The following is a 57,671-nucleotide window of genomic DNA, read 5'->3' as shown; positions in this document are numbered from 1 at the left end:
GAGACACCGAGGACGATCGGGCCGCTCTTCGCGGCGAGATCCAGTCAGCGCTCGACGCCGGTGGATTCTCGGAGACGAAGTGGGATCTGCGCACCACCGAGCACGACGGCGATCCGGTTACCGCGCTCGTCGACCTGGTCCACGACGCGGGTGTCGATCTCCTGATCGTTGGAACACGCCGGATGTCCCCCATCGGCAAGTTCCTCCTCGAACGCCCGCTGCAGCGTCTCCTACTCGAAGTGGAGGCTCCGATCCTCGTCGTCAAGGAACCCCTCCCCGCCGAGTGACCTCGGTCACATCACTTTCGGGTGCTCGTTTGTAGGCTGGCTCCATGACTGGAACCTCGCCCGCCCGAGAACTCGACATCATCGTCTACGGAGCGAGCGGCTTCGTCGGTAAGCTACTCGCCGACTACCTCGTCAAACATGCTCCCGAAGGCACGAAGATCGGCCTCGGTGGCCGTTCCCTCGAGAAGTTGGCAGCCACTCGCGCCGATCTGGGTACCGCCGCTGCCGATCTCCCCCTGATCATCGCCGACGCCGACGACGCCACCGCACTGAAGGCACTCGCCCAGCGAACCCGGGTCGTCGCCACCACGGTCGGCCCGTATGCCAAGTACGGCCACGCCCTTGTTCACGAATGCGCCTCCGCCGGAACTCATTACGTCGACCTCACCGGCGAGGTGCTGTTCCACCGCGAGAGCATCGACGACAACCATGAGCTGGCGGTCTCGACCGGTGCCAAGATCGTCCATTCCTGCGGATTCGATTCCATCCCTTCCGATCTCGGAGTTCACGTCCTGCACGAGAAGGTCGCCGCCGACGGCGCCGGCGAGCTCACCGACACCACCCTGGTGGTCACGGCCCTGCGCGGCGGCGTGAGCGGTGGCACCATCGATTCGCTTCGCAACCAGATCGACGTGTCGAAAGACGATGCGCGCCTGCGGAAACTTGCTGCCTCGCCGTACTCGCTGAGCCCCGATCGTGATCGGGAGCCCGAACTCGGACGCCAGAGCGACGTGAGCGTGGTCGACGGCAAGAAGATCGATCCGTCGTTGAAGGGGTGGAAAGCGCCGTTCGTGATGGCGTCGTACAACACACGAGTCGTCCGTCGCAGCAATGCACTCCGAGAGTGGGCGTACGGCAAGAAGTTCAAGTACAGCGAGGTGATGAGCGTCGGCTCATCGGTGGTGTCACCGGTGATTGCGGGCGGCGTGGCGGTCGGCCTCGGCGCGCTGGTCGCCGGACTCGCTCTACCTCCGACACGTTTCCTTCTCGACAAGGTATTGCCGGCTCCCGGTGAAGGTCCGAGCGAGAGCACCCAGAAGAAGGGCCACTTCACGCTCGACGTGTTCACCACGACCACGACCGGCGCCCGATACACATCACGAGTGAAGGCGAAGGGCGACCCGGGATACAGCGCGACGGCGGTAATGCTCGGCGAATCTGCGTTGTCGTTGGCGAAGGACCAAAAGGCTCTTCCCCCGGCCACCGGCGTTTTGACTCCAGCGACAGCGCTCGGCGACGTCCTGGTCGAGCGTCTACGCGCGGCTGGTTTCGAGATTTCCGCGCGCAAACTCTAGACAGAACGAATTTCACTTGATCGTTTCAGCTCTTCGCGCCCGATTATCGCAGCTCAGGGCGCGGACAGCGGTGGGAATACTCCCAGGTAACATTGATGTTGGTTCATGGCATCCATATGTGATGCTCCGCTTTCGGAAAAGTGAGGCTATTCATGACTGAGCGCGTTCAGGTCGGCAGTCTTCAGGTTGCCAAGGTTCTCTACGACTTCGTGGTCGAGGAGGCTCTTCCCGGCACCGGTGTAGACGCCGAAACGTTCTGGGCCGGCGCCGACAAGGTCATCACCGAGCTCGCACCGAAGAACCGCGACTTGCTTGCCAAGCGTGACGATCTGCAGGCTCAGATCGATCAGTGGCATCGCGATCACGCCGGCGCTCCCATCGACGCCGCTGCATACAAGGCGTTCCTGCAGGAAATCGGCTACCTCCTGCCGACGCCTGCCGAATTCTCGGTCAACACCGCGAACGTCGACACCGAGATCACCTCGACGGCCGGCCCGCAGTTGGTCGTGCCGATCCTCAACGCGCGCTTCGCACTCAACGCGTCCAACGCCCGCTGGGGTTCGTTGTACGACGCGCTGTACGGCACCAACGCCATCTCCGAGGAGAACGGCGCCGAGAAGGGTTCCGGCTACAACAAGGTCCGCGGCGACAAGGTCATCGCCTGGGCGCGTGAATTCCTCGACGCGGCAGCACCTCTCGTGTCGGGATCGCATGCAGATTCAACCAAGTACGTTGTCGACGGCAGTGAACTGAAGATCACGTTGGCAGACGGTACGGTCACCACGCTCGCCCAGCCGGAGAAGTTCGTCGGCTACCTCGGCGAGAAGGACGCACCGACGAGCATCCTGCTGCTCAACAACGGATTGCACGCCGAGATCCAGATCGACGCGTCCTCCCCGATCGGCAGCACCGACGCCGCCGGTGTCAAGGACGTCGTTCTCGAATCGGCCGTCACCACCATCATGGACTTCGAGGACTCGGTCGCTGCTGTCGACGCCGACGACAAGGTTGTCGGTTACCGGAACTGGTTGGGCCTCAATCGCGGTGATCTGTCCGAGGAGATCAAGAAGGGCGCCAAGTCCTTCACCCGCACGCTCAACGGCGACCGTAAGTACACCGCCGTCGACGGCAGCGAACTCAGCCTGCACGGCCGTTCGCTCCTTTTCGTCCGCAACGTCGGTCACCTCATGACCAACCCCGCGATCCTCGATGCCGACGGCAACGAGGTCCCCGAGGGCATCCTCGACGCCTTGATCACCAGTGCCTGTGCAGTGCACGGCCTCTCGATCAGTGACGCCAACGGACCGCTCGACAACAGCCGCACCGGCTCGATCTACATCGTCAAGCCCAAGCAGCACGGTCCCGAGGAAGTTGCCTTCACCACCGAACTGTTCGGCCGTGTCGAGCAGGTCCTCGGGCTTCCCGAGAACACGCTCAAGGTCGGCATCATGGACGAGGAGCGTCGCACGACAGTCAACCTCGCTGCCTGCATCAAGGAAGCCGTCGACCGCGTCGTGTTCATCAACACCGGCTTCCTCGACCGCACCGGCGACGAGATCCACACCTCCATGGAAGCCGGCGCGATGGTGCGCAAGGCCGAGATGAAGAAGCAGAAGTGGATCGGTGCGTACGAGGACTGGAACGTCGACACCGGTCTGGCCTGCGGTCTGCAGGGCAAGGCTCAGATCGGCAAGGGCATGTGGGCCATGACCGAGTTGATGGCAGACATGCTCGAGCAGAAGATCGGTCACCCCAAGGCCGGCGCCAACACCGCATGGGTACCTTCGCCGACCGGCGCAACGCTGCACGCGACGCACTACCACCGCGTCGACGTATTCGCAGTTCAGGACAGCCTGAAGGGCAAGCCTCGCGCGAGCGTCGACGACATCCTGACCATCCCGCTCGCTCCCAGCACCGACTGGACGGACGCGGAGAAGAAGGAAGAGCTCGACAACAACTGCCAGTCCATCCTCGGCTACGTGGTCCGTTGGATCGACGCGGGCGTCGGCTGCTCCAAGGTTCCCGACATCCACGATGTCGCGCTCATGGAGGATCGCGCCACGCTGCGCATCTCGAGCCAGCTGCTCGCCAACTGGCTGCGTCACGGCATCGTCAGCGAGAGCGACGTTGTCAGTGCACTCGAGCGCATGGCCCCGGTTGTCGACCGTCAGAACGAGGGCGACGCCGAGTACCGCAACATGGCACCTGATTTCGATTCCAACATCGCGTTCCAGGCTGCCAAGGAACTCATCCTCGAAGGCGCGAAGCAGCCCAGCGGATACACGGAGCCGATCCTGCATCGCCGCCGCCGCGAGTACAAGGCCGCCAACGCCTGATTTCACCTTCTTCGAACTCGAAGCTGAACCCGAACAGCCTCGGCACCGCTCCCGGTGTCGAGGCTGTTCGCGTAGGCCCCGAAGTTTCGTCACTAGACTGGCCAAGGACACAGTCCGTTCAACAGACATTCTTCGAGTGACCAAGGTAGGGCAAGGTACGTGGGCGAACATCGCGGCGGGTCAGGCGCCAGAGGTATCAGTAAGGGGCCGATTCTCGTCGTCGTGCTGATCGTCTTGATCGTGGCAGGCTTCTTCGGATGGAAGGCCCTCAGCAACCGGATCGACGATCAGGGACAGCAGGCAGCCGGTACGTGCGTCGAGGGCAACAAGACACTCGATGTCACCGCGGATCCGTCCATAGCCCCACAGGTCGAGGAACTGGCGAAGCGGTACACCCAGACCTCGCCGGTGGTGCGTGATCACTGCATCGCCGTCGTGGTGCACGGTGCGCCGTCCGCGTCGGTCTCGACGGCACTCGAAGCCGGTCCGGCGGCCCCCTGGGACGACGCAGCATTGGGACCGCGTCCCTCCCTGTGGATCCCGACGAGTTCGTTCGAACTCGCGCCACTGTCGGGCAAGGCCGTGATCAACGGTGATCCTCGCTCGCTCGCGAGTTCCCCGATCGTTCTGGCAGCCGGTCCCGAGACCGCGGCAGCATTGGCCGGCGCAGCATCGAGTTGGAAGTCTTTGCCTTCCGATCTGACGGTCGCCCTGCCGGTCGGAAGTACCGAAACCTCGATGGCTGCACAGGCGATCGCTGCCGACGTCGCCGATGCGGGTGCCGGCCCGGTCACGACGGATCAGGCGAAGTCCGCTCAGGTCAACGCTGCGCTCAGTGCACGGGCGTTGCAGTTCCAATCCTTGCCGACTCCCCCCTCGTCCACCGCCGAAGCCCTCGGAGCACTGAGCGCCGGAACACCGGATTCGGTGAAAGCCGTTCCGGCCACGGAACAGTCGATAGCGCAGAGCGCGAACGCGGCGATGACGACGTACTCCCCCGCCGGCGCAACGCCAGTCGCGGACTATCCGGCGGTCATCGTCTCGGGCAGCGGGATCGACGAAACCGCGTCGCGCGCAGCGGCACAGTTTGCCGATTTCATGCGTGAGCCGAATCAGTCACAGTTGTTCGTCGGCGCCGGTTTCCGGGTCGAGGGCCAAGACCTTCCCGATCTCGGGGCGGTGTCCCCGGCCAAGATCTCGTCCACGTTGAAACCGGCTTCGGCGGAGACCGCAGCGGCCCTCGGTGACATAGTCGCCAACCCGGTCTCGCCGCGTAGTGCCACCATCCTGATGGACACGTCGGCGTCGATGGGTACCGACGACGGTGGCACTACCCGCTTGGCGAACGTTGCCTCGGCGGTGAATACCCAATTGGGTCGCAGCCCTGACGCTTCGGACATCGGCCTTCGCGAGTTCAGCACGGGCACCGACGGAAAACCGTCCGAGCGCATCCTGGTTCCGGGCGGTTCACTGTCCGAGCCGAATCGGCGTGCCACGATCACCGATTTCCTCAACGGGCTTCGGGCCGGCGGAAAGACCTCCAAATACCCGGCGCTTGCCAGCTCCTACAAAGCCGCCGTGGACGGTTTCGACGCGGGGCGAGTCAACTCGGTGCTGCTGATCACCTCGAGTACGCCTGACGAATCCACCACGACGCGAGCCGAACTGCTCAGCGCGATCGCCGCTGCGGGCAATCCGTCGCGTCCGGTACAGGTCGACGTGATCGTCGTCGGTGCGGGCGACGACGTCTCCACACTCCAAGACGTCTCGGATCGGACGGGCGGAACATTGGTTCGGGTCGATTCGACGTCCGACCCCGCTCTCGCGGCCGCAGTGACCAAGATGCTGTCCTGATGGGGCGCGTCGCGGTTTTTGCAGTCCTTCTCGCCCTTCTGACCTGGTTCCTGCATCGCCGACTCGTTCGCGCCACCGGCATCCCGAGGCGATGGGCTCGTCTCGCCGACACTGCGCTTGTCGTCTTGGCGGTCTCGACGCTCATCGGGGTCGGCAGCGGCGAAGTCTTTCCGACATCGTGGGCGCGACCGATCGGATTTGTCGGATGGGTCTGGCTGGCTTCGTGGCTGTATCTGATTCCCGGACTGCTCGTGATCGGCCTGTTCGCCGGGATCGGTCGACTACGTGCACGCCACACGGATACCACGACCGAAGTCGACCCAGCCAAGCGTCGTACGTTGCAGTTGGCTACGGCAGCAGTCACTCTCGCGGCGATCGGCACCGCCGGCTACGGCGTCTACGAGGCGTCGGGCCCCAAGATTTCCCGCGTCCGCGTGCCGCTCGCTCGCCTACCTGAGGGCTTCAACGGATACCGGATCGCCTTGATCACCGACCTGCACGTGGGACCGGCCCGCGGGGTCGACTTCACCCGCAAGGTGGTCGATATCGTGAACTCGCAGAATGTCGATCTGATCGCGATCGGCGGCGACCTCGTGGACGGAACCGTCGCGAAAGTTGCTCCCGATCTTGCTCCGCTCGCCGATCTTCGGGCGCCCGACGGAATCTTCGGAGTCAGCGGAAACCACGAGTTCTACGCCGACGACGGCGGCAAATGGCTCGACGTGTGGGAGACATTGGGGATCACCACACTTCGCAACAGCCGCACCTCGATCCAGCATGGCGGCGATACCATCGACATCGTGGGCATCCACGACTACACGTCGCCGGCCCCGTACGAGCCGAACCTGACTGCCGCGCTCGCAGGTCGCGATCCGAATACTTTCGCCTTGCTTCTCGCGCACGAACCGCGTCAGGCGATCGAGGCATCCGAGATGGGTATCGATCTGCAACTGTCCGGGCACACTCACGGCGGTCAGATGTGGCCGCTGCGGTATCTCGTTCCGCTGCAGCAGCCTTCGGTGCAAGGCTTGGACAGGGTCGGAAACACAGTGCTGTACACGACGCGTGGCGCCGGGGCTTGGGGTCCGCCGGTACGCGTCGGCGCCCCGCCGGAGATCACTGTTCTCGAACTCGTACACGAGAGGTGATGATCTCCGGCGGGCACACGCCTTAGTTGCCTGCGAACGCTTCGATCGGCGGGCAGGAGCAGACCAGGTTGCGGTCGCCATGTGCACCGTCGATACGACGCACGGACGGCCACACCTTCGGGCGAGCCTTGCCACGCGGGAAGACGGCGATCTCACGCGAGTACGGGTGATCCCACTGCGCTGCAATGCTTCCCGCAGTGTGGGGAGCGCCGCGTAGCGGGTTGTCCTCCACCGTCCACTCGCCCGCTCCGACGCGATCGATTTCGCCGCGAATGGCGATCATCGCCTCGCAGAACTCGTCGATCTCTTCGAGGTTCTCGCTCTCGGTGGGCTCGACCATCAGTGTGCCGACCACGGGGAAGCTCATGGTCGGAGCATGGAAACCGTAGTCGGCCAGACGCTTTGCGACGTCGTCGACGGTGACGCCGGTGTCCTTGGTCAACCCACGGAGGTCGAGGATGCACTCGTGCGCGACCATGCCGTTCTCGCCGGTGTAGAGAACCGGGAAGTACTCGTCGAGTCGACGCGCGATGTAGTTGGCCGACGCGATGGCGGTCAGGCTGGCGCGGCGCAGGCCCGCAGCTCCCATCATCCGGATGTAGGTCCAGGTGATGGGCAGAATGGACGCACTGCCGTAGGGCGCTGCCGAGATCGTTCCTCTACCACCGAGTTCGGGCGCCATCGGGTGTCCGGGCAAAAACGGCGTCAAGTGTGAGCGCACACCGATCGGGCCGACGCCGGGTCCACCGCCGCCGTGCGGAATGCAGAAGGTCTTGTGCAGATTCAGGTGGCTGACGTCGCCGCCGAATCGGCCTGGACGGGCAAGGCCGACAAGCGCATTGAGGTTGGCGCCGTCGACGTACACCTGGCCACCGGCGTCGTGTACCGCTGCACAGATGTCGGAGATCTCGTGCTCGTAGACACCGTGTGTTGAAGGGTAGGTGATCATGATCGCGGCGAGACGCTCGGCGTGATCGGCGATCTTCGCGCGCAGATCGTCGACGTCGACGTCACCGTTGGCACGGCAGGCGACAACCTCGACGCGCATCCCGGCCATGACGGCAGAAGCCGCATTGGTGCCGTGAGCACTCGACGGAATGAGGCAGGTGTCGCGGTGGTCGTCGCCCCGGCTGAGGTGGTAGTTGCGGATCGCGAGCAGGCCCGCGTATTCCCCCTGGCTGCCGGCGTTGGGTTGCAGGCTGACGTTGTCGTAGCCGGTGACCGCGACCAGCCAGTCTTCGAGATCCTTGATGATCTTCAGCAGACCGGGCGCATCCGATGTCGGCGCGAACGGATGGATCGCGTTGAACGCGGGCCAGGTGATGGATTCCATCTCGGCGGTCGCATTGAGCTTCATGGTGCACGAACCCAGCGGGATCATGCTGCGATCGAGGGCGATGTCCTTGTCGGACAGCGCGCGCAGGTAGCGAAGCATTGCCGTTTCCGTACGGTAACGGGTGAAGGCTTCGTGCTGCAGGTAGTCGGAGGTGCGCTCCTGAGCAGCCGGAACCGAATTGCCCTCGGCTTCGATGGCGACAACAGCATCCTCGATCCCGAACGCGTCGAGCACGGCAAGGACGTGGTCGGCGGTCGTGGCCTCGTCGCAGGAGATACCGACATGATCGGCATCGACCAGACGCAGGTTGATCCCGGATTCCTTGGCCGCAGCGACGACGTCGGCCGCCTTGCCCGGAACCTGAGCGAGCACGGTGTCGAAGAACGAATCGTGGACGACGGTCACGCCGCCTTCGCGCAGGCCGTTTGCCAACGCGTGTGCGCGGGCAGCGACTCGCAACGCAATCGCCTTGAGTCCCTCGGCGCCGTGGTAGCTCGCGTACATCGCAGCGAGGATGGCGAGGAGCACCTGAGCGGTACAGATGTTGGACGTCGCCTTCTCGCGGCGAATGTGCTGCTCACGTGTCTGCAGCGCCAGGCGGTACGCCTTGTCTCCGTCTGCGTCGATGGAGACGCCGACCAAGCGGCCGGGCAGCTGACGCGCATGCTTGGAGTGCACGGCCAGGTAACCGGCGTGCGGTCCGCCGTATCCCATGGGAACACCGAAACGCTGGGTGGTTCCGAAGCACGCATCCGCGCCGAGCTCACCGGGTGAGGTGATGAGCGTCATCGCGAGGAGGTCTGCGCCGACGGCAACCAGTGCGCCGCGCTCGTGAGCTTCCGCGATGATCGAGGTGTAATCGACGACTCGTCCCGAGGCACCTGGGATCTGGGCGATGACGCCGAAGAAGTCACCTTCCGGAAGACCAGCGGTGAGGTCCGCAGAGACGATCTCGATTCCGAGCGGCTCGGCGCGAGTCTCGATGACGGCGAGGGTCTGCGGGTAGAGATCGGCGTCGACGACAAATCGTGGGGACTTGCTGCGGTTCGCGCGGCGCAGGAGCGTCATGGCTTCGGCAGCGGCGGTGGCCTCGTCGAGCATCGACGAGTTTGCCAGTTCCATGCCGGAGAGATCGGCGACCATGGTCTGGAAGTTGAGGAGGGCTTCGAGACGGCCCTGGCTGATCTCCGGCTGATACGGGGTGTACGCGGTGTACCAGGCCGGGTTCTCGATGATGTTGCGCAACAACACCGGCGGCGTCAACGTGTCGAAGTAGCCGAGGCCGATCATCGACGTCGCGACGGTGTTCTGGGCTGCGAGTGCAGTCAGTTCGGCAAGTGCCTCGTGCTCTCCGACCGGAAGCGGCAGAGCGTCGAGTCCGGCAGCGATGCCGTTCGGGGCAGCGTCGAGGATGACGGAGGGAACGGCCTTGGTTGCCAGTTCGTCGAGTGAATCGACCCCGACGAGTTCGAGGATGCGCGCGAGTTCCGCGGCGTTCGGACCGACATGGCGGTCGGCAAATATACGGCTTGCAGCGTCGATCACGACAACTCCCAGACAGATCGGAGGATCAGGACACACACCGAACTGCGGTGTGTTCCTCCCCCTCTGTCGCATGCTCGATTCCCGAGCGCCTGAGAGATTCGGTAGTGATCCGCCGAAGGCGGAAGCCACAGCCTTTCCCCGTCGGCGGGTGGGTTGTCCCACCGCTTTCCAGAGGCGTCGGAGCCCGTACGGTCCTTGGTGCCTGAGAGATTGACGGGGAGGTATTGCTCCTTCGGCGCCCTGATCCCGCTCACGACTGACCTTTGAGACAAAGACTGAAACAAAGACAAGTTCGGTGAATCGGTATCCGAGGCTCTCCCGTACGCCGGCGACGCAGGCCCAGTCTAGTTGACCGAAACGCCGACCTGCACCGTGGCATCCTCCAAAGAGATGTGACGTACGTTATCCGGTTTTGCGGCTGGCGCGATTCTTGCGTCGCGAAGCCAACTCGTCTTCCGGGTTGGGATCACTTTCGCCGCCGTCGGCCCGCTCGGCGGGGAAGTCGGCGATCGTTCCGGTGAGTTCACGCATCGCGCCACTGACTGCGATGCCGAATACGCCCTGCCCACCCTGGAGGAGGTCGACGACCTCTTCGGGGGACGTGCATTCGTACACGGTGGTGCCGTCGGAGAACAGAGTGATGTTGGCAAGATCGCGGACGCCACGCTTACGGAGGTGATCGACGGCAACGCGGATGTTCTGCAGTGAGATGCCGGTATCGAGCAGACGCTTCACGATCTTCAGAACGAGAATGTCCTTGAAGGAGTACAGACGTTGGCTTCCGGATCCGGCAGCGCCACGGATCGACGGAACAACCAACGACGTCCGTGCCCAGTAGTCGAGTTGGCGGTACGTGATCCCGGCGATCTGGCACGCACTGGGTACTCGATATCCGACGAGGTCGTCGGGGATGGAATCGTCCGGGAACAGGCCCGGCTGCAGCTCTTCGGAAGACATTTCTGCAGTCGCGGCACTACCGGCTATGCCCGTCCCGCGCTCATTCGACTGTTCTTCCACTGCCGTCTCCCTCTCGCTTCGCCATCATGTAACCAACCTGTGCTATCAGCAGTCACGAGAATCCCGTGCCGACCGAACTTTCAGATGTGAATCCAAGGCAGGTAATTCCATGAGTGGACTTACCTAGAGTACGCCTCGATCGACAAGGCGAGAAGATCTCCACCGCACGCAACGGTAAGTCCAGGAGGGTGCATGGTCAACGCAACACGCCGACCGAGACTCAACCTCTACTTGAGAGTTGAAGACTAAAGTCCGCAACCAGTCAATTCAGGCTAACCATCAGTGGCTTTGAAATCGTCCGGCGATATGGTGTCGAGGAATTCCTTGAACTTCTCGACCTCGTCTTCGCGCTCGTCGGGAATGACCAGACCGGCCTCGGCGAGAACAGCCTCCGACGCGAAGATCGGAACGCCGATGCGCAGGGCCAATGCAATCGAGTCCGACGGACGTGCCGAGACAGTGGTCTGCTCGTCGAAGACGAGATCCGCGTAGAAAGTGCCCTCTTGCAGGTCCACGATCCGAACTTCCTTGAGGCTCCGACCGAAAGATTCGATCAAGATCTTGATCAGGTCGTGAGTCAGCGGCCGCGCCGGCTCGACTCCCTGTTGTTCGAGAACAATCGCGGTAGCTTCGGTTTGCCCGATCCAGATCGGCAGGTACCGATCGCCGTCGGACTCTCGCAGCAACAGGACCGGCTGATTCTGAGGCTGCTCGACACGAACTCCGATCACACGCATTTCGCCCATCGAGCTTGCCTCCAACCTGACGTGATCCAGCCGACCGACTCCGATGCGGTCGTACTGAAATTCTATTCGAGTGTGCCCCGCTGATCGAGGAACTCAGCGATCGAGACTTCCCCGAACTGCCGATTTGACCAGACACGTGTGCAAAGTCAGTGACAGAGCGGCCAGCTCCCGCACCATTTCCTCGGCACGATCACGTGCTCCGGCGTCACGACCCTTGGCAACCGGTCCGGCGATCTGAGTCACCAGTCCCGCTTCGCGATCAGCAGCCAACTTGAACGCGCGCAGATGGCGAACCTCCAAGCCGTACTCGGACATCGCCTTAGCGGTGCGCGCCAACGTCACGGCATCCTCGTCGAAGAAGCCCGCCGCGCCGGGAACGACCAAACCGGTGCGGATCAGATCGGTCAGAAACCGATCGTCGATGTCAGCGCGCGCGAGAAGATCCTGACGACCTACTCGAACTTCGCGATCGACCCGGAACGCCTCGGGTGAGACATCGCCCGTAGCGATCGACAGGACGCGAGCACGACGAGGCGCAGGAACTTCTGCACTCACCGTCGCTGCGCCACTGTCGATCGCTTCGAGTTGTTCTTTGATCACTTTGAGCGGCAGGTACTGATCGCGTTGAGCGGTCAGCACGAAGCGAAGACGCTCGCAGTCCTCGACAGAGAATCTGCGGTATCCCGACGGTGTCCGTTGCGGGCTGATCAAGCCCTCGGACTCGAGGAAACGGATCTTCGAAATCGTCACGTCGGGAAAATCTGGACGCAACCGATCCAGCACGGAACCAATCGACATTCCGGGCTGGCTCTGCTGCCGCACTGCCGTCATTAGCTACCCGCACCTGCTGACGACTCGCCGACCTGCGAACCGCCGGCACGAGGGCCGGTGAGGAACACCAGACGGAACTTGCCGATCTGAACCTCGTCACCATTCGCGAGAACTGCCGAATCGACAGGCTCACGGTTGACGTAGGTGCCGTTGAGGCTTCCGACGTCGACGACGTGGAAATCTGCATCTTCCTGACGGAACTCGGCGTGACGACGGCTGACGGTCACGTCGTCGAGGAAGATGTCGCTGTCCGGGTGCCGACCTGCCGACGTCGTCGGCTGATCGAGCAAGAAGCGGGATCCTGCATTCGGTCCCCGCTTGACCACCAGAAGTGCGGCTCCGGCGGGAAGGCCTTCCACGCCCGAAACCGGCTGCTCGGCGGCCGGTGCTGCAGAGGAGGTGTTGTCGAGCTCATTGAGGAAGTCCGCGCGGAAAACCGAAGTGGTCTCCGCCGGCGACTCCCCATAGCCCGCGTCGTTACCGTTCTCGCTCACTGTTTCTCCTCCTGGGTCAATCATCCAGATCATGAATCACTGGACTACGCAGTGCACTTTCTTCACGAGCATCTTTCACAGTCACGTTCGATACGGCCCTGCGCCCCGACTCGGCACATGCGTACCTAACGACCGTACCCTGCGCAGACCGCCGTGTGCAGCGAGACAGGCCGCGACACAACACGAGTTGGCCGGTCCACGCGCAGGTTTTCTACTCGGACGTGAGTCCCTTGTATGCCTCCGCGTCCAGAGTTGCCGCGAGTGCGGCGTCGAGTGTGGCCTCGTCGGCAACCTCGAGTTCGACCAACCAACCCGTGTCGTACGGGTCGGTGTTGACGAGGTCGGGCTGTCCGTCCAATTCACCGTTCGCTGCAAGAACTTTCGCAGTGAACGGAGCAAAGATGTCGGAGACGCTCTTGGTCGACTCGACCTCACCGAGCGATTCACCGGCGGTCACGTCTTCGTCGACAGCGGGAAGCTGGACGAACACGACGTCACCGAGCTGCGACTGAGCAAAGTCGGTGATACCGACTCGAACTGAGGTCGGGCCGGTTCGCTTCACCCACTCGTGCTCCGCGGTGTAGCGCAGATCGGTAGGTGTATCGAGCTCACTCACAGTGGCTTCCTTTCACAGGCCGTCCGAAAGTCGGACGCAAAAAGATCAATTTCCGGGTTGAGCGTATTGGCGCGGATTCAATTGTCGCAAGACGGAGATCGTGACCTGCTGCGATTGCTCGACGGACGACGTTCCGCCATTGCGTGCGACATTGTCGAAGACGCCTCCGGGAATGTTCAACGCTGCCGCCAATGTCGGCGGATCTCCGATCGCGGTCACAGTGTACGGCTGCTCGATCCGGGTTCCGTCCAATTCGATCTCGCCGCCGCGCCCACTCACCCACGAGTTCACGCCGATACGAATGGGTTCGCCGTTCGCACCTGCGATCGAGATGGCTTCGGCACCGGCAGCACGCAGTTCCTGGATGAGATCGAGAATCACTTCCGATCCGACGCCGCCCGCCGGATCTGTCAGGGTCATCGTCACACCCGGTCCAGTGGCCGGAGCGGTCCCCACTTGAATGGAGAGTGAGGTCAGCCGCGCCCGCGCCTCGTCCAGCGCTGCTCCCGTGTTGCCACCGGCTTCCAAAGTGGCAAGCGATTCCTGAAGATTCGCGACTTCCTGCCTCAGCGCGGCTTCGCGCCGATTCAAATTGTCGAGAACCACCAGGAGGTCGGCAGGGCGCGCGGCGTCGAGTGAATCTCCGGCCACTGTGCTGCGTACCTGTGTGGCAATCGCAACGCCGAGCACGCCCAACAGCACAGCAGCGAGGATTGCGAAGACGACGTTGGTGCGGTGTTTGGACGGTGAACGCAACTCGTGACGACCTTCACCCGCAGTGGTGACGGGAGGTTCTTCTTCCGGTTCGGTCGTGGAATGTTCCGCCATGACTCACGCTCCGAACAGTCGGCGTCGCAATGCCGCTGCGTTGCCGAAGATCCGGATACCCAACACGACGACGATCGCCGTCGAGAGTTGAGTACCGACACCCAACTGATCACCGAGCCAGACGATCAACGACGCGACGAGCACGTTGAAGACGAAGGAAACCACGAACACCTTCGCGTCGAAGATTTCGTCCAGATACGCGCGTAGTCCACCGAAGACGGCGTCGAGCGCCGCAACGACAGCGATCGGAAGATAGGGCTGGATCACGTCGGGCACCTGCGGGCTGAAAACTACGCCCAGGACGATGCCGACGACCAGTGCTGCGAGTCCGTACAGGGCGGAACCGGCCTTCATCGAACTCCTTCTGTCACTTGGGTTCTGTGGGTTCTGTTGCCACTCGGACGGCGCGAGGCGCCGCAGGCGGCAGAGTCAACGAATCGTCTTCGGCCACCGCGAAACCGACTCCGTACAGTTGCGAGACGCTAGACATTCTCACGTAGGCGTCGCTGACGACGAATTTCCGCTGCAGTGCTCGCGTGTCTCCGATCGCCTCGACGAGGTACGGGGAGAAAACAGGTTGGTTGTCGACGAGCATCGCGCCGCCCGCCTGACGAATGGTCACCGTCGGCCCGATTCGCACGCCGCCGACGGCGATCGCCTCCGCTCCCCCAGCCCACAGGGCGTTTACGACGGTCTGCAGATCGCGATCGAGGACAACTGTCTTACCGCCGACACTCCGTTGCGACGCATCCGAGAGGTTCGGGCGTCCGGCCGGGTCGGTCAACGTCACCACCAGTCCCTCCCCGTGAACAGCTTCGGCTCCTGCGCCGGATTCGACCGCTCGCAGTTGGTCGAGGACGGCGCTGCCGCGTGCATCGCCTTCGAGCACCACGCCGCGCGCGGCGTCGACGGCTCCGCCGAGTGAATCGCGGGACGCGGCCAGCGAATCGATTCGATCCTCCGCATCACGGACCTTCGCCACCAACTCGCTTCGAACCTCTTCGGTGCCGGTCACCTGCTTCGTCGCCTGAACAGCCGAGACCGTGACGATGAACCCGATCAACAGTGCGCCGAGGGCCAGCCACGGCCCCGTCTTCGAGGATCTGTTCTTGGTGTGCTCGTGCTGGCGTTCGAATGCAGTTGCCTCGTAGCCCGGGTCGAGATGTTCGGTCATGAGTGAGCGAAGCAGCGACGGTACCGGGTTACGACGGACGTCCTCCCCGGTCGACTTCATCGGGGCACGACCTCGTGGGTTCGCGCAACGTCAACGGCCTTGAGCACGTAGATCGCGGCAGTCCACACGTACAGGACGGTTCCCCAGATCAGGAAAGCGAAACCGAAGGCATGGGTGAACGGTCCGATGGCCCAGTCTCCGTGCCCGGCAAGAATCAACGGCAGAGCGAACATCAGTAGGAAGGTCGCAGCCTTGCCGAGATAAACCACCTCGGGCGGTGGCAGGCCACGCCTGCGGTAGATCGGCAGCGTCAACGCAAGCAGAAGATCACGGCCGATGAGTATCGCTGCGACCCACCAGGGAATGAAATCGCGGGCGACGAAGGTGACCAGTGTCGTCACGACGTACAGACGATCGACCAGCGGGTCGAGAAGCGCTCCCAGACGCGAGGTCTGTCCGAGCACTCTGGCCAGCTTGCCGTCGAGCCAGTCGGTGAACCCGCTGAGCATCAGCAGCGCCAATGCCCAGCCGTCCGAGTGCGTGACGAGCAGCAGGTAGGCGAACAGCGGCAGAGCGAGTAGACGCACGATACTGAGCACGTTGGGAACAGTGAGAATCCGGTCCGTGGGGATCGGTTCTTGTTCGCCAGAGTTCACTGCACACACCTCGCGTCGTTCGATTGCCGTGCGGCCAGCTTTCCACAGCACGACGGACTATTCGCCGAGGCGCCGTAGCCTGAACTGTCCCGAGCGTGTCGAGCTGCCCTTATCTCCAGGCGAACACCGGCTGCTCGAGCTTGTCGATGCGCGTGTTCCGTCCGTTCAGCACTTCGCGGAACTGATAGATGACGGCTCCGGTCGGCGCATGGATCAGGCTCGTTCGGAAAGGCCATTGGATCACCGGGTTCGGTGATTCCTCGATGGTGACGAAGCGCGAGTCCACGTCGAGCTCCTCCGACGTGACGGCATACACCTGGGCCACCTCGTCGGGATTGGGTACCAGTCCCCCGATGTCCTCGCCCGACCACATGACGAACGGCCGGATCACGAATCCCGAACGAGTGACGTAGTCGTCGAGCCGGCCGATGATCTTCGATTCGGGAACGTCGACACCCAGCTCCTCGGAAAGTTCCCGAACCGCTGCCTGTTCGGACGACTCGCCCGGGTCGACGCTTCCGCCCGGCAACGCGAATTGACCGGGGTGGGCGCGCATCTTGCTCGGCCGCTTCGTCACCGGGAACACTGGTGTTCCGTCCGCTGTCCGCATGACGACGATGACCACCGACGCCGAGCGCCTTCCGTCCAATTCGACCGACCGAGGTTCGAAAGCGGCAAGTGAGGCGACCACGTGGTCCCGATTCAGTAAATCTCCGTTCACCATGGCTCGACAGTAGCGCCACGAGACTGAGACCCTCAGCCAGTCTGGTCCATTTTGGCCGCTTCGCCTGCTTATCGGTCTGTATTCCTGTCATGCTGAACAGGCAGAATCCACCGTGCGGCATGGCGAGAAGAGAACCTCGATGGCTGAGCAGTCCCAGACCCCCACCCCGCAGACCGACCAGAGCGCGCCGGGCGCGTCGAATCGGGCCTCCCGCTTCGCCTCCGACACGCTGAGCGTCCTGCGGCGTGTGCCGTTCACCGCGAGCGTAGTGCTCACCATCACCGTCGTCGGGATCGCGACGGGCGCCCTGTGGAATCACGTCCGTACCTACTCGTGGTTCAACGACATCGCCTACGGAGTTCCTGCCTTGCAGGAAGGCAAGTGGTGGACTCTCGTCACGGGGTGGTTCTTCGGATTGACGCCGGGTCAGTATGTTTCGATCATCGTCGTTTTTGCCTTCGCGGTCGGCTGGTGCGAATGGCGCCTGGGAACCAAGAACGCGGCCATCGTCACGATCAGCGGTCAGTTGGCGGGCGAACTCGGTGCATCGCTCCTCCTCTGGGCGGGCAGCCACACCGACTGGGATTGGGCTCGCAACCTCGCCACCCACCGCGACGTCGGCGTGACCACTGCAATCATCGCCGCACTCGCCGCGACCACAGCAACACTCCGCTCGCCCTGGCGAATGCGAGTCCGCGCCATTCTGTGTGCGTACATTGCGATCGCGTTCCTCTTCGAAGGCCGCCTCGCCGACGTGCAGCACCTCATCGCGGTCGCGATATTCCTGCCGGTGGGCGAGAAGTTCTTCGGCGACGGAGAGCGCGGGTTCATCCCCCGAACGCGACGCGAGATCCGCCTGCTCGGATTCATCGGCCTGCTCCTGATCGGCGTGGTCGAGATCGCCGTCTGGCTGTTCCCCGGAAGCGGACCGTTCGGGCCGACGGAAGCCGAAACCGGTTCGGGCTGGACGGCATTGATCGACGTGGTCATCGTTGCCCTCATCGCGGACCAGTTGCGACGAGGTCGCCGCTGGGCCTGGTGGGTTGCCGTGGTGTTCGGTTCACTGACGGTCTTGGCCACCGCCCTCGTCCTCGTTTCGGTTATCTTCTTCGACTACGAGAGCGCCGGCGCCGTCACGGTCGGTACCGCGCTGCTCTGGCTTCTCGAACTCATCTTGTTGATCAAGGGCCGCCACGCTTTCCACGTACCGATGCGGCGCAAGATTCGAGGCGGGCCGTTGTCCGGGAACGATCCGCGCGCCGCCGCTCGGGAACTGCTCAAACGGCACGGCGGCGGAACCATGTCGTGGATGACGACGTGGGACGGCAACAGTTACTACTTCGGCGAGTCGGGTGAGAGCGTCGTTGCATTCCAACGGCATGTCGGTGTCGTCGTGGTCCTGGCCGATCCGATAGCGAGCCCCGACCGACTTGCCGCAGCGGTGGACGAATTCACGACGATGTCCGAAGCCAACGGCCTCACTCCCTGCTTGTTCTCCGTGGGGAAGGAGACAGCCGATGCCGCCGCCCGGCGTGGCTGGCGCACCGTTCAGGTCGCCGAAGACACGATCGTCGACCTACCAGAACTGCAGTTCACCGGTAAATCCTGGCAGGACATCCGCTCGGCGCTCAACAAGGCCAAGAAGGACGACATCACCTTCCGGATGACAACATTGGCCGACGAGCCGTTCTCCGTATTGGCTCAGGTGCGCGCCATCTCCGAGGAATGGGTGGGCGACAAGGGGCTACCCGAGATGGGGTTCACCCTCGGAAGCGTCGAGGAGGCGCTCGACCGCGACGTCCGGGTCGGCTTGGCCGTCGACCCGACCGGAAGCATTCACGGCGTCACCTCGTGGTTGCCGGTGTACGGCGAAGGCGGCGTGGTTCAGGGTTGGACACTCGACGTCATGCGTCGACGTCCCGACGGGTTCCGTCCGGTGGTCGAGTTCCTCATCGCATCGTCGGCCCTCGAGTTCAAAGAACAAGGTGCCCAATTCGTCTCACTGTCCGGAGCACCGCTCGCACGCAGCGACGACGGCGCCGACGCCGCATCGATGGACCGCCTGCTGGACATGCTCGGAGCCGCGATGGAACCGCTCTACGGCTTCCGGTCTCTTCACGCGTTCAAGAAGAAGTTCAAGCCGAGGTACGAAGCCGTTTTCCTGTGTTTCCGCGACGAGGCCGACCTGCCTCGGATCGGAATCGCACTGACGCGTGCCTACCTGCCCGACGCAACGGCTCCTCAGCTGATCAAGCTCGCCACCAGCAAGAGTTGACGCCGTGCGGTCCTGGTTCGAGCACACGGTCGTCGACACCGGCAGGCTCCCGCTGTTCTTCCTCCTACTCGCCTTTGTCCTGACGTTCCTGTTCATCCGCTTCAGCGTCCGGATGATCCGGGCCGAGGTCTCGTGGTGGCCAGGCAATGTCACGCCCGGTGGAATGCACATCCACCACATGGTTTTCGGTTTGATGATGATGCTCGTGTCCGGCTTCGCCTTCATCGCTCTGGCCGACTATCACACCCCGATCGCCAATTGTGTTCTCGCGTCGGTGTTCGGTATCGGCAGCGCGTTGGTCCTCGACGAGTACGCGCTCGTGTTGCATCTGCGCGATGTCTACTGGGCCGAGGAAGGTCGCTCGTCCATCGACGCGGTGTTCGTTGCCATCGCGATCTCGTTCCTTTTCCTTCTCGGGGTCCACCCGATCGGGTTCGCGGGAGAGTTCGACCCGTACGAGCAGGACCGTAGCCTGGCGACGTTGATCGGCGTTGTCGTCGCGATCGTCATCCAACTCGGACTCGCCGTGATCACGTTGATGAAGGGCAAACTCTGGACCGGCTTGATCGGGCTGTTCTTCACCCCACTTCTGTTGATCGGAGCAATTCGGTTGAGTCGCCCGGGTGCCCCGTGGGCGCGCTCGCGTTACCGCGACAAGCCGGCGAAGATGAGCCGGGCAGTGGCCCGTGAACAGCGTTATCGCGAGCCGATGATCCACGCGAAGATCTACGTTCAGGAAACGGTGTCGGGAAGTTTCGGTTCCACTCCCCCGCCCCCACCACCGCTCCCCGTCGTCGACACCACAACCCCCACGTCGAAGGTCGGATTGTCGCGGCGGCTCTCGGACAGAATTCGCTGGCGTCGAACTCGCCGACGACTACGAACAGTCCCGGTCTGGCGTCTCCCCGTGATCCTCGTCGTCCTGTCCGTCGTCACCGCGAACATCCTCGTCGGGATCGACGGAGACCTGGTCAGCGACGGCGACGTCGGTACCATTTCCGAGGGCGTCGACGCCGGGGCCACCGCGACGCTGCTCAGCGTCATCGCCGGCGGGATGATCACTCTCACCGGTCTGGTGTTCACCGCCATCACCCTCGCAATGCAGTTCGGCGCCTCGCAGATTTCGGTGCGGGTGGTCCCGATGCTCGCGCAGCAGCGGGTGATGCGGTGGTCGATCGGCATGTTTCTGGCCACGTTCGTCTTCTCCTTGATCATTGCGCTCGATCTGGCGCTCGATTCGGAGAATTCCTCACCGACCATCTCCACAGCGATCGCACTGCTTCTGGCATTGGCCAGTGCGATCCTGTTCATCGCGTTGGTGGCGAAGGTCGGGTCGATTCTCAATTCCAGTCGGTTGCTGCGTTGGATAGCGGCCCAGGGCCGGAGCGCGACGATTCGTGCCTATCCGCTGTACGAGGACCTGCCCTCTGGCGCACCGAAACCCAGTCAGCCGCTCCCCCTACCCCAACCGCGCGAGTCCGAGAACTCCGAGAGCGCCGACGCACTGGTGATTCGCCTGCGCCACCTCTCACCCGACGGCCGGATTCTGCTGGCGATCGATCTCGCACGACTGCAGCGGTTGGCCGGCCGCTGGGACGTCTCGGTCGAAGTCGTCCCCAGCATCGGCGAGTTCGTCGCCCAGAACGCGCCCCTCTTCGAGGTACGCGGACCCTCGCTGAAGGTACGCCCGGACACCTTGATGTCGTGCTTGATCTTCGGTGACACGCACAGCCCGGTCGTCAGCCCCGGTGCAGCGCTTCAGTCGATCGTGGACATCGCGCTCAAGGCACTGTCACCCGCTATCAACGACCCGGGCCGAGCCGTCCAGGCTCTCGACCACATCGAAGATCTTCTGGTACTTCTCGCCCCGCGGGTCCGCTTCGACACATCAACCTCGGATCTCACGCTGATCAGAGGGCAGCAACGCACCTGGACCGATTACGTGTCCGTCGCCACCGACGAGATCCGGCACTTCAGTACCAATTCCGCGCAGGTCCAGCGCCGTCTACGCGCGGTATTCGCGACCTTGCTCGAAGCCTGCCCGCCGGACCAGCACCCTCCGCTACTCGAGCGCGTCGACGCACTCGATGCGCAATTGACCCGAGAATGGACCGGCGCACTCGACCTTCGGCTCGCGAGTGTGGCGGATCCGCAGGGATTGGGCTCCGAAGCCGGGGCGACCGGAAGAATTCACCCGCTGATCATCGGGTCTTCGGAACTTCCGGACGATCGTTCATCCGGGCAGGCCGAGTCGCGTTCCCAGCCAACCTAATTGACTCGCCAATCCAGCCGACCACACTTGGAAGCTGTGTCCTCCGTCGACCTCGGCGTATTGGACGTCCATCCCTGCGGCCTTTGCGGCTTCGTAGAGCGTTTGAAGACCTGGGCGGTAGTCGTTGTCCTGTTTGCCGACCACGAACACCCCGGCGCTGTCGGGGAACTTCTTCTCCCGGAGCAGATCCTGCGGATTCACTGCCACGAACGCGGCTTCATTGCCGCCGAACGCTGCATCGACCGTCTGCTTGCGATCGCCGAGTGTGGGTTCGATCTGACCGGACAGATCCAGGAACGTCGGATAGACCGCGGGGAAGTTCGTCGCCATCTGGAACGCGCAGGTACCGCCGTAGGAAAGTCCCCCGATCGCCCACTTCCTCGGGTCGGGATCCACCTGGAGGTTCCCGCGCACCCAGTCGGGAACATCGCGCGAAAGGTACGTTGCGACGTTCCCGAGTTGGGAATCGACGCAGAGCGGATTCGCCAGTTCCGACCCGGTCCCGTCAGCAACGACGACAACGGGAGCCAAGCCCGAATGCGCAGCGGCGTAGGTGTCCATGGTCTGGACGAGACGTCCGCCCTGTAGCCAGTCCTCGGGCGCGCCTGGTTGGCCGGCTAGCAGGACCAACACGGGCAACTCCGGTCGCGGGTTGGTGAAATACGCGGGCGGTAGGTAGATCTCGGCGTCGCGGGCGCTGAATCCGGAGACCGTCCCCGCAATCGTGACCGTGCTGACCTTGCCGGTCGACGGCATGTCCGCGGGAGCCTTCCATTGCGAAACCGGTACCGCGCCGTCCTTGCCGTCGTCCAGGTCGGCGAGTGAAACCTTCTCCGCGTCCGAGAGTCCCAGCGCTGTTCCCAACGTCGGATACGACTGGAACTGCAGATTCACGTGAGCCGCGCTCGACACGACCACCAGGAGCACGGAGACCACGGTGAGCACGCGGCCGTCGATCCGCGTCGCCGCAAATACCCGCGAAACGCCCAGCAGCACGCCGAGAATGCCCAACCCGATCCACACGTAGACCGGACGGGCAATCGGATCGGGGAACGGGTGCCACACCTTCTCGATCAGCCAGTAAAGCACGAGAGTGATCGCGATTGCCGCGACGATGCAGACCGGAATCGAGATCAGCACGTGACGCCTCGATCTCGAGAAGATCAGCCACAGAAGTGCCAGAATTCCGAGCACCGTCACCACGGGCGGAACCGGGCCCGTGACCAGCGACAGATCCGTGATCGTGTGCACGTCGTCTCCCGTCGCAGCCCTGTTTAGACAATATCCAAGAACAGGACATTTCGGAGCTGATGGCGTCAGATCACTGCGTTCGACGCCTGGGCACGTAGGTCTCGGGCCAGGTGATCCCGACGCTCGAGAACAAGCCTCCGCAGCGACGCGGGCGCCTCAGCATTGGCCTGGATCCAGGAATCGACAGCAGAGGTGTCTTCAGCTGCCGGGAAGAGCCCGTTCACCAACCGTCGCGCGATCTCGATGCTGCGTTCGGACCACCACTTCCCCAGGGACGAGAAGTACTCTGCCGCATATCCCTCGATCAACGACGGGTCCGTGCCCGAACGGAATCCGGCGATCGTCGCATCCAGGCGGTCGTTCGAGAGTGAGGCATCGGTGGTCGCCGACGCCCAGGCAGCCGCCTTGGTCTCGGCATCGGGAATCGACGCCGCGGCGCGGACGTACGCCGTTCGACCCGCTGACGTGCTGTCCTTGCTCAGCTCACCATCGAAGTCGCTCACACTCGCATGGCCGGTCGCCGACAGGGCGATCCACAATGCCCACCGCAGATCAGGATCGAGAGCCAGTCCGACCGGCCCCGGGCAGGTGCCGTCGAGTATCGACCGCACCTCGTCGGCGCGAGCATCGTTGACCGCTGCAGCGGCCGACAGAGCCCGTGCCCATGCCAGCTGTCTTCCGGACTCCGGTTCGGCTTCGAACACCGCCTTCCAGGTCGTTTCCAACCAGCCTGCACTTACATTGGGCCGCAAGCTTTTCGGAACGTAGTGAAGAACCGCGTATTGGGCATCGGTCAGGATCGAGCTGAGAATCGCAAGATCTGTCTCCGCGGGAGCGAATCGTTCCACCATGTCGAGGTACCGGAACACCGAGAGCTGCGCATCACGCACCGAGTTCCACAGCGACGACCAGATCACCCCGCGCGCAAGCGGATCGCTCACGCGGTCCAGGGATGCCTCGACAGTGGACAGAGATTCCGCGTCCAATCGCACCTTGGCGTAGGTGAGGTCTTCGTCGTTGAGCAGTGTGAGTGCTCCGGGCGGAAGGTCGACCGACGTGCGTGATTCGGTGATGTCGAGTTCGACGCGTTCGGTGCGAACAAGGTCTCCGGACTCGTTGTAGTCGTAGATTCCGACTGCGAGCCGATGCGGCCTCGGGTCCGTCTGGACCAGGTCTGTTCCGTCGAGCGACAGCGTGGACACTCCGGTGGTCTGCAACCAGATTCGGGCCCATTCGCGCACATCACGTCCGGAAGTCTCCGCGAGCACGTCGAGCAGATCAACCAGCGTGGTGTTCCCGAAGGCGTGGGCCTTGAAGTACCGTCGTGCCGCTTCGAAGAACGCGTCACGGCCGACGAACGCCACGAGTTGCTTGAGGACACTGGCGCCCTTGGCGTAGGTGATTCCGTCGAAGTTCAGCTTCGCAGCTTCGAGATCGACGATGTCGGCGACGATAGGATGCGTGGTCGGCAGCTGATCTTGGAGGTACGCCCACGCTTTTCGCTTGATGGCAAATGCTACCCAGGCATCGGTGAAGCGAGTAGCTTCGGCGCTGACCAGCGATCCCATGAAGTCGGCGAAGGATTCCTTGAGCCACAAGTCGTCCCACCAGACCATGGTCACGAGATCGCCGAACCACATGTGCGCCATTTCGTGCAGGATCGTGTTGGCGCGGCGCTGATGCTGCTCGTCGGTTGCGGTGCCGCGGAACACGTATGCCTCGGTGAAGGTCACCAGTCCCGGGTTCTCCATGGCGCCGAGGTTGTACTCGGGGACAAAGATCTGGTCGTACTTGCCGAACGGATACGGATAGTCGAAGTACTCGGCGTAGAAGTCCAGCCCCTGACGGGTGATGTCGAAAACGTTCTCCGCATCGAGGTACGGAGCCAACGACGCCCGGCACAGCGCACCCAACTCGACAGTGAGTTCGCCGCGACTCCACGACGACGCCACGCGGTGATACGGCCCGGCCGCGATCGCGGTGATGTAGGTCGAGATCGGCAGCGTCGGGGCGAAAGTGACGCGTTGTGCACCGTCCACGGAGAGAGTCTGGGTCGCGGGCTGATTCGACAGGACTTCCCAGCCGTCAGGTGCTGTCACCTCGAATGTGAAGGGCGCCTTGAGGTCCGGCTGCTCGAAGCAGGCGAAAACACGCCTGGCATCGGCAGGCTCGTATTGCGTGTACAGATACGTCTGATCGTCAGCGTCGTCGACAAATCGGTGCAGCCCTTCGCCGGAACGGCTGTAGTGGCCGTGAGCTGCCACTCGCACGACGTTCGATCCGCCGAGTCCGCGCAGCACGATCCGGGATCCGTCGTACTCCACCGGAATCGACGCACCGTCGACGTCCACGGAATCGACTGCAGCACCGATGAAATCGAGCCACGTGGACTCCACCGAGGACGTCAGATCAATTGTCGTGACCGTCGAAAAGGTCTTCACGGCGGAGTCGACCGCCGATCGCAGATCCAACTCCACCCGGTAACCGGCGACGGAGATGGCTCGAGATCGTTCGGCGACTTCGCTTCGATTCAGGTTCGCAGTACTCACGCACTCGATCCTGCCAGGCCGCGCGCGGCGATGTGAGCCGCCGTGCGCCTATCCCTTGAACGCGCCCTGCCAGACGGTGTCGAACGGCGTGTGTGCCGAGAGGCGGCCTTCGATGCCCGCCGTGACGAACTTCTTGGCCAGAGCGACGGCTTCTCCCACGTCGGCGCCCTTTGCCAGTTCGGCGGTCACTGCGGCGGCCAGCGTGCAACCGGCACCCGAGACGCGCTCTTCGCCGACCTTGGGGGCGGAGAGAACCGTCACGTCGGTCCCGTCGAACAACACGTCGACGGCGTCGCCACCGGCGAGTTCGACACCGCCCTTTGCGAGCACGTACTTGGGTCCGAGGTCATGGATACGACGTGCGGCCTCGATGAGGTCGTCGACGCTTTCGATGCTGTCCATTCCGGCGAGGGTGCGTGCCTCGAACAGGTTGGGTGTGACGACGGTGGCGAGCGGGAGGATCGAATCACGAAGTGCTGTATCGGTATCGAGAGCCGCGCCGGGCTCCTGGCCCTTGCAGATCAGGACCGGGTCGAGGACGACGTGGCGCCAGGACTGCCGACGCAGGCCCTCTGCCACAACCTCGATGGTGGCGGGCGTGCCCAACATGCCGATCTTGACGACGTCCAGATCGTGAGCCGCAGTGGCAGCCTCGATCTGATCAGCGATCACGTCAGGAGCGATCGGCACGAAGCGATGACCCCAGTTGTTCTTGGGATCGAACGAGACGATACATGTGGTGGTCGCTACGCCGTAGACGTCCAATGCCTGGAACGTCTTCAGGTCGACCTGCAGGCCGGCACCGCCAGTCGCTTCGGACCCAGCGATGACATAGGCGAGGTCAACCACAGCACAATCTCCTTCTTCGGACTTTCGAAACGTGCGTGGATGGCCACGAACGCGGGACCCAGTTTATCAACCGTTCCGACGTCTGGTTTTCGGCTATGCGGGCACCGGAGTTCCCCACGCGACGTCGTTGTCCTCGTATCCGAACGGCGGACCGACGAACTCGCCGCCGCAGGTGATCAGCGCGAGGGTTTCGGGTCCGTCGAGGCTGTTCAATCGCTCGACCGGCAGCTCGCCGTCCTTGCTGTAGTGATCGACCGCATCGATACGGTAGTTCCAGGTCTGTCCCCCGGCGCCCGCCACGGTCACGACCGAGCCGATTTCCAGTGTCGAGAACTTCTTTCCGAAACCGTCACCCTGATAGATGTCGTTGATGTGTCCGGTGATCACCACGGTGCCCGCGCCGGAGCCGGGAAATGCCGAATCTGCCCACCATCCGATCTCACTGACATCCTCGGGCGGAATGAGCGAGCCGTCCGTCGTCGTCTTGATCGGCAGGATGTCAGCGGTGCTGTTGCCTGTGCGCAGCGTGGTCGGGACATCCGGACCGTCGACCACCGCGCGAATTCCTGGCGGCAAATCTTGTTGGCCGGTCGCGAGGACGCGGGTCGGCGAGTCACCGTCGTCGGAACATCCGCCGATCAAGAGCATTGTCGCAACTACTGCAGCGGCCCACGTTCGGCTGGCCGTGGATCCAGGTGCCGCTGTCACGGACGAGAAGTCGGGCCGGACGGAATCTGGGAAATTGGTACTCGGTTTCCGACGTCACGACCGGGAAGTGCGTCACCGGAATCCCCACCGTTCCCACCGGAACCGTCACCACCGCCGTTCCCGCCACCGCTTCCATTCCCGCCGCCGCCGGGGCCCGGGCCGGGGCCGGGGCCGGGGCCGGGGCATTCACCTCCCGGATCGGTGGTGTCGCCGCTCAAAACGATCTTGACCGCAGAGAGGTTGACTGTCCGATTCTGGGCTACCTGGCCCGGAGTTGTGACGTCGAAGGCGAGCTTGGCACGTACGGGGATGACCGAACCGTCGTCAGCGTCGGTGACCGTTGATCCTGACCGGCCGAGATCTTGGGTCAACGTCATTCTGGAGATCAAATCCTGATCTCCGGTCAAGCCGGCGCCGTCGATCCGAAGGGTCCCTCGGACGGGACTTCCGTGGGCTCTGATCGTCACCGATGCGCGGAACTCGAGGATGTCTCCCGGCACTGTCCGCCACGCCTCGATCGAGTTGATTTTCGTTCCAGGCGATCCAGTCGAGATGTCGTACCAACCGTCGATCACGGCCGGATCGAGTGACATCGAATTTTCGTTGATTTCCGAGTTGCACGCGCGGGTGAGCGAAACGGGGGCAGCCGATCCCACTGCGGGGAGTGCTGTCGACACAACGGTCGCCAAGACGAAGGCCGTCGCGGTGATGCCCGCGGTACGCCTGCCGAAGATCGTCATTCTCTCGCTACCTTTTTTCCGCGGACCGTAGCTTCCGGTCAATTCAGTCAAAATACCAGTACAGCTGGACAAATAGGTCGAATTCCGTGCCGAATTCTTCTTGTTTTCTGTGAACTTCGGTTACGAGCAATTTCTCCGCACACGCGTTCCGGCAAGGGGTCCATCGGATCAACAGGGGTCAGAAGTTACATTTCGCCCGCACATCGGAGCAGATCGCACTGATTTCTCACCGCATTGGACAGGTATTTCCGTTTCATAGCGGTCAGCCGGTGGAACAACGATCACTACAACGAGCGTGCCGGGCACGTGTCCGGTCGCCCCCACCGAATCAAGGGAAACCGTCATGTCGGATACAACATCAGTCAAGCAGGGTTTCGCGGTAGGAACATCGATCGGGGCAGCCGTCATCTTGGTGACGGTCGGCATCGTGCAGTTCTTCCAAGGACTCGCTGCCGTCGCCGAAAACGAAGTGTTCGTAGTCGGGATCGACTACGTCTATCAGTTCGACCTGACGACGTGGGGTTGGATCCATCTCGTGTTGGGCGCGCTCGTCGCTCTCGTCGGGCTTGCACTGTTCACCGGAGCGGCCTGGGCGCGGGTGTCGGCAGTGGTGATCTGCGCGATCTCGATCATCGCGAACTTCTTGTGGCTGCCGTACTACCCCTGGTGGTCGACTCTCATCATCGCGCTGAACATCGTCGTGATCTGGGCTGTGTCGACATGGAAGCCCACCCAGACGACGCATGCCGCTGCGCATGCACCGTCAACGCCGACTCGATCTGCTTGAGTTGAAAGTATGTGTAGGTGGATGGCGTATTCCGGAGAGCCGATACTGGCCCATGACTTGCTGTTCAGGCCACAGCACTCGCTGATCGACCAGAGCCTGCATTCTCAACTCGGGGCCACGACGACAAATGGCGACGGCTTCGGAATCGGCTGGTACGGGGAAGGCCTCCAACCGGCAGTTTTCAAGAGCATCGAACCCGCGTGGAACGACTCGAACCTGCGCGAAGTCACCTCCCAATTGCGCACCCCTCTGCTGTTCGCTCACATCCGCGCCTCGACGGGAACTGCAGTGCAGCGCAGCAACTGTCACCCGTTCCGGCACCGGCAATGGTTGTGGATGCACAACGGTTCACTACACGGATTCCACGACATGAAACGGGAATTGGTGACTGCCATTGATCCGTCGCTCTTTCCGGATCTCGAAGGATCGACGGACTCGGAAACCTTGTTCTTCCTCGCGCTGACGTTCGGCCTGACCGACGATCCGTTCGAAGGTGTCGCGAGGGCCGTCGGATTCGTCGAGCACACGGCCCGCTCGCAGGGAATCGACAATCCGGTTCAGATGACCGTCGCCACGTCGGATGGCATCTCCACCTGGATCTTTCGCTATTCCAGCGAGCACCAGTCGAGGTCGTTGTTCTTCTCCACCGAGATTTCCACGTTGCGCAAGCTCCATCCTGAGGTGGATGCCCTGCACCATCTGAGTGAGGAGACCCGAATCGTCGTCTCCGAGCCACTACGTGACCTTCCCGGCGCCTGGAACAAGGTTCCCGAATCCGTCGCAGGCGTCATCCGGCCCGGACGGGACGAGATGCGGAGCTTTGTGCCGATCCCACCAGCCTGATTGGGTCATACAACCAGGCATAGCTATGAAATAGCTTGCATTCGAAGCGCTTTCACGAAAACTGAGACAACGGAAACTCGGCACACTAGTCACGCGAGAGGATGAGCCGGAACGCCAAGCGAGCCTTCTCCGTATCCGGAGTGCCACCAGTGAGCAAATCGTTGTAGATGAACGACTCACCCACGCGAACCAGCAGATATGCCATGTCCTCGACGGGCAGGTCTGGCCGAATCTGCTCCGGTATTTCAGCTTCGATCAGCCTTCGCACGGATTCGACCATCGTGCCCTGAATCGGCCCCAGTCCAGTTGTGAGTATGCACAACGCCTTTTGCGGTTCCCGAGTCAAATACGTCCGGAAGAATTCGGTCTCGATTGTCGCCCGTGCATGGTAAGTGAGGACGTCGACAACCCTTGACGCTCCGCTTCCACCGCACTCCTCGAGGCCCATTCGCCACGTTCGGCGCGCCAGCGAATCGAGCACGTCACCGGTAATTGTGTCGCGATTCCCTGCACGCCGGAACAAGGTGGTCCGATCCACCCCCAACTCGGTGGCCAAAGCGTTCACATCGAGCGGTTTTCCGGCTGCGAACTGTCGTCGGGCGGCACTCAACGCTTCCGCGCGGATGTCACGTGTCTCGGCCATGGAGTGAATGTATCGCTGACGACGTGCTGGTCGGTAGCCGGAGGCGATCAGACGGCGCCATCGACGGCAATCGTTGCAACATTCATTGACTTTGTTGCAGGTGAGTGTTTATTGTTCCCCGGTACGTGATTCCAGTCACAACAGTTCAGTTGTTTACGGAGGAATGCGATGAACGATCACACGTGGACGACCCGACGATGAGCCCACTTCTGCAAGTACGAGACCTCACGGTTGACATTGGGACAGAATCGATTTCGAACAGACTCCTCGACCGAGTGAGCTTCGAGTTGGGGTCGGGCGAAATCACCGGCCTCGTAGGAGAGAGCGGAAGCGGAAAGACACTGACCGGACTCGCTCTGCTCGGTCTCTTGCCCCGTACGGCAACAACCAGCGGAAGCATCCGTTTGGAAGGACAGGAACTTGTGGGTCTGCCCGCCGCCGAGTTGAGGAAAATACGCGGTCGCGACGTCAGTATGGTCTTCCAGGACCCGAGTTCGGCTCTCAACCCCTCCGTCAGCATCGGTCGCCAGATCGTCGATGTGTTGAAGGCCCACCGCGACATCACGAAAGTCGATGCGGAGGACGTGGCTACAGATCTTCTCCACCAGGTCGGTCTGGCCGACCCGAGCAGAACCTTGAAGTCGTTCGGGTACGAGCTTTCCGGCGGGATGTGTCAGCGGGTGATGATCGCGATGGCCCTGGCATGCGGTCCGAAGTTGCTGATCGCGGACGAACCGACAACAGCGCTCGACGTCACCATCCAAGCTCAGATTGTCGATCTCCTTCGAGAACTGGCCGAACAGCGCGATCTTGCCGTGTTGTTGATCAGTCACGACCTCGCGGTTGTCGCCGAGGTCGCGGATCGAGTCATCACCATGTTTCGCGGCGAGATCGTCGACGTCGCGCCACGAGACGTGCTGCTTCGGCGGCCCGCGCATCCCTACACGTTCAGCCTTCTCGAGGCGGCACGCTCGACATTCGAAGAAGTCTCCTCCCAATCACCCAAGGCGCGAGGCGATTTCACCACCAAAGCCCCTGCTGACGGCGTGGGTTGCCGATACGTCGCCCGGTGCAACTACTCCGAGGAGCTCTGCATATCCGATCATCCACTTCTGATCGGATCACCGGAATCGGCAACAAGATGTCACCGCAGCGACGAACTCGAGTTGCTCGGACTGGTGAGCTGATGAGCAACACCGACGTCATCGTCGACGTTAGGAATCTGGCAGTCGAGTACGGACGCGGACGCAAAGCTCTTCGCGCGGTCGACGACGTCAGCTTCTCCGTACAGAGGGGCGAAACCCTTGCGATAATCGGTGAATCAGGATCGGGAAAATCCTCGACGGCTCACGCTCTCGCGGGTCTGGTGGCTACGGCCGCAGGCTCCATCACTATGAATCTCGACGACCCGGCGTTCGGCAAGGGTGGATCTTCCCATCTCATTTTTCAAAACCCTACGTCGGCCTTGAACAATCGGATGGCCTCATGGGCTTGCGTAGCCGAGCCGATGGCGCCAGGGCGTCTGCGCATCCCACAGTCCTTGCGGCCGAAAGCCGTCGAGCTGTTGCGTCGGGTCGGTCTCGGCGCTGAGCTTGCCGACCGCCTCCCGACCCAGCTCTCCGGTGGCCAACGCCAACGCGTGACCATCGCTCGTGCACTTGCCTCCAAGGCGCCACTGATTCTCTGCGACGAACCTGTTGCCTCCCTGGATGTTTCGCTTCAGGAAGAGGTGTTGCAACTTCTTGCCGATCTCCGAGAAGAACATGACCTCACGTACATCTTCATTTCGCACGATTTGGGTTCGGTGGCACGGATCGCCGATCGCGTCGCGGTGATGTACCTCGGCCGAATCGTCGAGATCGGACCGGTTGCCACGGTCCTGAGGACTCCATCGCACCCCTACACGCAGGCGCTTCTCGCCGCGGCCCCGCACATCGAACTCGAGCGGCGCAGTCGTCGGAAAGCATTGGTGCGGGGCGAGTTACCCGACCCACGGAATCCACCCTCGGGTTGTCGATTCCGCACCCGCTGCCCGTTTGCGATGGATCGCTGTGCGTCGGAAGCGCCGTCACTTCGCGCGGCCTCGAATTCCGCACACAGCTCCGCCTGCCATCTATCGTCCCCGGCCACATCGACCGGAATCTCCAACCCGCCGCAGTAAATGCGTGCCGCGTCAGTCTCCCCCTTCCGAGAAGACCAAAGCGAAAGTCCACCATATGAATCCGCGTCTGTCTTTGCGATCCCGATATCCGATCACACGCTTCCAGAATCATGGGAAAAGTGGCCCACGTGTGCTGGTAGCTGCGTTTGCACTTTCTGCTCTTGTGCTCAGCGGCTGTTCGAGCAGCGCCACCGGTACCGCCGGCGATACCGGACCTGCCGATCCGAACGCCGAACTCAAGGTCGCGACATCGCACGTGCCCGCCTCGCTCGACCCGTGTGCGGGAAACATCGGATACGACATCGACTACTTACAGTTGATGTATGCACCACTGATCGATGCGGAACCTGCCACCCAGAAGTTGCGGCCCGGAATCGCCAGCGAGTGGGGCTTCTCCGGACCGGACAACCTGACGTTCGAGATGACGTTGCAGAACGGCTTGACCTTCCACGACGGTACAGCTGTCGATGCAGCAGCCGTCAAGGCAAGCATGGAACACTGCTTGAGTCTCGGAATCGTTTCCGTCCCGACGATCAAGAGCATCGAAGCAACGTCCCCAGATCACGTCACGATCTCGTTGAGTTCACCTACCTCCGGTTTACCAGGCTGGCTCAACGGCAGATTGGGAATGGTGGTCTCCCCCACTGCGCTGGCAGCAGCAGGGGCAGACTTCGCCAACAAGCCTGTAGGCGCAGGGCCGTACACATTCACCAGCGCAGTCCCGAACAGTTCATACACATTCAGTCGATTCGACGATTACAAACCGGCAGGTCCACCCAGCCCCCAGCTCGCCAAGATCCAGATCCAGGTGATCTCCAATCCCACAGCGCTGACAAATGCCCTGACATCGAACGCTGCGGATTTTGCATACGGGCTCACACCGTCGAGTGCTCCGATCCTCGAACGGAATCCCAACCTGAACGTCAGTCACGACCCGAGACTCGGAGTTGCGCTCGTCGTGATCAACAACAAGAACCCTGTGGTTAACGACGTCCGGGTTCGTCTGGCGATGCAGTATGCGCTCGACCGCAAGGCAATTGCGCGAGCCGCGCTGGACAGCTCGGAAGGAACTGCGGCGTTCGGTCAATATCCTCCCGGTTCGCAGTTCTACGACGAGGAAACCGAAGATGCATGGCCGTACGACCCGGAGAAGGCCAAATCGCTGCTAGCGGAGGCGGGGTATCCGAATGGGGTCACCGTGCGCGGACTAGCAGGCAACCTACCGCCGTACTCGACCAACGCGGTCCTTGTCGGAGAACAATGGGAGAAAGTCGGCATCAAGGTCGACTTCGTCGAAATGAGTGGACCTCAGGCGATTACGGAGTTCGTCGCACACAACAGCGCGGACGTCTTCAGCGTGGGATGGCCCACGCGAGCATCCGCACCGCTCAATTTCGAAGCCTCTCTGGGTTCGCGATCGTACTTCCGGCAGAATTCCGTCCCCAACGAGGAGTTGGAGAAGCTGATCGCACTGCTGAACAACACGTATGACGAAACCGCTCAGCTCGACATCGTCAAACAGATCAATCAAGTCGTGATCAAGTCCGCTGAGTACGTACCGTTGTACTTCACTCCCGACGTGGTCGCCTACACGAAGAACGTCCACGGGGCCGTTCCTGCACTGAACGGCTCCCCCAATCTGACGTACCTCTCGAAGTCATGACGACGACCGTTGTATCGCAAGAGAATTCGTTGGCCCCCGAGCCTGAGAGCGTTCCGACCCGAAACCCTCACCGATCGCCGGTGAATCCTTACATACGGATGATCGGCGTCCGGTTCGCACAGATAATTCCTACCGCGATCATCGCTAGTTTCATAACCTTTGCCCTTATCCGGATAATCCCCGGTGGACCAGCCGAGGCCCTTCTCGGTCCGAACGGCAGCGATGAATCGATCGCCGCACTCAACGAGCGCCTCGGATTGAATCAACCTCTGCTGGTCCAGTACTGGAACTGGGTGGTGTCGGCTCTGCACGGAGATCTGGGAACGTCGCTACAGAACAGCGCCCCCGTCGGCCCACAGATCCTTGCGCGCCTGCCGGCGAGCGCCGAGCTCGTTGTACTCGCACTGTTACTGTCCGCCGTCGTCGCTATACCGCTCGGTGTGTGGACCGCGACGCGGCAGGGACGACGCAGCGATGGTCTGACCCGCACGGTTTCGGGGATCGGACTCGCGGTACCGGACTTCTTCCTCGCTATCGTGCTGGTCGATGTCTTCGCCCTCGGTTTGGGAGTTCTACCGGTGCTCGGCTGGGTTCCTCTCAAGAACAGTGTGATCGACAACCTGAGCCATTTGGTCCTACCAGCAACGGCGCTCGCTGCCGGCGCAGCATCGATTGCGGTTCGGCAGACCAGGGCTGCGATGATCGAGACACTGTCAAGTGACTACGTACGAACTGCGCGTGCGATGGGTATCGACGAGCGGAAGATCGTGTGGCGCTACGCGCTACGAAACATCGTTCCCACGATTGTCACTGTCTATGGATTGCTCGCCGTGGCGATGCTGGGTGCGACGGTCATTCTCGAGCAGATCTTCGTGCTGCCGGGCCTCGGGAGCGCTCTCGTCATTGCGATCGACACGCGAGATTATCCGATGCTTCAAGGCATTGTGTTGCTGTTCGTCGTGATCGTGCTTCTCGTGAACATCCTGGTCGACGTCGTCAACAACATGATCAGCCCACAATTGAGGAAGGGAACGATCTCGTGAGCCAACTCGCGCTGACCACCGCAGGCGAGACCCGCTCCAAGTGGGCTCTCCCTCGACTGCACCCCGGATTATGGCTCAGCTACTGCTTTCTCGGCACGCTGATAGCGGCGTCCGTCTTGGCCTCGTTCGTGGCTCCGCACAGTCCGACCGATCAGAACCTGACCAACACGTTCGCCGGTCCGAGTGCACAGCACCTGCTTGGCACTGACGGCTTCGGTCGTGACGTGCTCAGTCGATTGATCTGGGGAGGACGCTCCGCCTTCTTCGGCGTCGCGATCGCTGTCGCCGTCAGTCTGCTGTTGGGAATTCCGTGGGGGTTGATCGCCGGATATTGGCCACGCTGGATCGGCGCGTCACTCCTCCGGGTGGCGGACGCATTGCTGGCATTCCCAGGTTTGGTTCTCGCAGTGGCTATTACCGGTGTTCTGGGGCCGAGCCTGATCACGTCGATGTCAGCGCTCGGAGTCGTCTATGCACCCACAATTGCAAGAATTCTGGCTGCCGGGGTCAGCGAAACGAGGAACCGAGACTTCGTTCTGAGCGCGCGACTCTCAGGATGCCCGCCGCACGTAGTGCTCCTGCGTCATCTTCTTCCGCACGCAATCGGGCCGGTTGTCGTTCAGGTGACCGTGCTCACCGGCCTGACTTTTCTCGCGCAGGCGGCACTCTCATTCCTGGGGTTGGGAATACAGCCCCCCACTCCGAGTTGGGGCGGTGACTTATCCGATGCGTACCTGCACATCTTGAGTGCACCACAACAGATTCTCCCCTCCGGCATTCTGATTTCATTGGTCGTCCTGGCCGTCTACCGAGTGGGTGATGCCGTCCGGGACCGCATGTATGTGAGAGGGAGATAGCCGGCGTAGAACAACCATCCGACTCGACTGTTCGAAGACCACACCACCAGCATGAAGGACTATCGATGACCTCGATCGCACCAGAAACCGCGCGCCGCGTCTTCCGTGGAGCCGAACCGATACACGGCATGATCTACTTCACCCCTTTCGGCGCGGAAGCATATGCCGCACTGGGCTTTACACACCCTCGAATGGGCTACTTCGCTTCGCGGTCTGCGCCCATGGGCGCAGTAGCGGCTGAAGTCACCATCGCTACGTTCTTCAACTTCAACCCCGAACTTGTACACGCGGTGCTGCCGGAAGCCTGGACAATCGCCACCCCCGAACAGATCCTCACTGCTCGACTCGATGCTGTCGACCGTTCGCTGCGCAAGGCCTGGGGAGAACATGTCGACGGCACCGAAGTTCGCGAAGCTGCCGAACTCGCACGTCGAGCCGCGGAACGCGCCTGCAACAGACCACAAGGGCGACCCCTGTTCGGTGGGCACGCATCATTGCCGTGGCCTGAGGAGCCTCATCTCGTGTTGTGGCATGCCCAATCCTTGCTCCGGGAGTTTCGCGGAGATTCTCATGTCGCACTTCTTCACGCCGAGGGACTCAACGGTGTCGAAGCGTTGGTAGTCCACGCCGCAACCGGTGATGTTCCTGCTGCTGCTCTGCAAATGAGCCGGGCATGGGACAACGATCAGTGGGCGGAAGGCGTCGAAAGTGTGCGGGCGCGTGGATGGCTCGAAGGCGGCCCCGAGCTTCACCTGAACGAGGTGGGTCGCGATCGCCGGAAGCGGGTTGAGCATCAGACCGATGTGCTGGGGTCGTACCCGTACGAGGCGATCGGAGAGACCGGATGCAGTCGACTGATCGAAATCTCGGAACGTCTCTCCGGTGAAGTGATCGATGCAGATCTCGGATTTCCGGCAGCACTGGCAGCACGTCGCCGATTGCGTGCGTGACAGCAGGTCGTGAGTGTCGAACGTGGCTGGTGGTGATACGACGAGGGTGTCACCACCAGCCCCTTCACACAATTATCGCCGAAGTCGGCTGCGCCCCCAATCTGCACAGTGAGAAGGCATCCGGATGAGACTGCCGTTGTGCCGAATTCTCCCGCGGGATGGGTCAAGATGGCTAGATGCGGAAACAGGCACTCGGGTTTTCTTTGTTCGGTGCGACCGTTGCCATCGTCACGGCGGCGCTGACACAGGGATCGGCACAGGCGTCCGCCACGATCACCCTCTTTTCGGGTGGCACCACAATCTCGGGCTTCGCGGGTGAATCGCAATGGACCTGGCCCATCGAGGCTGCGGTGATCGGCGCCCTTCTGGGCGCGCTGACCGGGTTCGTGCTCCGCCTCGCGGGCGTGCGAATCTCCGGAAGCCAAGACAATCGACTGGTTCGAACTGTGGTGGCAGGCATCGCAGGCGTCACGCTTGGGCTGACGCCCCTGTTGGTCTTGATCGGCATGGCATTCACCGGGTCGGTTGATATGGGATGGTCCCCGCTCCTGGTCTACGCCGTCAGCGGTCTTCTGGCCTATGGCCTTTCGGTCGCCGCCGTGTTCGGAGTTCTTCGCGCTGCCGGGGATCGACTTACTGTTCGCACGACGCGAGCGGTCGCGGCGATGCTTCCGGTAGGGGCGTTGGCGGCGACTGCTGCGGGTGTCGGTACTGCGTGGAAGCTGGGCTTTTCCACCGCCGCTCCCACCTGGATCGCGGTCGTACTGCTGGTGGTGCTCGTATTGGCCGTGACGTTCGTTGCGGCCCGGGCGTGGGCACTACGGATGCAGGCTCGTGACTTTCCAGAAGTGGCATAGGCGGTGGAACGATTGATTCCGACGGGCGCATCGAGATGCGGGGCGAGCGAATCTTCGTGGGACTCGTCGTCGGCCTTCTGCTCGGGCTGTTCGGCTATCTGCCGTTGGTACTCCTGTGGCAACATTTCGCAGATGTCCCGCAGCCGCAGCTTTATCCGAACCGTTCGTTCACGTCGTTCGGCCCCAACCCGCCACCGCTCACCTACTGGATAAGTTGGGCGGCGCCTGCCGCCGTGTTCGTCATTCTCGGACTTATGACTATTCCCAGCCGCACCGGCAGGCAATTCGCGTTGCCATTGGTGCTCGCGTTCCTTTCTGTGGCAGCAATGGTGGCGTGGTTCTGGATCTCGATGGAACTGTTCTTCAGCCCCGACTGATCACTCACTCGGCTGCGTATCGCGAACCCCACTGCGCGCACGCGCAATGGCGCCCTTGTTGCGCAATGCGATCCCCTGATGCACCGCAGCAAGTACCAATGCCAGCACTGCAGCAGGGAGGCTCCCCACCATCGACAGCAGAGAAGGCATACCAGAGCTGAAAGCGGTAAAGAAACCCAGTACTGCAGCGCAAAGCATTGTCGCCGAGACGATCCAGGAAACTAATGGTCGTGGGATCACGGCTGGAATAACGCACAGAGCCACCGGCAACGCCAGCACCAAGAAGAGCTCCCGCCCGAAATAGTCGTGAATCGAGCGGTAACAATCGGCAGAACTGAGCGGGCCGAGGCCTATTTCGCAATCGGTGATCTCGTACAGCGGCCACTGTGCCGTCGCGGATCCCAGAATCCCGGTGGCGACCGCCAATACAACCCACGCGATCCGAATCCCAATCATACGAAGAGATCATGCCAGTAGGCGAAATTGCGCTCCGGAGAAGAAAGCAATTACGACTCGAACTGCGTGGAAGGTCGATACCGTCAACGCTAATCAAAGAATGGATCAAACTATGTTGATCGCATGGGGAGCACTGGCGCTTGCCACTGGTGCCCATATCTATGGCGCTCGCCTCGCAACTCACGGCGACTACGGGCGGAGATTACCTCTCTCGGTAGGACCGACCTCCTCGCGAGCGGCACAACATGTCCGACGTGCTCAACTCACGGGCTGGGTATCGAGCTTGATCGGAGCATCTGCCATCGTCGACAACTATTGGGAGACAGCACCTCTCTTGAGTGCGGGTATCGCAGTCGCTGTACTCGGAGTAGTTAACGGCCTACCGAGTTTGATTGTCACCCTGATGCACAATCGACGGCCGCAACAGGGTTGAAGTTTTCGATTATGTTTTGTGGAAGGGTGCTTGCATGGCAACACAACCGCATGGCCAGTCCATAACCCCGGCGTGGAAAGTATTCACGGCCATCGGTTTTGCAGGTGTTGTGGGCGCTGCCGTGACGTACTTCCGAGACGGGTGCACTTTGGCGATCATTGGCGGGATGGTCATCCTCGCGATTGGTCTGCCGCTTACTGTCTGGTCCATCCTGCGAATGCTGCGTGAGAATCGAGGACATCGCCTTCATTGGTGGAGAACACCGCCGGTCAATCCGAGGAACGTCGACCTGTCTCGTGCTGTCGGCATTCCGACTACAATTTTCGGTGCACTGACCATCTGGCTGAATGCAGCAGGTTCGGCGCCGTGGTGGTTGGCAGCAATCTTTACCGCCATTCTGATCGCGCTCTTCGGAGTAACCGTTGCCGTTCACAATATTCGCCTCAGTCAGCGAACCTGAGCTAGCCTTCCGCGCATGCCGGTTTCCGCGAGTGTCCGTGCGCGCCTTCGCTCCCACTTGCATCCAGACGACGAGATCCACTACGCGTTTCCAGCAGACGTTCTGATGAGCGCGAAACCGAGTGTGTTTGTCGTGGTGAGCCGAAAGGCGATCACCGTCTTCTCGACGAGCTTTCGGTCCAGAAAAGTACCGAGGTCGATCCTCACCCAGTTTCCGAGAATGACCGTCCTCGGCCCGGTCGATACTGCGTCCACGCCGCACTTCACTGCGGCGGGCATAACGTACGAGATCGACGAAGAATATGTTGCAGTCGTGAACGCTGCCGACGCGGAGATCACGTCACCGCAGGACTTCCCGCATGATCCGTTGCCGAACCTTTGAAGGCACAAACAAAAAGGCAGTTTCTCATTTCTGAGAAACTGCCTTTTTGATCTAACTTCGGTCGGGCTGACAGGATTTGAACCTGCGACCACTTGACCCCCAGTCAAGTGCGCTACCAAGCTGCGCCACAGCCCGTCCCACGCCCTTGTTTCGGGCGCTTGGAAAGATTACATCAGGGACGGGCCGAAGTACCAATCGGCTGGTCAGAGCCGTTTCAGTACCGAATTGGACGCAGAATCAGCGGCCCTTACGGTCACGCTTCTCGCGCACTCGGACGGATACGCGGATCGGACTGCCGTCGAAGTTGAACTCTTCACGCAGACGCCGCTCGATGAAGCGGCGGTAGCCGGCCTCGAGGAAGCCCGTGGTGAAGAGAACGAATGTCGGCGGGCGCGTGCTTGCCTGCGTCGCGAACATGATGCGCGGAAGGCGACCACCACGCATCGGAGGCGGCGTTGCTGCCACAACTTCCTTGAGCCAGGTGTTCAGGCGACCTGTGGGGATGCGCTTGTCCCAGGACTCCAGAGCCGTGTCGAGAGCCGGCACGAGCTTCGCCACGGCGCGACCGGTGTGGGCGGAGATGTTGACTCGCTGAGCCCACGGAACGCGGACCAGATCGCGGTCCACTTCCTTGTCCAGCATGAGTCGACGGTCCTCGTCCACGAGGTCCCACTTGTTGAATGCGATCACCAATGCACGACCCGTGTCGGCCACCATGCTCAGAACACGCAGGTCCTGCTCGGTGATCGGCTCGTGCGCGTCGATCAGCAGGATCGCAACCTCAGCGGCCTCGATCGCGCTCTTCGTACGCAGCGACGCATAGAACTCCGCGCCGCTGGCATGGCTGACGCGCTTGCGCAGACCAGCCGTGTCGACGAAACGCCAAGGGCGCCCGCCGAGTTCGACGATGGAGTCGACCGGGTCGACGGTGGTGCCGGCAACATTGTGCACGACGGACCGCTCGTCACCGGACAGCTTGTTGAGCAAGCTGGACTTTCCGACGTTCGGCTTTCCGACGAGAGCAACACGACGCGGACCGCCGCCGGGGATACCTTCACGCGGGGTTTCCGGCAGCTTCTCGAGAACCTCGTCGAGCAGGTCGCCGGTACCGCGTCCGTGCGTCGCACTCACGGAGTACGGCTGACCGAGGCCCAAGGACCACAGTGCTGCAACCTCGGACTCGGTGCGTCCGTCGTCCACCTTGTTGGCAACGAGGATGACCGGAGTCTTCGAGCGGCGAAGCACGCGAGCGACCGCTTCGTCCGTCGCCGTAGCGCCGACAACAGCGTCGACGACCAGGAGAATGGCGTCAGCCGTTCCCATGGCCAACTCCGCCTGACGTGCGACCGCCTGCTGAAGACCCTTTGCGTCGGGCTCCCATCCGCCGGTGTCCTGGACTAGGAAGCGTCGTCCGGCCCAGTTCGCCTCGTACGAGACGCGGTCACGGGTAACGCCGGGGATGTCTTCGACTACCGCTTCACGACGGCCGATGATGCGGTTGACGAGCGTCGACTTGCCGACGTTCGGTCGACCGACAACAGCCAAGGTCGGGACGGCAATGTGCGCTTCGCCTTCGCCGTCCGCTTCGAGATCGGCGTAATCCCACTCCGATTCCTCGGACCAAGTTCCGTCACCGGCATATTCGGTTACCAGATCGTCGCTCACTGCACTGCTCCAGTTCTGTCGCTGACCACCAACAGCAACTTGGCGATCACATCTTCAATTCCCAATTCGCTCGTATCCACCAGAATGGAGTCGTCGGCAGGGCGCAACGGCGACACTGCCCGAGTCGAATCGAGATGGTCACGGCGCTGCACATCAGCCAGCACCGCTTCGTAATTGTCTTCACGGCCTTGGCCGATGTTCTGCGTATTGCGCCGTGCCGCACGGGTTTCCGCCGATGCGGTCAAGAAGATCTTGACGTCTGCATCGGGGAGTACGACGGTTCCGATGTCGCGACCTTCCACGACGATCCGCTCCGCACCGGCCGCCAACTCACGCTGAGTGGCGACCAGCAGGTCGCGAACTTCGGGTACAGCCGACACCGCGGAGACAGCCTTGGTTACCGCGTCGCCGCGGATCTCCTCGCTGACGTCCGCGCCGTCGAGATGCACCTGCTCGCTGCTCGGATCGGTACCGATGGACCATGGCAACGCCGCAACGGCGGCCGTGATCGCGGCGGAATCCGCCAGATCGATTCCCTGACGCAGCACGTGCAGGGTCGCGATCCGGTAGATAGCTCCGGTGTCGAGGTAGCGGGCGCCCAAACGCTGCGCCAACGCACGGGAGACGCTGGACTTGCCGGTTCCGGACGGTCCGTCCATCGCGACCACCAGCGGCATGGACGAATCGGTCACAGGCCGACCGCCTCGTACAGTCCACCGACCTCGCTACGACCGAGTACGCGCTGCGTTCCCGGACGCTGATCGCCGAGAGCGACAACTCCGACGTTGGTGCGAACCAGGCGGACAACAGGGTGACCGACGGCATCGAGGAGGCGACGCACGATGTGCTTGCGACCTTCGTGCAGAACGAGCTTGACGAGCGTCTTGCCCTCGTTGATCTCGAGCACGGTGAACGCGTCCACCTTGGCCGGACCGTCGTCGAGGGTGACACCGTCACGCAACTGCTTACCGGTGCTGCGCTCGACAACGCCGTGAACGGTGGCGAGGTACGTCTTCGGAACCTCGAACGACGGGTGCATCAGGCGGTGAGCGAGATCGCCGTCGTTGGTGAAGAGGAGCAAGCCTTCGGTGTCGGCGTCGAGACGGCCGACGTGGAAGAGCCGCTGACCCGACTGAACGCGCTCGGAGACGATGTCACCGACGCACGGACGACCGAGATCGTCGGACATGGTGCACTGCCAGCCACGCGGCTTGTTCATCGCGAGGTAGACGAGGTCCTTCTGCACGACGACGCGGACGCCGTCGACACGAACCACTGCGTTCTCGGGGTCGACACGCAGACCCTGTTCGACCACGATGCGGCCGTCGACCTCGACGCGACCCTGATCGATCAGTTCTTCAGCAGCGCGGCGTGATGCGACGCCGGCCTGAGCCAGCACCTTCTGCAAGCGGACGCCGTCGCCCTTCGGCGGGCCGTCGTGCTTGGTGATCTCGGCATGCTGATGACGCGCCGGCTTGGCGTTGGAGACCAACGGGTTCTGAGAGACGACGCGCTGCGGCTTCTCGGTCTTCGGCTTGCCACGCTTGTTGGTCGCCGGCGGTGTCGGGGCTGCCGGGCGCTTGCGCGGAGGTCCGTCGAACTTGGACCCACGAGGTGCGTTCGACCATGCGCCGCCGCGAGGAGCGTCGGGGTGTGCGCCGCGCTGATCGTCACTACGACGGTCAGCGCCGCCACGCGGTGCGCGACGGGCGTCGACGTGGGGGGTACGGCGGTCATCGCTGCGGGGTCCGCGGCGGTCGTCAGTGCGCGGTCCGCGACGGTCGTCGTTGTAGCCACCACGACGGTCGTCGGTACGTGCGGGGCGACGGTCATCGCTGCGCGGCGGGCGACGGTCATCACTGCGCGGCGGGCGACGGTCATCATTGAATCCACCGCGACGGTCGTCCGTGCGGGGACGGTCGGATCCGGCGTTGCGGTCGTATCCAGAGGTACTGCGGGAAGTGTTGCTGCGTCCACCACGGGGCGCTTCGCTACGTGCGCCGCGGGGGGCGTCGCTGCGACCACCACGGGGGGCATCGCTGCGTGCGCCGCGGTTGTCGCGGGAGTTGTTACGGTCCGGTGTGCCATCTCGGCGAGCGGGATTGTTCACTTTTTTCCTGTCAGTTTTCTACTGTTTCCCGAGCGTGGTCGGGTCTTTCTCGGTGCTGACGAGCGCCGGGATTCCGGTCAGTCGTCGACTTCGGTGTCCACTACGTCAGCGGGCACGTCTGCCTTGTTCATTCTCGCAAATCGCGGATCGGATTCCAGGCTTTCGCTGATGTCGTCGATGAGATCGACATCAGGCAAGAGCGGGGCCAACTCCGGGAGCTCGCTCAGCGAGGCCAGGCCGAGCCGTTCGAGGAACAGTTCGGTCGTGGAGTACCGTGTCGCGTTGGTGTCCGGGTCAGGCCCGGCTTCCGCGATCAGTCCGCGGGCAAGGAGGGTGCGTACCACCCCGTCCACGTTGACGCCTCGTACCGCACTGATCCGCGCACGAGTCAACGGTTGACGGTATGCGACTACGGCCAAAGTTTCCAATGCCGCCCTGGTCAATTTGGTGCGTGCGCCGTCCAATAGCAGCTTTTCCACGTACGGGGCAAACTCTTGTCGCGTGTACAGACGCCATCCGTCGCCCGCGTAGCGAAGGTCCATTCCGCTGCCGCGAGCGGTCAATGCGGCCGACATCGACGTCAGGCGTTCTTCGACTCGTTCCGGCGCGGTTCCGGTGACAGATGCGAGTTGGTTCACTTCGGCCGGCGAATCCACGACAAGCAGAAGCGACTCCAGCACTGCGTCGAGTTGATCGTCGTCGAGTTCGAAATCGGGGGCGGAATCTTCGGACTCCGAGGCGTGTTCGGTAGGCTCGATCATCTCGTCTAGCTGCGAAGACTCTGATTCCGTCGGCTCGGCGTTCATCCGTAGTCCTCCTCTGTGACCGGCGCGGCCGGGTCGTCTCCGGTCCAACTCACCATCAGCGGTCCGAGTGCTTCGGGTTGCTCGAACACAATGACCTGCCGGCGATACAACTCGAGCAACGCGAGAAATCTTGCGACTATCTCGACAGTGATTTCGCACTCGGCAACGAGGTCCCCGAAGGGTGTCCACTCCCCTATGCCTCGCTCGCGCAGCAACTCGAGAATTCGCTCGGCTTGTTCGGGTATCGAGATATTGGACACATGGAGGTGATCGAGGCCCACTGTCGGCACCGGACGCGGTGTGAACACCGTCGCCGCGATCTCCGCAAAACGCTGAGGATCGACGCCCAACAACACCTCGGGCAGGAGTTCGGTGAACTGATCCTCGACGGCAACCGAGCGCGGATAGCGCCGCAGCGCTGCTTCCTCCAACTCACCGAACAGCGCCGCAACTTGTTTGTACGCCCGGTACTGCAGCAGTCGCGCGAAGAGAAGGTCGCGGGCTTCGAGTAGCGCCAGATCCTCCGCGTCCTCGACCTGCCCGGCGGGCAACAGCCTTGCGGCTTTCAGATCCAGAAGCGTGGCCGCGACGACCAGAAACTCTGTTGTCTGATCGAGGCCCATCGCACTGCCGAGTTCCTTGGTGTACGCGATGAAATCGTCCGTGACGGTGTGCAGGGCGACTTCGGTGACATCGAGTTGCCGTTGATTGATCAGGTTCAACAGCAGATCGAACGGGCCTTCGAAGTTCCTGAGAGTGACTCGGAAACCGGCAGCCTTGGCTGCGGTCTGAGCGTCGGTCGGCACGTTCGGGTCGATCGAATCCGGCTCGACTTCGACCGAATCTTCTTGCGATGCAATCAGTTCCACTAACGACCAGACCGGTGAATGACCTCGCGGGCCAATGCTCTATATGCCTCGGCCCCAGCCGATTTCGGCGCCCACGTCGTGATCGGCTCACCGGCGACGCTGGTTTCGGGGAATCGAACGGTGCGGTTGATCACCGTGTCGTAGACGACGTCGCCGAACACCTCGACGACGCGTGCCATCACCTCACGGGCGTGCAGGGTCCGAGCGTCGAACATCGTGACGACGATGCCGGCCAACTCGAGCTTCGGATTGAGACGGTCGTGCACCTTTTCGACGGTGTCGTTGAGCAGTGCCAGGCCGCGCAGGCTGAAGTACTCGCATTCCATCGGAATGATGACCGAATCGGCGCAGGCCAACGCATTCACGGTGAGCAGGCCAAGCGACGGCTGGCAGTCGATGAGCACGTAGTCGTACCGATCGAGAACCGGGTGCAACACGCGTCCCAAGGTCTGCTCACGCCCGACCTCGGTGACCAATTGGATCTCGGCGGCCGAAAGGTCGATATTGCTGGGGAGCAGGTCGAGGCCGTCGACCCGGGTTCGCATCAGCACGTCGTCGATGGACACACGTGGTTCGACCAGAAGGTTATGGACGGTCAGTTCGAGGTCGTGATGCTGAACGCCCAGTCCGGCAGACAACGCGCCTTGCGGATCGAGATCCACCAGGAGCACTCGACGACCGTATTCAGCCAACGATGCACCCAGGTTGATGGTCGACGTCGTCTTGCCGACGCCGCCCTTCTGGTTGCACATCGCGATGATCATCGCGGGTCCGTGGTGCGCCAACGGTGTCGGTTGGGGTACCTCGCGGACCGGTCGACCTGTCGGGCCGAGTTCTTCCGCGGAAACGGTGAGGGTTTCCGCAGGTGGAGAGGCTACTGGCGTCGTATCTATTTCGAACATCGCCTCTGGTTCGGAGGGTACAGCTGGTGCTGATTCGTTCACGCGCTCGAAGAGTTGGGCATTGACATGCGGCGGCGCGGACTCCGCCGCTGGTGGCTGCGATGTCGACACGGTCCGATGCTCCCCTACTCTTTCGGCGGTTGCTCTCGGCGCCGGCAAACCCCCGAAACTGCGGTGGAGGCCGCTCGCGCTCCTTGAACGCTACCGCTTACATCACCGAATGGTCTCGCAGACACGCATGAGCCAACCAACCCCTAACGGGCACGCGGGTGTGCCTGAGCCCACACTTCGCGCAACGCGGTGACGGTGACCAGTGTGTAGATCTGCGTCGTGGTTACCGAAGCGTGACCGAGAAGTTCCTGCACGACGCGTACGTCCGCGCCGCCGTCGAGCAGGTGTGTGGCAAACGAGTGCCTGAGCGTATGGGGTGAGACGTCCGCCTTGATCCCGGCCGACGCGGCCGCGTCCTGAAGAATCTGCCATGCACTCTGACGCGAGAGGCGTCCACCGCGCGCGTTGAGAAAGAGGGCAGGAACACCGCGCGTCGCCAGGCTGGGGCGCCCGCGGACGAGATACGCGTCGACGGCGGCGATCGCCGGCCTGCCGACGGGGACGATCCGCTGCTTGCCGCCCTTGCCCTTGAGCAGCACGGAACGAGTTTCGGTATCGATGTCGTCGACGTCCAGATCGATCGCCTCGGTGATTCGCGCTCCGGTCGAGTACAGGAGCTCGAGCAGAGCGCGATCCCGCAGGTCACGGGGCCCGTCACCGGCCGCACCGCCACCCGAAGCGTCGAGCAGGGCGATCACGTCGTCGAGAGGCAGGGCCTTGGGCAGCTTGCGTCCGGGCGTCGGCGGCTTGACCGTTCGGGCCACGTCGACGCTGACCAGACCTTCGGCGGCGGAAAACTTGTGGAATCCGCGAACCGCGATCAGGGTGCGTGCTGCCGAACTGGCCGCCAATGGTACGACGCCGGAATCTTTGTCACCCAGGCGCAGATGTGTCACGAATTCGGTGACGTCGTTCTCCGTCACGCCCGCGACGTCGTCGATGCCGCGTCCGTGCAGGTACTCCGCGTACCGATTCAGGTCGCGGCGATAGGAAAGTAGAGTATTGCGCGCAGATCCTCGCTCGACCGCTAGATGGTCGAGATACGAGTCCACCTGTCGGGCAAGCACTTCAGGCTCGCGACTTGCGTTCTCCGAATGCGCGAGGACGATCGGGCCACGGTGCGTCGGCGGGGCGTAGCGGCTTTCCCGTCGCGCGTGCGGTGGCGATCGCGAGAATGCCTGATACCGCTGTGGCATTGACGATGTCGCCGCGTAGCGCCATGTCGACGGCGTCGGCGAGCGGAACCCGCGAAATCTCGAGATCGGCTTCTTCGTGTTCGGGATCGTCGCGCTCCACCTCGTGCAACCCCTCGGCGAGGAAGACGCGAACCGCCTCGTCCGTGAACCCGGGTGAGAGAGCGACATCGACCAGCACCGACCATCGGTCGGCGCCGAGTCCGGTTTCTTCGCCCAGCTCGCGCGCTGCAGCCTCGACCGGGCTCTCCCCCGGAGCGTCGAGCAGACCGGCAGGAATTTCCCACAACCGGTGCCCGAGCGGGTGACGGTACTGGTGAATCAGCACCAGGTTGTCGTGCTCGTCCAGTGCCACGACGGCAACGGCGCCGTGATGCTCGACGACTTCCCGATCGGCACGCTGACCACCAGGCATCGCAACGGTGTCGACGCGCAACGCGATGATCGCGCCGGTGTAGACCGTCTTGGAGCCGAGGGTGTCGAATTCGTGCCGACCGGGATCGCTCATGTGTGGCTAGACCTTTTCCACGTTCTCGACTGCAGCGTCGAGCGCTGTCTCGGTGGCAGCGGTGTCGATCTTCTCGTCACCGTGGACGTCGACGGGCAGGCGCTCTTCGAGCTTGTACGTCAACGCTGCTTCGACGAAGGCCGCGAACAGCGGGTGCGGGCGCGTCGGACGGCTCTTGAGCTCCGGGTGTGCCTGGGTGGCAACGAAGAACGGATGCTGCTCACGCGGGTACTCGACGAACTCGACCAGGTGGCCGTCCGGCGAGGTTCCGCTGAACTGCAAGCCGGACTTGGCAATCCGATCGCGGTAGGTGTTGTTGACCTCGTAGCGGTGACGGTGACGCTCGGAGACGTCCTCGGTTCCGTAGGCCTGAGCGACGACGGAACCCTTGGTCAGCACGGCCGGGTAAGCACCCAGACGCATGGTGCCACCGAGGTCGGCGTCACCGGCGATGACGTCTTCCTGATCAGCCATCGTGGAGATGACCGGGTGCTTGGTGTCCGGCTCGAACTCGGCCGAGTTGGCATCGTCGAGGCCGACGCTACGAGCAGCTTCGATGACGACGCACTGCAGACCCAGGCACAGACCCAGCAGCGGCAGCTTGCGCGAACGTGCGAAACGGATCGCGCCGAGCTTGCCTTCGATGCCGCGGATGCCGAAGCCGCCGGGGATCAGAACACCGTCGACGTCACCGAGAGCGGCCTGCGCTCCGGCTTCGGTCTCACAGGCGTCCGACGGGACCCAGGAGATCTCGACCTTGGACCGGTTCGCGAATCCACCGGCGCGCAGTGCCTCGGTGACGGAGAGGTATGCGTCGGGCAGGTCGACGTACTTGCCGACCAACGCGACCCGCACGGTCTCACGCGGCTGGTGAACACGATCGAGGAGGTTGCCCCACACGGTCCAGTCGACGTCGCGGAACGGGAGACCGAGCTGGCGAACGACGTAAGCGTCGAGGCCCTCACGGTGCAGAACCTTCGGGATGTCGTAGATCGAGGGAGCGTCGGGCGTCGAGATGCAGGCGTCGACGTCCACGTCGCACATGAGCGCGATCTTGTTCTTGAGGCCCTGCGGAACGTCACGATCGCAACGAAGGATCAGCGCGTCGGGCTGAATGCCGATGCTGCGCAACGACGCAACCGAGTGCTGCGTGGGCTTGGTCTTGAGTTCTCCGGAGGGGCCGAGGTACGGCACGAGGGAGACGTGCAGGAAGAAGACGTTGTCGCGGCCGACGTCGTGGCGGACCTGGCGAGCGGCTTCGAGGAAGGGCTGCGATTCGATGTCGCCGACGGTGCCACCGATTTCGGTGATCACGACGTCCGGGCGGTGTCCCTGCAGATCGGGGCCGCTCATCTCGAGGATGCGACGCTTGATCTCGTCGGTGATGTGCGGGATGACCTGAACGGTGTCGCCGAGGTACTCGCCGCGGCGTTCCTTGGCGATGACCGTCGAGTAAACCTGGCCGGTGGTGACGTTCGCCTGACCGGATAGGTCACGGTCGAGGAACCGCTCGTAGTGCCCGACATCGAGGTCGGTCTCGGCACCGTCTTCGGTGACGAAGACCTCGCCGTGCTGGAAGGGGTTCATGGTGCCCGGATCCACATTGAGATAGGGATCGAGCTTCTGCATGGTCACGCGCATTCCCCGCGCGGTCAACAACTGTCCCAGGCTCGAGGCGGTCAAACCTTTGCCGAGCGAGGAAGCTACACCTCCGCTGACGAAGATGTGCTTGGTGGCGGTACGCGTGTTAGTGCGTGACTGTGGCAAAGGGGCTCCCGTGACGACTGTGCAGGGCTTGGTCTGATGAAGCATGCTGGGGCCTGCCGACCCACGGGATTTCACGGTAACACCTATCGGGGGTCGGTGCCTACAACGCGCCGACTTTCCGCCCCCGATGTGACCGGCGTATCAATACCGGGGTGTTCAGTTGGTGGGTGCGCCGACGGTGACCGCCGCCGCTCCCGGTCCCGTGCCGTAGCGGCCGGCGCCGCCGTTCAACTGTTCCTGCAGCGCCAACGGCGTGGTGATCTTGCCCGACTCCCGATCGATGTTGTCGATGGTCGTCAAGCCCGCTGAGAGCGCCGCGTCCGCACGAGCGACGGCAACCGGACCACTGCCCTCGGCCGAGCCAGGCCGGCCCGCGAGAATCGTTCCTGCGCCGCGTCCGTCGAGAGCACCTGCAAACCGGGCAATGACGGCGCCGCGGTTACCCGTGGCTGCGTCGGATTCACTCTTGTTGTCGCCGGTGAGAACCACCGCGAGCTGAGCCGGCTTGACCGCTCCGTCGTCGTAGCTGATGAAACCGGCGCTACGCAGCGAGTCGAGCGCGAGATTCATCTCGTCCGGAGTGCTCTGCGGCTCGCTGTTCTGCCCGTTGAGAAGCAGAACCGAACCCAGCAGATCACCCGCGAGACTGCCCTGATCGACCGCACCGGTCTTGAGGGTGATGCCCGCAGGGATGACATTGGTGACGACGGTCCGCAAGCGGTCACCGCCCGTGGCGTCGACAAACGAATCGGTGAGCGAGACGCGTCCGGTCACGGCGCCACCGGCGGCAGTAACGAGTCGGTTGACACCGTCGAGATCACCGGGATCCGCGTCCGGTGCCGTGATGACGACGACGGTGCGACCAGCGAGACTGTCACGCACGACGCGACCGCCGACAGCAGCATCGAAGCCGTCCGCGGAATTGAGTTGCTGCTGAAGCTGATTGGACTGTTGATTGAGGTCTTCGATCTCGTTCTGCAGGTCCGCCTTGTCGTCGCGCAGACCCGAAAGCAATCCACTGGACAGCATTCCGGAACCGAGCACCACGCCGATCGCGAGTGCCAGGAAGATTGCCGCTATGGAAATTGCATGTTGACGCATCGAAATCACTTGAAGAGCCCCTGAACCCACAGCGCGAAGCTGTTCCACGTTGCGATTGCCCAGTCGAGAACTTCACTACCGGCATTGGACACGACCAGGGCGACGATCACTGCCACCAGGGCGGCGAGCACCAGGAGCGCGATCGCGCCGCCGGACACTCGACTTCGATACAGCGTTGCCACAGCCTTGGCGTCGACCAGTTTCGGTCCCACCTTGAGCCGTGTCATGAACGCCGACGGATTGCTTTCACGACGCCCACGGTCGAAGAACTCGTCCAAGGACACCACGTTGCCGACCGTCACGATCAGTGAAGCTCCGTGGTGATCGGCGAGCAGCAACGCAAGGTCGGTCGGTGAGCAGGTCGCCGGGAACGTCATCGCCCCGATACCGAGATCCTGGATTCGGGAAAGCCCCGCCGCATGACCGTCCTGGTCTGCGGGCAGTACAACTTCCGCGCCGGACTTGAGGGTGGAACTGGTGATCTCTTCCGGGTCGCCCACGATCAGATCGGGGCGGTATCCGGCCTTGCTCAACACGTCCGCACCTGCGCCGACACCGATCAGGATCGGCGAATACTCCTTGATGAAGGGCTTGAGGTTCTTCAGATCTGCCTCGTGTTCGGGTCCGTCGGAGACGACCACGACGTGGCGATCCTTCAAGTCGATGTCGATGTCCGGAACACCGATTCCGTCGATCAGCAAAGGACTTTCGGTGCGGATGAACTCGATGGTGTTACCCGAGAACGCTTCCAGGTGATCGACCAGGCCGGTCTTGGCCTCGATCATCCGATCGGAGATCTCGGCCTCGGTCTGCTCTTCGCCCTTGACGAGGCTCTTCTCGCCGTTGAAGATCTCGCCCTCGTGCAGGCGGATCTTGCTGCCGTCCTTGACGTTCTTGAAGACGTCACCGTCTACGGCATCGATCAGAACGATGTCGTTGGCGACGATCACTTCCGGTCCGAGGTTGGGGTACCGCCCCGAAATCGACGGCGACGCGTTGACCACGGCCATGACTCCGGCTTTCACCAGAGCATCGGCGGTCCGGCGATCGATGTCGACTTCGTCGAGGATCACGATGTCTCCAGGACCGACGCGGCGTAGAAGCTTCGCCGTGTTCCGATCGGCCCTGGCGATGCCACTGATCCCAGGCAAGGATTCGGTGTTACGTGAGAGCAATCCGGGCATCTTCATGGCTTCGATGATGAACCTGAAACCGCGTTGACCGGTGGAGGCGCGCCGACAACTACCACATCAGTCACACCAACACCACAGAACCTTCAATCTGTGACGCGGGCCGCATTCGCGATCTCGAGCAGTTCTTCGGCGTGCGCACGACCGGTCTCGGTGTCGTCCAGCCCTGCCAACATACGGGCCAATTCGACCACCCGATCCGAATCCGACAAGGTCCGCACGCCACTGCTCACCACTCCGCCTTTGTCGTCGACCTTGTCCACCACGAGGTGGGTGTCGGCAAACGCAGCAACCTGCGGAAGGTGGGTGACGACGATAACCTGATGCGTACGAGCAAGTTTCGCCAATCGGCGGCCGATCTCGACAGCAGCGCGACCACCGACCCCCGCGTCCACTTCGTCGAAAACCATCGTCGCGCCGGTGTCGCTACCAGCGAGAACAACCTCGAGCGCCAGCATGACGCGTGACAGCTCGCCACCGGAAGCGCTCTTACTGATCGGAAGTGACGGTGCCCCGCTGTGCGCAGAGAGACGAAATTCCACCTCGTCGACGCCGGCAGACCCGGCATGAAGGTCTACTCCCCCGACGCTGAGCGGCGCCGAGTCCTGCGGGCCGGCAGGCTGCGAACGCACAGTCACCTCGAGGCCCGCACGTCCCATCGCCAGACCGGCGAGTTCCGCGCTGACGGCTTTGGCGAGCTTTGCCGCTGCCTTGACTCTGGCGGCGCTCAGCTTTGTGGCGGCTTCCGCGGTGAGGCCAGCCGTCTCCTCGACCTGCTTGGCCAACAGCGACAACGCATCCGACGACACGTCGAGTTTGGACAGACGAGCGCGAGCGGTATCTGCCCATTCGAGAACACCGTCGACATCGGCGGCGTACTTGCGAGTCAGAGTCTTCAGTTCCGATTGCCGCGACAGCAGCGAGTCCAGAGCACCCGGGTCTGCGGGCAGCCCGGACAGATAGGTGTTCAGGTCACCGGCAACATCGGTGACGACGGCAATAGCGTCGGCCAACCGGGAACCGAGGCCGTCCAGATCTGCGTCGGTGACCGACTCGATACGCGCCCGCGCTTCGGACATCAGGTCTAGCGCCGGCATGACCCCGACGTCGCCGTTGGCCATGTCGTCACTACCGGCGAGCGCAGCGTGCGCCTCTTCCGCAGCCGAGCGGAGCGAATCGAGTTCACTGAGTCGACGAACTTCGGCAACGATTGCCGTGTCCTCGCCTGGCTCGGGTGCCACGCCGTCGATTTCGTTGAGCGCGAAGGTCAACTGATCTGCTTCTTGCGCCAGTTCACGAGCCTTCGACGTGCGTTCGATCAACTCCGAACGAGCATCTAGCCATTCACGACGGTGTTTGCGGTACCTCGTCAGCAGCGTTCCGATTGCCTTGTCCCCGAAGCGGTCCAGCGCATTGCGTTGCTGGTCGGGACGAAGCAATCGCAGCTGATCGTTCTGTCCGTGGACAGTCAGAAGTGGATCCGTGAATTCGGAGAGAACTCCCGCCGGCACGCTTCGTCCGCCGAGATGAGCCCGTGAGCGGCCGTCGCTGCCGACTGTCCGGACGGCGATGATGGTCCCGTCCTCGTCGCGCTCGGCGCCGGACGATTCCAGGATTCGGACGATCTCACGCTCGGTGGCCGGTGAGACGTCGTCGGCGATGAATCGTCCTTCGACGACGGCTCGCGACGCGCCCAACCGCACCCGCCCGGCATCGGCTCGCGCTCCGCTGAGGAGGTGCAAGCTGGTGACGACCATCGTTTTACCTGCGCCGGTTTCACCGGTCAGGACGGTCAGGCCCTCGTGGAACTGGGCGCTGGCCTCGGAGATCACACCAAGACTGTCGATACGGATCTCTGCGAGCACGATTAAGGCTTCCTTCCTCGCCATCCGGTAACCGGAAGCTCGAACTTGCGAACCATCCGATCAGCGAAGGGCGCAGAGTCCAACCGGACCCACTTGACGGGAGTGGCGCCGCGAACGATCTCGACGCGAGCGCCGGCAGGCAGTTCCAACGTACGACGACCGTCGCAGAAGACCAGGCCGTCGTGGCTACCGGCGACGGTCTCCACCGCGATGATCGAATTCGGGCTGGTGACCAACGGCCGCGCGAACAGCGCATGCGCGTTGCTGGGTACGACGAGCAAAGCTTCGAGTTCGGGCCACACGACAGGGCCGCCTGCGGAAAATGCGTAAGCGGTCGAGCCTGTAGGAGTGGACACGAGAACACCGTCGCAACCGAAGGCAGACACCGGTCGGCCGTCGACTTCGAGGACAACTTCGAGAACTCCCAGACGCGAACGATTCTCGATACTGGCCTCGTTGAGCGCCCACCCGCGATCGATGATCTCGTCGTCCACCCGAATCACAACGTCGAGTGTCATACGGGACTCGACGCGATATTCCTTGCGAACTACCTGTGCGAGCGCCTCGTCGAGATGCTCGGCCTCGGTCTCTGCCAGAAATCCGATCCGTCCGAGGTTGATGCCCAGTACCGGAATGGACGCTTCTTGAGCGAGTTCGGCGGCGCGCAGAAATGTGCCGTCACCACCGAGAACCAGAACTAACTCGCATCCGACGGCAGCATCAGGGCCGGGATGAACAACCGTGACGTCGAGACCCGGCGCAGAGAAGCCCGCGGGTTCCGTCATTGCTTCGATGCGCGAGCTGTCTGCTTCGTCGACGAGGACTCGCAGCCCGATTCCCGCCCGTTCGAAAATCTTCCCGACTCGTTTGGCGGTTTCCGTGATGTCACGTCGACCAGGGTGTGCGACAAGAAGGATCTCGCGCGACTCGCCGTTCGTGACCGCGTTCACTGGGGCCCTTCCTCTACAGCCTTGCGAATCATGTCCTCCACCGAAGGAATTCCCTCGGTGTCCGGCTCGTGATCACCGGGCGAACCTGTCTTTCGAAGCCACAGGAAATACTCGACATTTCCCGACGGACCGGGCAATGGGCTGGCCACAACACCTAACGTCCGCAGACCTACCTTTGCAGCAGCCTCCGACACGTCGAGCACAGCCGAGATTCGCAATTCCGGATCTCGTACGACGCCACCGGCACCGACGCGGTCCTTGCCCACCTCGAACTGAGGCTTGACCATCGGAACCAGGTCCGCGCCGTCAGCAGTACAGGCGACAAACGCCCCGAGTACAAGTTTGAGAGAAATGAACGACAAGTCCGCGACAACGAGATCGACAGTTCCGCCGATGGTCTCTGCATCAATTGCACGAACATTGGTTCGGTCGATGACGTGCACCCGGTCATCGGACTGCAGGCGCCACACCAGTTGTCCGTAGCCGACGTCGACTGCGACAACTTCCTTCGCACCACGCGTCAGCAGAACATCGGTGAACCCACCGGTGGATGCGCCGGCGTCGAGGCAACGGCGACCTTCGACCGTCAATCCTTCGGCACCGAAGGCGTCGAGTGCGCCGATCAGTTTGTGAGCACCTCGCGACGCCCACGAAACTTCCTGCTCCACCTCGACGACCCGAAGTGGCGTTCCGGCTTCGATCGCCGTCGCAGGCTTGGTCGCAACGGCTCCCGAGATGAGAACTCGCCCGGCGGAAATCAGTTCTTGCGCATGATCTCGTGACCGTGCGAGTCCGCGACGGACAAGTTCGGCGTCCACCCGTGCTCTACGTGCCACGTCAAGCCCTGTCCACAGAGGCGAGTGCCTGGACGAGCACCTCGTGTGCCTGTTCCAAAATATGTGCCTTCTGCGGAATCACACCTGCTCCGTGCTGATCGTTCGGATCCTGTTCGATGCCACCGAGGCGCGCCAGCAAACCGTCGACGTCAGAACGTATGCGTTCCGGATCGACGGAAGGGCGTGGCCCGGGCAACGGAGATCCGTTACTCGTGTTTCCGGGGTGCGGTGTCGGCGTGCTCATCGGGCACAACGTTAGTGCATGACTCTCGGTTACGCATACACCCGCACCCCCGCGAGTCGAACACATTTGCGAGAGATCAGACGAGCCAGGATGCAAACAGATCCGCCACGCCGGCATCCGACGCTTCCAGGGTCCGGAACGACGGATTAGCCCATGCGACAGGCGCAACCGCGCGTAGAAGCGACATCTCGTCCCCGACAACCGGGCCGTCGACAACCAGCGCCGACCCGTTCACGGAGACAGACCACTTGGAGTCCGCACCGACCAGCGATTCGACGGCCGGCTGATTGAGCGAATCCAAAGTTGCTGCAATGTAGGTGGGGCGCTGCTCAACCGGAGCCCGCAGTACGTCACCCGGCGTGCTCACACCGGTGAGAACCAACAACGAGTCGATCGAAACAGCTTGTGCGCCTTCGATATCGGTGTCCAAACGATCACCGACCACCAGTGGACGCGAGCACCCGCTGCGAGCGAGCGCATCCTCCATCAGCGGTGCAGCAGGCTTACCTGCCACCAACGGTTCCTGCTTGGTCGCAGCGCGTAGAGCTGCCACCATCGAGCCGTTGCCCAGCACCAAACCCCGCTCCGACGGCAGTGTTGTGTCCAGGTTTGCCGCTACCCACAGCGCACCGGCCCGGATCGCCAAGCACGCCTCGGCAAGGATCGACCAGTTGGTCTCCGTCGAATGTCCTTGAACGACAGCAACCGGAGAATCCGCGAATTCGCGCACCGGAAGCAACCCGACGCGCGTCACCTCGTCGGCCAATGCGTCGGTACCGACGACGAGCACAGCGGCACCGGGTTCGAGACGCTCCGACAGCAGACGCACTGCCGTCTGAGAACTGGTGACGACACGATCGTCTTCGGAATCGAAACCGAGTTCGGTCAGATGCGCCGACACTGCCGAAGGCGAGCGACTCGCATTGTTGGTCACGTAGTACAAAGCCTGCGTGCCCTGACCGAGAGCGGCCTGGGTGCCGGGAATCGCATGAGCTCCGGCGTACAGAGTGCCATCGAGATCGAGCAAAAGTACGTCGTACTGAGTACGAAGCACGGTCACTGATCTTCTCCGGTCAACTCGGCCACCCGTTCTTCGGCATCCGTGTCACCCTCGAGGTCAGCAGCTGCAGCGTTGAGGAACCATTTCAGTCCGTCTTCGACACGACCAGCTGCAACGAGGGCATCGGCGTAGGCGTAGAACAGCCGAGCCGCAGCTTCACCGGTACGCGCTGCGTCCAGATCCTTGGTCTGCAGTGTGACAACTGCCTGGTCGAACTGACCGAGATCCATGCGGGCGCCCGCGACGACGATCCTCAACTCCGAAGCCTCGTCGCCCGAAAGCAGGGCAGCCTCGTCGCTACGGCCGAGCTCGATCGCGCGTTCGGGTCGACCCAAACCGCGTTCGCAGTCGGCCATGACAGCGATCAGACCCGGTCCACCAGCCATTCGACGGGCAGCACGGAGCTCGGAGAGAGCTTCGGCCCATTCACCCGCGTGGTATGCAGTGATTCCGGCAGCTTCACGAACGACCGCAATTCGGCCGGCGCGCTGACGGGCAGCGCGAGCGTGGAGCAGTGCGAGTTCCGGATCTTCGTCGACGAGCTTGCCCGCCATGACGAGGTGACGCGCAACTGTGTTGGCGTTGTCCTTGTCGAGGCTGAGCAGATCCCGACGAACGGCCGGGTCCAACTCCGTGGGCTCTACGTTGTCGGGCAAATCCGGTTCGTCAGGTCGTGCTTGCTGACGGTTGCGGTCGCCATCGCGTCCACGAGGGGTGAACCCACCCTCGCCGCCGCGACGCTGTCCGCCGTTGAATCCGCCGCCGCGGTTACTGTTTCCAGCACCGCCACGGTTGTTGTCTCCGGCACCACCGCGGCGGTCTCCGCCTGCAGCGCCGCGTGATCCACGCCCGTCGTTGTCACGACGGGGGCCACCTGATCGAGGCGCTCCTCCCCCACGGAAGGACCGACGCTCGTCGCCATTCTCCGACACAGTCATTCCTCTCATACAACGCACGAAAGGGGACCCAATATGTTGGGTCCCCTTTCGGTTAACGGGTGTTCGGCGGTGTCCTACTCTCCCACACCCTGTCGAGTGCAGTACCATCGGCGC

The 57,671-nt window shown here is 62.6% G+C and carries 54 protein-coding genes, 1 tRNA gene and 1 riboswitch (1 of these 56 running past the window's edge); of the genes, 19 read left to right on the top strand and 36 right to left on the bottom strand.

Annotation, left to right across the window (positions count from 1 at the left end):
- The 5 genes from M1L53_RS18600 to M1L53_RS18580 form a co-directional block, all read left to right on the top strand.
- Positions 1-287, top strand: partial view of a universal stress protein gene (locus tag M1L53_RS18600; RefSeq protein ID WP_003946198.1) — the 3' portion only. 145 nt of this gene lie to the left of the window's left edge; 287 of the gene's 432 nt are visible here — the last part of the coding sequence; the start codon falls outside the window, past its left edge; the stop codon is at positions 285-287.
- Positions 288-331: 44 nt separating this feature from the next.
- Positions 332-1,582: a trans-acting enoyl reductase family protein gene (locus tag M1L53_RS18595; protein ID WP_042924714.1), complete on the top strand. Its 1,251-nt coding sequence runs from the start codon at positions 332-334 to the stop codon at positions 1,580-1,582.
- A 152-nt stretch (positions 1,583-1,734) separates the two neighbouring features.
- Positions 1,735-3,918, top strand: coding sequence for a malate synthase G (locus M1L53_RS18590; protein ID WP_054187382.1), 2,184 nt, complete (start codon positions 1,735-1,737; stop codon positions 3,916-3,918).
- Positions 3,919-4,077: 159 nt separating this feature from the next.
- Positions 4,078-5,772: a VWA domain-containing protein gene (locus M1L53_RS18585; protein WP_007732001.1), complete on the top strand. Its 1,695-nt coding sequence runs from the start codon at positions 4,078-4,080 to the stop codon at positions 5,770-5,772.
- Entirely contained in the window at positions 5,772-6,920 is a 1,149-nt protein-coding gene (locus M1L53_RS18580; RefSeq protein WP_054187381.1) for a metallophosphoesterase, read from the top strand. The genes M1L53_RS18585 and M1L53_RS18580 overlap by 1 nt, the downstream gene beginning before the upstream one ends.
- A gap of 22 nt (positions 6,921-6,942) precedes the next feature.
- Here M1L53_RS18580 and gcvP read toward each other — a convergent pair whose 3' ends face one another.
- From gcvP to M1L53_RS18525, 11 genes are all read right to left on the bottom strand, one after another.
- On the bottom strand, positions 6,943-9,801 hold the full coding sequence (gcvP, locus tag M1L53_RS18575) for an aminomethyl-transferring glycine dehydrogenase (RefSeq protein ID WP_054187380.1): 2,859 nt from the start codon (positions 9,799-9,801) through the stop codon (positions 6,943-6,945).
- 53 nt (positions 9,802-9,854) lie between these two features.
- Positions 9,855-9,983: riboswitch (glycine riboswitch) on the bottom strand.
- Positions 9,984-10,203: 220 nt separating this feature from the next.
- Positions 10,204-10,758, bottom strand: a complete 555-nt coding sequence (locus tag M1L53_RS18570) for a MerR family transcriptional regulator (RefSeq protein WP_021344354.1) — start codon at positions 10,756-10,758, stop codon at positions 10,204-10,206.
- Between the two features lie 332 nt (positions 10,759-11,090).
- Entirely contained in the window at positions 11,091-11,564 is a 474-nt protein-coding gene (locus M1L53_RS18565) for a bifunctional nuclease family protein (RefSeq protein ID WP_003946194.1), read from the bottom strand.
- Between the two features lie 93 nt (positions 11,565-11,657).
- The gene (locus M1L53_RS18560) at positions 11,658-12,395 is read right to left on the bottom strand and encodes a MerR family transcriptional regulator (RefSeq protein WP_003946161.1); all 738 of its coding nucleotides are present in this window, start codon (positions 12,393-12,395) and stop codon (positions 11,658-11,660) included.
- Positions 12,395-12,889 carry a glycogen accumulation regulator GarA gene (garA, locus tag M1L53_RS18555; RefSeq protein WP_003946166.1) on the bottom strand — a complete coding sequence of 165 codons (495 nt, stop codon included), beginning with the start codon at positions 12,887-12,889 and terminating at the stop codon, positions 12,395-12,397. The genes M1L53_RS18560 and garA overlap by 1 nt, the downstream gene beginning before the upstream one ends.
- Before the next feature lie 211 nt (positions 12,890-13,100).
- The gene (gene gcvH / locus M1L53_RS18550; RefSeq protein WP_003946160.1) at positions 13,101-13,505 is read right to left on the bottom strand and encodes a glycine cleavage system protein GcvH; all 405 of its coding nucleotides are present in this window, start codon (positions 13,503-13,505) and stop codon (positions 13,101-13,103) included.
- Positions 13,506-13,550: 45 nt separating this feature from the next.
- Positions 13,551-14,333 carry a DUF881 domain-containing protein gene (locus tag M1L53_RS18545; protein ID WP_007731994.1) on the bottom strand — a complete coding sequence of 261 codons (783 nt, stop codon included), beginning with the start codon at positions 14,331-14,333 and terminating at the stop codon, positions 13,551-13,553.
- A 3-nt stretch (positions 14,334-14,336) separates the two neighbouring features.
- Entirely contained in the window at positions 14,337-14,687 is a 351-nt protein-coding gene (locus M1L53_RS18540; protein WP_003946178.1) for a small basic family protein, read from the bottom strand.
- 13 nt (positions 14,688-14,700) lie between these two features.
- Positions 14,701-15,567 carry a DUF881 domain-containing protein gene (locus M1L53_RS18535; RefSeq protein ID WP_054187379.1) on the bottom strand — a complete coding sequence of 289 codons (867 nt, stop codon included), beginning with the start codon at positions 15,565-15,567 and terminating at the stop codon, positions 14,701-14,703.
- Positions 15,564-16,163, bottom strand: a complete 600-nt coding sequence (locus M1L53_RS18530) for a CDP-alcohol phosphatidyltransferase family protein (RefSeq protein ID WP_030537518.1) — start codon at positions 16,161-16,163, stop codon at positions 15,564-15,566. Before M1L53_RS18530 ends, M1L53_RS18535 begins: the two co-directional genes overlap by 4 nt.
- Before the next feature lie 109 nt (positions 16,164-16,272).
- On the bottom strand, positions 16,273-16,887 hold the full coding sequence (locus M1L53_RS18525) for a CoA pyrophosphatase (protein ID WP_054187378.1): 615 nt from the start codon (positions 16,885-16,887) through the stop codon (positions 16,273-16,275).
- Positions 16,888-17,026: 139 nt separating this feature from the next.
- On the opposite strand from M1L53_RS18525, the gene M1L53_RS18520 reads away from it, so the two are divergent.
- Both M1L53_RS18520 and M1L53_RS18515 read left to right on the top strand, forming a co-directional pair.
- Positions 17,027-19,162, top strand: a complete 2,136-nt coding sequence (locus M1L53_RS18520) for a bifunctional lysylphosphatidylglycerol flippase/synthetase MprF (protein ID WP_054187377.1) — start codon at positions 17,027-17,029, stop codon at positions 19,160-19,162.
- A gap of 4 nt (positions 19,163-19,166) precedes the next feature.
- Positions 19,167-21,434 carry a DUF2254 family protein gene (locus M1L53_RS18515; RefSeq protein ID WP_021333503.1) on the top strand — a complete coding sequence of 756 codons (2,268 nt, stop codon included), beginning with the start codon at positions 19,167-19,169 and terminating at the stop codon, positions 21,432-21,434.
- On the opposite strand, the gene M1L53_RS18510 is transcribed toward M1L53_RS18515, so the two are convergent.
- From M1L53_RS18510 to M1L53_RS18490, 5 genes are all read right to left on the bottom strand, one after another.
- Positions 21,396-22,685: an esterase family protein gene (locus M1L53_RS18510; RefSeq protein ID WP_054187376.1), complete on the bottom strand. Its 1,290-nt coding sequence runs from the start codon at positions 22,683-22,685 to the stop codon at positions 21,396-21,398. The genes M1L53_RS18515 and M1L53_RS18510 overlap by 39 nt on opposite strands.
- A gap of 65 nt (positions 22,686-22,750) precedes the next feature.
- Positions 22,751-25,234 carry an aminopeptidase N gene (pepN, locus tag M1L53_RS18505; protein ID WP_054187375.1) on the bottom strand — a complete coding sequence of 828 codons (2,484 nt, stop codon included), beginning with the start codon at positions 25,232-25,234 and terminating at the stop codon, positions 22,751-22,753.
- 48 nt (positions 25,235-25,282) lie between these two features.
- Entirely contained in the window at positions 25,283-26,083 is an 801-nt protein-coding gene (gene thiD / locus M1L53_RS18500) for a bifunctional hydroxymethylpyrimidine kinase/phosphomethylpyrimidine kinase (RefSeq protein WP_054187374.1), read from the bottom strand.
- 93 nt (positions 26,084-26,176) lie between these two features.
- Positions 26,177-26,791 (bottom strand): class F sortase, encoded by a 615-nt coding sequence (locus tag M1L53_RS18495; protein WP_231915802.1) that lies wholly within the window; start codon positions 26,789-26,791, stop codon positions 26,177-26,179.
- Positions 26,788-27,531 (bottom strand): hypothetical protein, encoded by a 744-nt coding sequence (locus tag M1L53_RS18490; RefSeq protein ID WP_054187372.1) that lies wholly within the window; start codon positions 27,529-27,531, stop codon positions 26,788-26,790. Before M1L53_RS18490 ends, M1L53_RS18495 begins: the two co-directional genes overlap by 4 nt.
- 343 nt (positions 27,532-27,874) lie before the next feature.
- Between M1L53_RS18490 and M1L53_RS18485 the strand changes: the two genes are divergently transcribed.
- A complete protein-coding gene (locus tag M1L53_RS18485; protein ID WP_030537512.1) occupies positions 27,875-28,318 on the top strand; it encodes a hypothetical protein in 444 nt (147 codons plus the stop codon).
- Positions 28,319-28,339: 21 nt separating this feature from the next.
- Positions 28,340-29,161 (top strand): class II glutamine amidotransferase, encoded by an 822-nt coding sequence (locus M1L53_RS18480; protein WP_054187371.1) that lies wholly within the window; start codon positions 28,340-28,342, stop codon positions 29,159-29,161.
- 85 nt (positions 29,162-29,246) lie between these two features.
- Here the strand turns inward: M1L53_RS18480 and M1L53_RS18475 are convergent, their stop codons facing one another.
- Entirely contained in the window at positions 29,247-29,804 is a 558-nt protein-coding gene (locus M1L53_RS18475) for a QsdR family transcriptional regulator (protein WP_021333511.1), read from the bottom strand.
- Positions 29,805-30,079: 275 nt separating this feature from the next.
- On the opposite strand from M1L53_RS18475, the gene M1L53_RS18470 reads away from it, so the two are divergent.
- From M1L53_RS18470 to M1L53_RS18435, 8 genes are all read left to right on the top strand, one after another.
- Positions 30,080-30,991 (top strand): ABC transporter ATP-binding protein, encoded by a 912-nt coding sequence (locus M1L53_RS18470; RefSeq protein ID WP_054828049.1) that lies wholly within the window; start codon positions 30,080-30,082, stop codon positions 30,989-30,991.
- Positions 30,991-31,965: an ABC transporter ATP-binding protein gene (locus M1L53_RS18465; RefSeq protein WP_021333513.1), complete on the top strand. Its 975-nt coding sequence runs from the start codon at positions 30,991-30,993 to the stop codon at positions 31,963-31,965. The genes M1L53_RS18470 and M1L53_RS18465 overlap by 1 nt, the downstream gene beginning before the upstream one ends.
- A gap of 130 nt (positions 31,966-32,095) precedes the next feature.
- Complete coding sequence (locus M1L53_RS18460) at positions 32,096-33,628, top strand: ABC transporter substrate-binding protein (protein WP_064074346.1); 1,533 nt, start codon at positions 32,096-32,098, stop codon at positions 33,626-33,628.
- Positions 33,629-33,708: 80 nt separating this feature from the next.
- Entirely contained in the window at positions 33,709-34,671 is a 963-nt protein-coding gene (locus M1L53_RS18455; protein ID WP_185744458.1) for an ABC transporter permease, read from the top strand.
- Complete coding sequence (locus M1L53_RS18450; protein WP_020969703.1) at positions 34,668-35,528, top strand: ABC transporter permease; 861 nt, start codon at positions 34,668-34,670, stop codon at positions 35,526-35,528. Before M1L53_RS18455 ends, M1L53_RS18450 begins: the two co-directional genes overlap by 4 nt.
- Before the next feature lie 65 nt (positions 35,529-35,593).
- Complete coding sequence (locus tag M1L53_RS18445) at positions 35,594-36,478, top strand: SCO6745 family protein (protein WP_021333517.1); 885 nt, start codon at positions 35,594-35,596, stop codon at positions 36,476-36,478.
- Positions 36,479-36,654: 176 nt separating this feature from the next.
- Positions 36,655-37,335, top strand: coding sequence for a hypothetical protein (locus tag M1L53_RS18440; protein WP_054187369.1), 681 nt, complete (start codon positions 36,655-36,657; stop codon positions 37,333-37,335).
- A gap of 56 nt (positions 37,336-37,391) precedes the next feature.
- Positions 37,392-37,712, top strand: coding sequence for a hypothetical protein (locus M1L53_RS18435; RefSeq protein ID WP_261949251.1), 321 nt, complete (start codon positions 37,392-37,394; stop codon positions 37,710-37,712).
- On the opposite strand, the gene M1L53_RS18430 is transcribed toward M1L53_RS18435, so the two are convergent.
- Positions 37,713-38,168, bottom strand: a complete 456-nt coding sequence (locus tag M1L53_RS18430) for a hypothetical protein (protein ID WP_021333520.1) — start codon at positions 38,166-38,168, stop codon at positions 37,713-37,715. It abuts the gene before it with no gap.
- 467 nt (positions 38,169-38,635) lie between these two features.
- Between M1L53_RS18430 and M1L53_RS18425 the strand changes: the two genes are divergently transcribed.
- Together M1L53_RS18425 and M1L53_RS18420 are read left to right on the top strand one after the other, a co-directional pair.
- Positions 38,636-39,061, top strand: a complete 426-nt coding sequence (locus tag M1L53_RS18425) for a hypothetical protein (protein WP_054187367.1) — start codon at positions 38,636-38,638, stop codon at positions 39,059-39,061.
- A 15-nt stretch (positions 39,062-39,076) separates the two neighbouring features.
- On the top strand, positions 39,077-39,442 hold the full coding sequence (locus tag M1L53_RS18420) for a hypothetical protein (protein ID WP_054187366.1): 366 nt from the start codon (positions 39,077-39,079) through the stop codon (positions 39,440-39,442).
- 61 nt (positions 39,443-39,503) lie between these two features.
- Here M1L53_RS18420 and M1L53_RS18415 read toward each other — a convergent pair.
- The 18 genes from M1L53_RS18415 to M1L53_RS18330 all read right to left on the bottom strand — a co-directional run bounded on the left by M1L53_RS18415 (position 39,504) and on the right by M1L53_RS18330 (position 57,557).
- A tRNA-Pro gene (locus M1L53_RS18415) sits at positions 39,504-39,577 on the bottom strand.
- A gap of 102 nt (positions 39,578-39,679) precedes the next feature.
- Positions 39,680-41,107, bottom strand: a complete 1,428-nt coding sequence (gene der, locus M1L53_RS18410) for a ribosome biogenesis GTPase Der (RefSeq protein WP_003946199.1) — start codon at positions 41,105-41,107, stop codon at positions 39,680-39,682.
- Positions 41,104-41,784, bottom strand: coding sequence for a (d)CMP kinase (cmk, locus tag M1L53_RS18405; protein WP_170320421.1), 681 nt, complete (start codon positions 41,782-41,784; stop codon positions 41,104-41,106). Before cmk ends, der begins: the two co-directional genes overlap by 4 nt.
- Positions 41,785-41,795: 11 nt before the next feature.
- Positions 41,796-43,217 (bottom strand): pseudouridine synthase, encoded by a 1,422-nt coding sequence (locus M1L53_RS18400; protein ID WP_083471167.1) that lies wholly within the window; start codon positions 43,215-43,217, stop codon positions 41,796-41,798.
- 77 nt (positions 43,218-43,294) lie between these two features.
- Complete coding sequence (scpB, locus tag M1L53_RS18395) at positions 43,295-43,978, bottom strand: SMC-Scp complex subunit ScpB (protein WP_037127047.1); 684 nt, start codon at positions 43,976-43,978, stop codon at positions 43,295-43,297.
- A gap of 41 nt (positions 43,979-44,019) precedes the next feature.
- Positions 44,020-44,841, bottom strand: coding sequence for a ScpA family protein (locus M1L53_RS18390; protein ID WP_046379919.1), 822 nt, complete (start codon positions 44,839-44,841; stop codon positions 44,020-44,022).
- Between the two features lie 50 nt (positions 44,842-44,891).
- Positions 44,892-45,905, bottom strand: a complete 1,014-nt coding sequence (locus M1L53_RS18385; RefSeq protein ID WP_003946138.1) for a ParA family protein — start codon at positions 45,903-45,905, stop codon at positions 44,892-44,894.
- A 143-nt stretch (positions 45,906-46,048) separates the two neighbouring features.
- Positions 46,049-46,972, bottom strand: a complete 924-nt coding sequence (gene xerD / locus M1L53_RS18380) for a site-specific tyrosine recombinase XerD (RefSeq protein ID WP_007731892.1) — start codon at positions 46,970-46,972, stop codon at positions 46,049-46,051.
- Between the two features lies 1 nt (position 46,973).
- A complete protein-coding gene (locus M1L53_RS18375; protein WP_047270484.1) occupies positions 46,974-47,606 on the bottom strand; it encodes an NUDIX hydrolase in 633 nt (210 codons plus the stop codon).
- A 6-nt stretch (positions 47,607-47,612) separates the two neighbouring features.
- Positions 47,613-49,373, bottom strand: a complete 1,761-nt coding sequence (locus M1L53_RS18370; RefSeq protein ID WP_003946139.1) for a CTP synthase — start codon at positions 49,371-49,373, stop codon at positions 47,613-47,615.
- A 156-nt stretch (positions 49,374-49,529) separates the two neighbouring features.
- The gene (locus M1L53_RS18365) at positions 49,530-50,483 is read right to left on the bottom strand and encodes a copper transporter (protein ID WP_007731900.1); all 954 of its coding nucleotides are present in this window, start codon (positions 50,481-50,483) and stop codon (positions 49,530-49,532) included.
- The gene (steA, locus tag M1L53_RS18360) at positions 50,480-51,664 is read right to left on the bottom strand and encodes a putative cytokinetic ring protein SteA (RefSeq protein ID WP_007731902.1); all 1,185 of its coding nucleotides are present in this window, start codon (positions 51,662-51,664) and stop codon (positions 50,480-50,482) included. Before steA ends, M1L53_RS18365 begins: the two co-directional genes overlap by 4 nt.
- An 86-nt stretch (positions 51,665-51,750) precedes the next feature.
- Positions 51,751-53,529: a DNA repair protein RecN gene (recN, locus tag M1L53_RS18355; protein ID WP_042446202.1), complete on the bottom strand. Its 1,779-nt coding sequence runs from the start codon at positions 53,527-53,529 to the stop codon at positions 51,751-51,753.
- A 2-nt stretch (positions 53,530-53,531) separates the two neighbouring features.
- Positions 53,532-54,479: an NAD kinase gene (locus M1L53_RS18350; RefSeq protein ID WP_003946132.1), complete on the bottom strand. Its 948-nt coding sequence runs from the start codon at positions 54,477-54,479 to the stop codon at positions 53,532-53,534.
- Entirely contained in the window at positions 54,476-55,315 is an 840-nt protein-coding gene (locus M1L53_RS18345) for a TlyA family RNA methyltransferase (protein WP_003946142.1), read from the bottom strand. The genes M1L53_RS18350 and M1L53_RS18345 overlap by 4 nt, the downstream gene beginning before the upstream one ends.
- Before the next feature lies 1 nt (position 55,316).
- The gene (locus M1L53_RS18340) at positions 55,317-55,559 is read right to left on the bottom strand and encodes a hypothetical protein (protein ID WP_003946140.1); all 243 of its coding nucleotides are present in this window, start codon (positions 55,557-55,559) and stop codon (positions 55,317-55,319) included.
- Positions 55,560-55,635: 76 nt separating this feature from the next.
- Positions 55,636-56,619, bottom strand: a complete 984-nt coding sequence (locus tag M1L53_RS18335) for an HAD-IIA family hydrolase (RefSeq protein ID WP_007731903.1) — start codon at positions 56,617-56,619, stop codon at positions 55,636-55,638.
- Positions 56,616-57,557, bottom strand: coding sequence for a hypothetical protein (locus M1L53_RS18330; protein WP_073513327.1), 942 nt, complete (start codon positions 57,555-57,557; stop codon positions 56,616-56,618). The genes M1L53_RS18335 and M1L53_RS18330 overlap by 4 nt, the downstream gene beginning before the upstream one ends.
- Positions 57,558-57,671 lie beyond the last annotated feature (114 nt).

Source organism: Rhodococcus sp. T9N (assembly GCF_024436645.1).
Taxonomy (GTDB): domain Bacteria; phylum Actinomycetota; class Actinomycetes; order Mycobacteriales; family Mycobacteriaceae; genus Rhodococcus_F; species Rhodococcus_F qingshengii.
Note: the sequence above shows the minus strand (reverse complement) of the source record. Positions and strands in the feature narration are given on the sequence as shown.

What these genes read in the sequence shown, in the direction of transcription:
- M1L53_RS18595 (WP_042924714.1), top strand. Translation starts at nt 332, where the DNA reads ATGACTGGAACCTCGCCCGCCCGAGAACTCGACATCATCGTCTACGGA.
- M1L53_RS18590 (WP_054187382.1), top strand. Translation starts at nt 1,735, where the DNA reads ATGACTGAGCGCGTTCAGGTCGGCAGTCTTCAGGTTGCCAAGGTTCTC.
- M1L53_RS18580 (WP_054187381.1), top strand. Translation starts at nt 5,772, where the DNA reads ATGGGGCGCGTCGCGGTTTTTGCAGTCCTTCTCGCCCTTCTGACCTGG.
- M1L53_RS18570 (WP_021344354.1), bottom strand. Translation starts at nt 10,758, where the DNA reads ATGTCTTCCGAAGAGCTGCAGCCGGGCCTGTTCCCGGACGATTCCATC.
- M1L53_RS18565 (WP_003946194.1), bottom strand. Translation starts at nt 11,564, where the DNA reads ATGGGCGAAATGCGTGTGATCGGAGTTCGTGTCGAGCAGCCTCAGAAT.
- M1L53_RS18560 (WP_003946161.1), bottom strand. Translation starts at nt 12,395, where the DNA reads ATGACGGCAGTGCGGCAGCAGAGCCAGCCCGGAATGTCGATTGGTTCC.
- M1L53_RS18545 (WP_007731994.1), bottom strand. Translation starts at nt 14,333, where the DNA reads ATGGCGGAACATTCCACGACCGAACCGGAAGAAGAACCTCCCGTCACC.
- M1L53_RS18540 (WP_003946178.1), bottom strand. Translation starts at nt 14,687, where the DNA reads ATGAAGGCCGGTTCCGCCCTGTACGGACTCGCAGCACTGGTCGTCGGC.
- M1L53_RS18535 (WP_054187379.1), bottom strand. Translation starts at nt 15,567, where the DNA reads ATGAAGTCGACCGGGGAGGACGTCCGTCGTAACCCGGTACCGTCGCTG.
- M1L53_RS18525 (WP_054187378.1), bottom strand. Translation starts at nt 16,887, where the DNA reads ATGGTGAACGGAGATTTACTGAATCGGGACCACGTGGTCGCCTCACTT.
- M1L53_RS18520 (WP_054187377.1), top strand. Translation starts at nt 17,027, where the DNA reads ATGGCTGAGCAGTCCCAGACCCCCACCCCGCAGACCGACCAGAGCGCG.
- M1L53_RS18490 (WP_054187372.1), bottom strand. Translation starts at nt 27,531, where the DNA reads ATGACGATCTTCGGCAGGCGTACCGCGGGCATCACCGCGACGGCCTTC.
- M1L53_RS18485 (WP_030537512.1), top strand. Translation starts at nt 27,875, where the DNA reads ATGTCGGATACAACATCAGTCAAGCAGGGTTTCGCGGTAGGAACATCG.
- M1L53_RS18480 (WP_054187371.1), top strand. Translation starts at nt 28,340, where the DNA reads ATGGCGTATTCCGGAGAGCCGATACTGGCCCATGACTTGCTGTTCAGG.
- M1L53_RS18475 (WP_021333511.1), bottom strand. Translation starts at nt 29,804, where the DNA reads ATGGCCGAGACACGTGACATCCGCGCGGAAGCGTTGAGTGCCGCCCGA.
- M1L53_RS18465 (WP_021333513.1), top strand. Translation starts at nt 30,991, where the DNA reads ATGAGCAACACCGACGTCATCGTCGACGTTAGGAATCTGGCAGTCGAG.
- M1L53_RS18445 (WP_021333517.1), top strand. Translation starts at nt 35,594, where the DNA reads ATGACCTCGATCGCACCAGAAACCGCGCGCCGCGTCTTCCGTGGAGCC.
- M1L53_RS18440 (WP_054187369.1), top strand. Translation starts at nt 36,655, where the DNA reads ATGCGGAAACAGGCACTCGGGTTTTCTTTGTTCGGTGCGACCGTTGCC.
- M1L53_RS18430 (WP_021333520.1), bottom strand. Translation starts at nt 38,168, where the DNA reads ATGATTGGGATTCGGATCGCGTGGGTTGTATTGGCGGTCGCCACCGGG.
- M1L53_RS18425 (WP_054187367.1), top strand. Translation starts at nt 38,636, where the DNA reads ATGGCAACACAACCGCATGGCCAGTCCATAACCCCGGCGTGGAAAGTA.
- M1L53_RS18420 (WP_054187366.1), top strand. Translation starts at nt 39,077, where the DNA reads ATGCCGGTTTCCGCGAGTGTCCGTGCGCGCCTTCGCTCCCACTTGCAT.
- cmk (WP_170320421.1), bottom strand. Translation starts at nt 41,784, where the DNA reads ATGCCGCTGGTGGTCGCGATGGACGGACCGTCCGGAACCGGCAAGTCC.
- scpB (WP_037127047.1), bottom strand. Translation starts at nt 43,978, where the DNA reads ATGATCGAGCCTACCGAACACGCCTCGGAGTCCGAAGATTCCGCCCCC.
- M1L53_RS18375 (WP_047270484.1), bottom strand. Translation starts at nt 47,606, where the DNA reads ATGAGCGATCCCGGTCGGCACGAATTCGACACCCTCGGCTCCAAGACG.
- steA (WP_007731902.1), bottom strand. Translation starts at nt 51,664, where the DNA reads ATGAAGATGCCCGGATTGCTCTCACGTAACACCGAATCCTTGCCTGGG.
- M1L53_RS18340 (WP_003946140.1), bottom strand. Translation starts at nt 55,559, where the DNA reads ATGAGCACGCCGACACCGCACCCCGGAAACACGAGTAACGGATCTCCG.
- M1L53_RS18330 (WP_073513327.1), bottom strand. Translation starts at nt 57,557, where the DNA reads ATGACTGTGTCGGAGAATGGCGACGAGCGTCGGTCCTTCCGTGGGGGA.